Source organism: Nonomuraea sp. NPDC048881 (assembly GCF_040649795.1).
Taxonomy (GTDB): domain Bacteria; phylum Actinomycetota; class Actinomycetes; order Streptosporangiales; family Streptosporangiaceae; genus Nonomuraea.
In genome coordinates, this window is the sequence record NZ_JBEZGC010000012.1 from 1 (window position 1) to 57,068 (window position 57,068).

Sequence of the window (57,068 nt, forward strand, 5' to 3'; positions counted from 1 at the left end):
CACCTGGCCCGCATGGAACTGCGCACCGCCCTCGACGTCTGGCTCCAGCGCATCCCCGCCTTCACCCTCGCCGACCCCGACGCCGTCACCTGGGCCGCCAGTCAGGTCCGGGGCCCTCGGACCCTCCCGCTCCGCATCGGCTGACCGTGCCCGCCTAAGTGGACGACCAGCATCCGCTTGGTGTAGAACGGGAAGCCGGCATGCCGTTCAGGGGGTTGCGTGATGATCGTGGTGACGGGCGCGACAGGCACGATCGGGCGTGCGCTGATCGAGGAATTGGGCGGCGTGGCGCGGGCCGTGGTGCGGCGCGCGGAACAGGGTGACGAACTGAGGGCGGAGCTGGGCTGCGACTACGTGGTCGGCGACCTGGAGCGGCCGGAGAGCATCCCGGTCGAGCCGGGGGACAGGCTCTTTCTCAACAGCGCGTTGTGGCCGGGCTTCGCGCGCGCCCACCGGGCGGTCATCGATCACGCGGCTGCCGTGGGGGTCGCCCAGGTGGTGACCGTGTCCGTACGTGGGGTCACGCCGGGCAGCCTGCTCGGGTTCGGCCTGCACGGGCAGGTGGACGAGCACCTCAAGGCCTCCGGAGTGCCGTGGTCGATCCTGGCGCCCGTCGGTTTCATGCAGAATCTCGCGGGCGACGTCGACGGGGAGGGGCGGATCGTCGGCTCGTACGGCAGGGGCAAGGTGGGGTACATCGACGCTCGTGACATCGGGGCGGTGGCTGCCGTGCTGCTGAGGCGTCCCGTCGGGGCCGACGCGGTCTACGAGCTGACCGGCCCGGTGGCGCCCACCCATGACGAGATCGCCGCCGAGCTGACCCGGGCGCTCGGCCGGGACGTGCGTTACGTGGACCTGCCCGTCGAGGAGGCCGCCGCGCACCTGGCGGGCCGCGGCATGCCCGCTCCCGCGGCCCACGACCTGGCCACCCTCATGTCGCAGCTCGGGGACGGGCGCTGGGCGACCACGACCACGACGGTGACCGACCTCCTGGGCCGCCGGCCGCGCTCGCTGCGGGAGTTCCTGGGGTAGCGAAGAGACACCGGCCTCTCCGGGGCCGTCACCGGCGGGGGAGGTCGATGCCGGACGCTCGCAGCTCCGCCTCGACCAGGGCGTTCAGCCGGGCGATGGACGGTTCCCGGTCCTCGCCGTGGTGGTTGACCAGCCCGTAGCGGGCGGCGGCGTCGGACCGGTTCCAGAACCCGGCAGGCATCGCCCGCATCTCCGGGTCGGTCAGCAGCTTGGCGGCCAGGGCCGAGGCCAGCTCCTCGATGCGCGGGTCGTCCGGGTCCCAGGCCCTCGCCTCCAGGGCGCGTCTGATCAGCTCGACGTGCTCGGGGTCGTCCAGTGAGTGTTCGAGCCGGGTCAGGAGGCTGTCGAAGATCGCCGGCATCAGCGCCCTGGTCAGGACCATGGCCTCCCGCTGGGTGGACACGTAGCCGGGGTCGAAGCCGAGGGCGGCCAGCCGGTCCAGGACGGCGCAGGCCCGGTCGGGCAGCAGGACCCGGTCGCCGTGGGCCAGGCGGTGCAGCGTGTCGCGGCGCGCGGTCAGGTCCTCGATCCGTTCGGTCAGCCGGCGGCGGACGTCGTCCAGGGCGGCGGCGAACGGCTCGGGATCGGCGTCGAGCAGGTCGCCGATCTCGGCCAGCGGCACGCCGGCCGCGGCGAGGGTCCGGACCTGGACCAGCCGGACCAGGTCGGCCGACCGGTAACGCCGGTAGCCGGAACCGTCGCGTTCGGGTTCGGCGACCAGGCCGAGCCGATGGTAGTGCCGCACGGTCTTGACGGTGACGCCGGTGAAGGCCGCCGTCTGACCGATCGTGAGCCCGTCCGTCATCGGCTCGGCGCGGCGGCGGACGGCAGGCGGACGCGCGCCGGTCGCCGGTCGGCGAGCGGCGCGCCCGGGTACGGGTCGCGGGCATTCACAGGGCCGAGAGTAGCGCGCACGGCATGGCGGGGTTGACCTTGACCTTGGGTCAGGGTCCAGGCTCGTCGCACGGCCACCTCGAAGGAGCCGGTGGCCCGTCCGTCACCGCCTTCGAGCCTTGGCGGACGACGACCACCACCGAAAGAGGGATCATGACGGTCGAGAACGACAACGGCTTCTCCGGAGCAGGGCTGCGCCGGCTGCGCGAGGTGCTGGCCCGGCACGTTGAGTCCAAGCGGATCCCCGGGCTGGTCGCCCTGGTCAGCCGGGGCGAAGAGACGCACGTCGAGGCGATCGGGACGATGCGCCACGACGGCGGCGCGCCGATGAGCCGGGACACGATCTTCCGGATGGCGTCCACGTCCAAGCCGGTCACGATGGCGGCGGCGATGGTCCTGCTGGACGAGTGCCGGCTGCGGCTGGACGACCCGGTCGATCCGTGGTTGCCCGAACTGGCCGACCGGCGGGTGCTGCGGCGTCCCGACGGACCGCTGGAGGACACCGTGCCGGCACTCCGGCCGATCACCGTACGGGACCTGCTGACCTCCACGTTCGGCCTCGGCATGGACTTCACGCTGCTGGACTCCCCGATCAGGGCCGCCACCTTCGAGCGGACCGACTACAGCGTGGCGTCCGGGCCTGCGCCGGCCCCGGACGAGTGGATGCGCCGCCTCGGCGAGCTGCCCCTGTCGTACCAGCCGGGGGAGCGGTGGCAGTACGACCTCAGCAACGAGGTGGTCGGCGTGCTCGTCGCCAGGGTCGCCGGCCGGTCCCTGGAGGCGTTCCTGCGCGAACGCGTCCTGGACCCGCTGGGGATGAAGGACACCGCCTTCCACGTGCCCGCCGCGAAGATCGACCGGCTGCCGCCCCTGTACGGGCCCGACCCGGCGACCGGGGAGTTCCTGGTGTGGGACGAGGCGGAGGGCGGCAGAACCGCCCGGCCCCCGGCGTTCCAGGGCGCCGGCGGCGGGCTGGTCTCCACCGTGGACGACTACCACGCCTACTTCCAAATGCTGCTGAACCACGGCGTGCACGACGGCGAACGCATCCTGTCCAGGCCCGCGGTCGAGCTGATGACCACCAACCGCCTCACCCCGGCGCAACAGGCCGCCCGGGACGCCATGTACGGGAACATCGTCCATGTGTCCGCCGGCCAGGGGCTCCAGGGCGGCTGGGGCTTCGGGATGGCGGTGCGCACCCGCCGCGGCGACTACGCCTCCGTCGGCCAGTTCGGCTGGGACGGCGGGACCGGCACCACCGCCTACGCCGACCCGGCCAGACGGCTCACCGGGATCCTGCTCACCCAGGTCGGGATGTCCACCCCGGATTCGATGCGGCTCATCAACGACTTCTGGACCACGCTCTACCAGGCCCTCGACGACTGACCGGCGCGGGCGGGGGCTCCGGTCGATGGTCACGTCCCGGGTGGGCGGGCTGTTTAATGCTGCCATGGGCCGAATCGCCGGCGTCACCGCCGCCGAGACTCGTGAACGGTTGTTGCGCGCCGCCGCGGAGGCGTTCGCCGAACGCGGCTACGACGGCACCCGCGTCGCCGACATCGCCGCCGCCGCCGGGGTGAGCAACGGCGCGCTGTACGCGCACTTCGGCTCCAAGGCCGAGCTGCTGGTGGCGGCGCTGCGCGCGCACGGGCGGCGGGGGCTGGCCGACCTGTTCGCCGCCGACCCCGACCGGCCCGTCCCCGACCTGCTGCTGGAGATCGGACGCTGGCTGCCGCAGCGGCGCGACGCCCGCGGCTACCTCATCGTCGAGGCGCTCGTCGCGGCCCGCCGGGACGAGGAGGTCGCCCGGCCCATGCGCGACTACGTCGGCGAGCGCGCCGGGGCGATGGCCGCGCTGGCCCGCCTCGCCCAGGATCGGGGCGAGCTGGACCCGGCGCTGTCGCCCGCCGCGCTGGCCCACTTCTGCCTGCTGCTGTCCATGGGCAGCGCCCTGGTCACGCCCGACCTGCACGCCGTCGGCGACGAGGAATGGGCCGCCCTGCTCGCCCGGGTGGTCGGCGCGCTCACGCCCGAACCGTCCTGACCGTGCTGCTCGCCCGGGGCGTCGGCGGGCTCACGCCCGAACCGCGTTGCGGCCCGCCGCGGCCTCTATGGCGGCGGTGATCAGGGGCCAGGTGCTCGACAGGGGGTCGATCAGGCTGAAGTGGCCGGCGTCCGACGGCTCGATCAGCACCGCCGACGGCTCGGCCGCCGCCGTCCGGCGGCTCATCGACACCGGCAGCACGCGGTCCCTGACCCCGTGCACGAGCACCAGCGGGCCCCGGTCGTAGGGCAGCAGGCGCGCCGGGTCCACCTCGTCCAGCAGGTCGGCGCGGTCGTGGAGCAGGGCGCGGGCCGCGCCGCCGCCGAGCCCCGCCGTGAACGCCTCGCCCAGGTCGCCGACGGCGGCCAGCCCCACCACGCCGCGGACCGCCGGTTCGGCGTGCCAGCGGGAGCCGGGCGGCAGCCGGTGCCGCAGCGCCGACCAGAGCGCGAGGTGACCGCCCGCCGAATGGCCCACCAGCAGCACCCCGGACGGGCACTGCGCTCCTACGAGGTCGAGCGCGGCGGCCACGTCGTCGAACGTGCCCGGGTGGCCGCCGCCCTCCTGGCCCACCCTGCGGTACTCGGGCAGCCAGACCGTATGGCCGAGCGCGGCCAGGGCGACTGCCATGGGACGGGCGTGCCGCCGGTCGTACTCGGCCATCCAGTAGCCGCCGTGCAGCAGGACGAGGGGCGGGCGGCCGGCGCCGTCGTAGACGTCGATCACCTGGTCGGGGTGGCGGTCGCCGTAGCGGAGCACGCGGTCGGGCGGGCGTACCGGTCGGGACAGCAGGTCTTGGTAGGACATGGCGTGATCGTAGGAGCGCGTCCACGGGGTTGACCTGGGGTTGCGCTGGCAGGAACGTGCCGCGGGGCGGCAGCAAGAAGACGGGCCGCGTACCGCCGCCGGGCGCCTCGCGCCGCGACCATGGGGGAGTGACGTCCGAGGGAAGCGAGGTTCGGCCATGTCCCCAATCCGCCGTGTCGTGGTGATCGGCTGTGGGTTGATCGGCACGTCCGTGGCGTGCGCGCTGCGGCGGGCGGGCGTCCGGGTCGAGCTGGCCGACCACGATCCGTGGGCGCTGGCGCAGGCCGCGCGGATGGGCGCGGGCACCGCGCTGCGGGCCGGGGCCGGCCCGGCCGACGTCGTCGTGATCGCCACGCCGCCCTCGTCGGTGGCCGCGGTCCTGCGGGAGGCGCAGGACCGCGGGCTGGGGAGGGTCTACACGGACGTGGCCAGCGCCAAGACGCGGATCCTCGCCGAGGTCGAGCGCGGCGGTTGCGACCTGTCCTGCTACGTGCCCGGCCATCCGATGGCCGGGCGCGAGGTGTCGGGGCCGGGGGCCGCGCGGGCGGGCCTGTTCGAGGGCAGGACGTGGGCGTTGTGCCCCCATCCGGCGCTGTCGCCGCGCGCGCTGCGCACGGTGGCGGCGCTGGCGACCGCGTGCGGGGCCGAGGTGCGGCTGCTCGCGCCGGACGTCCACGACCGGGCCGCCGCGGCGGTGTCGCACCTGCCGCTGGTCCTGTCGGCCGCGCTCGCCGCCCGGTTCGCGACCGGCGCCCAGGACGGGCCCGCCGAACCGCCCCCGGGCGGGGAGACGGGCGCGGAGACGGGCGCGGAGACGGGCTGGGAGGTGGATCGGGATGCGGGCGGGTTGTCGCTGGCCGCCGGGGCGTTGCGGGACGTGACGCGGGTGGCCGGCAGCCCCGCCGGCATGTGGCGGGACATCCTGGCGCACAACGCGACCCCGGTGGCCGACCTGCTGGACGAGCTGACCCGCGACCTGAGCCGCGTCGCCGCCGCCCTGCGCGCTGCCGACGACGGCCCGGTCGCCGAGGTGCTGGCCAGGGGGAACGAGGGGCACGCGCGCATCGTGCGGGCGCTGTCGCGCACGCGGGAGGCGGAACGGGCGGCGTCCTGACCCCGCCGCGCGACCAACGGGCCCGCACGGACGAACGGCCCCGAGTGCGCACGTGAGGACAAACACCCGCCGCCCCCGCGGCTTATGGTCCCCCCAAGGGAGCCTCACGGGAGGGCGCGCGACGTGGACCCGGCGGACGTCGACAGGCACGTCACCGACATCTGGAACACCGTGCTCGGCGTCGGCCCGGACGAGGCCGGCGCCACCTTCGGCGAGCTCGGCGGCACGGCGCTCGCCGCGCTGCGGATGGCCGCCCGGATCGAGGACCGGCTCGGGGTGGCCGTCGAACCGGCCCTCCTGCTGTGCGACGGGACGCTCGACGCGCTGCTCGGCCAGGTCAGGTCCAGGGCATCCTCGGAGATGTAGCCGCCGCGGCGCCGTTGCGACAATCACCAGCAGACCTTGAGAAGGGACGGCCCATGACCGGCGGACTCAGCCTCGCCGAGCTTCGCGAGAAGGTCGGCGACATCTGGAACGAGGTGCTCGACGTGCCCGAGGGGCTGGAGGCGGCGACGTTCTCCGACCTGGAAGGGGAGTTCGCGGCCGCGGCGCGGCTGGTCGGGCGGATCAAGGAGGAACTGGGCATCGCCATCGACGTCGGCGACGTCTTCGACGCGGACCCGAACCTGGAGGCGCTGGTCGAACGCGTCGCCCTGGACGCGCACGTGCCGATGGCGGTGTAGCCCCCGCGATCACACCCGGGTTCCCGCGGGAGCCCGGGTTTCCGCGTGCTCCAAGAAGGGTTCAGGCGGGGAGCGGGCCGAGGTGGTCGGCGTCGGCGGGGAGGGCGGCGTCCTCCAGGGCCCGCGCGCAGCCGCACGTACGGGTGCGCGGCAGCCGGGACACGGTCGCCAGCACCAGCGCCCGCAGCCGGTCCAGCCCCTCGTGGAAGATCGTGAACAGCTCGTCGCGCCGCGCGCCGGAGCCCACGCCGAGCCCGGCGTCCAGGTCCGTCACCAGCGCGACCGGCACGTAGCACAGGGCCAGCTCGCGGGCGAGCGCCGCCTCCGGGCAGGCCGTCATGTCGAGCAGCGACCACCCCTGCGCGGCGTACCACTGCGCCTCGGCCCGGCTGGACAGGCGCGGGCCCTCGACCACCACCGTCGTCCCGCCGTCCACGCAGTCCTGGCCGGTCGCCGCCGCGGCGTCGAGCACCGTCTCGCGGCCCACCGGGCAGTACGGGTCGGCGAACGGCACGTGCACCGCCGCGTCGTCGAAGTACGTCCGGACGCGTCCGCAGGTCCGGTCCACGAGCTGGTCGGGCACCACCATCACGCCCGGCCCCAGCTCGGGCCGGAGCGAGCCGACCGCGCACGGCGCGATGATCTGGCGCACGCCCACCGAGTGCAGCGCCCACAGGTTGGCCCGGTAGTTGATCCGGTGCGGCGGCCGGCGGTGGTCGCGCCCGTGCCGGGGCAGGAAGGCGACCGTGCGGCCGCGCACCCGGGCCAGCGAGAGCGGCGCCGACGGCTCGCCGTACGGGGTGGTGAGCGCGACCTCCCGGGCTCCGTCGGCGACCGAGGAGAACCCGCTCCCGCCGATGATCCCGATCTCCGCGCCGATTCCGTTCATGATCAGCCTTTCGTCGCCGGTGCGGCCGGGACCCGGCGTAGGTGATCCGCCCGGCGGGAAGAGCCGTCCGGGCATCAGGAGCATCGTGGCCTCCCGGCGCGTCCGGGGCATCTCCTGGATTGCCCGACCGGTCCCGACGCCGCACAGGGAAAGAACCCGCCACGCCCGGCCGTGGTTATTCTCGGAAGCGAACCTCCGTCGCGCAGGTCATCGGAGAAGAATGCTCGACGCGAAATCTTGGATGATCTGTGTCCGGGAAATTCGAGTTTTTCCCGCCGCCGAGATGTGGAGCGATTCCATGCCCAAAGTGATTCGCGTGCCGAGGCCGAAGAAACCGCGTACCCCCGTGACCGCACTCGACCTGCGCACCCCCGCCGGGCGCCGGCTGCCCTACTAGGAGGCCCCGGTGTCACGTCGTTTGTTCACCTCAGAATCGGTCACCGAAGGCCACCCCGACAAGATCGCCGACCGGATCAGCGACGGCATCCTGGACGCCCTGCTGGCCAAGGACCCCGGCAGCCGGGTCGCGGTCGAGACGCTGATCACCACGGGCATGGTGCACGTCGCGGGCGAGGTCACCACGCAGACGTACGTGGACATCCCCGGCCTGGTCAGGGAGACGATCCTGCAGATCGGCTACGACGCCTCCCAGAAGGGCTTCGACGGCGCCTCCTGCGGCGTGTCGGTGTCGATCGGCACCCAGTCGCCCGACATCGCCCGCGGCGTGGACGACGCCTACGAGCACCGCGGCGCGGCCGCCGCCGACGAGCTGGACCGGCAGGGCGCCGGCGACCAGGGCCTGATGTTCGGCTACGCGTGCGAGGAGACGCCCGAGCTGATGCCGCTGCCGATCATGCTGGCCCACCGGCTGGCCCGGCGGCTGGCGGCGGTCCGCAGGTCCGGGACGGTGCCGTACCTGCGGCCGGACGGCAAGACGCAGGTCACCGTCGAGTACGAGGGCGACCGGCCGGTCCGCCTGGACACCGTCGTGCTGTCCACCCAGCACGCCGCGCACGTCGACCTGGCCGACATGCTGACCCCCGACGTCACGCGCGAGGTCGTCGAGCCGGTGCTGGCCGAGGCGGGGATCGACACCACGGGCCACCGGCTGCTGGTCAACCCGACGGGCCGGTTCGAGGTCGGCGGCCCGATGGGCGACGCGGGCCTGACCGGACGCAAGATCATCATCGACACGTACGGCGGCATGGCCCGGCACGGCGGCGGCGCGTTCTCCGGCAAGGACCCCTCCAAGGTGGACCGGTCGGGCGCCTACGCCATGCGCTGGGTGGCCAAGAACGTGGTGGCCGCGGGGCTGGCCGGGCGGTGCGAGGTGCAGGTGGCGTACGCGATCGGCAAGGCGCGGCCGGTGGGCCTGTTCGTGGAGTGCTTCGGCACCGAACGGGTGCCCAGGGAGCGCGTCCACGACGCCGTGCGCGAGGTGTTCGACCTGCGCCCGGCCGCGATCATCCGGGACCTGGACCTGCTGCGTCCCATCTACGCGGGCACCTCCGCCTACGGGCATTTCGGCCGTGACGAGTTCACCTGGGAGCGGGTGAACCGGACGGAGGAACTGCGGGCGGCGGCCGGGCTCTGACCATGGGCCCGGTATACACTCCGGAAAAAAGAAAATGGCTGGAAACGGCGGCGGGAAGTCAGCTTCCTGCCGCCGTTCCGCATTTCGAGGGACGCCGTGGCGGCACATCATGGAAACAGCCTCAAAAAGCTGCGAGAAATTCGGAGGTCGCCGTGCCGGTCGTTTCAGAGATCGAGCCCTACCCGATGCCGGACGCCGCCGAGCTGCCGCCCGCCGCGGTCACCTGGACGCCCGACCCGCGCCGGGCCGTCCTGCTGCTGGTCGACCTGCAGCACGTCTGCCTCGACCTCTTCCCGCCCGGCGAGGCGCCGCTCACCGACCTGGTGCGCAACGTGACGGCGCTGCGCGAGCTGTGCGCGCGCCTCGGCGTGCCCGTCGCCTACGCGGCCCAGCCGGGCCTGCTGACCGGCGAGCAGCAGGGGCTGGCCAAGGACTTCTGGCGGCGCAGCGACCGGCTGGAGCCCGCCCGGCGCGGCTTCCCCGAGCCGATGGCGCCGGGGCCGGGCGACTGGGTCTTCACCCGGCGGCGCTACAGCGCCTTCCACGAGACCACCCTGCTGTGGTGGCTGCGCGAGTCGGGACGCGACCAGCTCCTCATCGCCGGCGTCTACGCCCACATCGGCGTCCTGACCACCGCGCTCGACGCCTTCACCCACGACATCCAGCCGTACGTGGTGGCCGACGCCGTCGCCGACCTCACCGCAGCCGACCACCGGCAGGCGCTCGGCTACGTCGCCGGCCGCTGCGGCGTCACCCTGACGACCAAGCAACTGCTCGCCGGACTGCCGCGCAATCTGTGAGTTGTCAGGCGCGGGATCGCAGCGGACACTGAACTCGCGATCTCCCGGAGCAGGCGCAACCGAAGGGGACCGAAGACCGTTCGCCGGCGACCTCGCCGTGCCGGGACGACGCGTGACCGACGATCCCGGAAGCCGAGGTTCCCCACATGGCCACCCACACGGTGTCGACGTCCGGCGGCCTGTTGAGCGCGCTCAACACCCGCTACCACAAGCCTGCCCTCACCCTCTACCTCGTCATCGTGCTCGCCCACTGGGCCGAGCACGTCGCCCAGGCCATCCAGGTCTACGTGCTGGGCTGGCCGCTGAAGGAGGCGCGCGGCGTCCTCGGCATGCCCTTCCCCTGGCTGGTCAGCTCCGAGTGGATGCACTACGGCTACGCGCTGCTGATGCTCATCGGCCTGCTGATGCTGCGCTCCGGTTTCACCGGCAGGTCCCGTACGTGGTGGAACATCTCCCTGGGCATCCAGATCTGGCACCACCTGGAGCACCTGCTGCTGCTCCTGCAGGCGCTCACCGGGAACAACCTGATGGGCCGTCCGGTGCCGACGAGCATCATCCAGCTCCTCGTCCCGCGCATGGAACTGCACCTGTTCTACAACGGGCTGGTCTTCGTGCCCATGGTGGTGGCCATGCTCCTGCACCGCAGCCCCCGTCCGGCCGAGCGGGCGGACATGCGCTGCGCCTGCGCGGTGTCGCCCGCGTGATGGCGCGCTCCGGGCGCCGCGGGGTCTCCCCGGCCTTCTCCTTCGCGCTCAGCCTGGTGGCGGGTTTCCTGCTGTTCCTGACCGTGCCGAACCTCGGCACGGTCGTCCGCGCCGCCCGCGCCGACGGCGTGCCCGGGGTGTTCGTGCCGCGCACGCTGGCGTGCATCACGCATCCGGGGCACGAGTCCTGCGTCTGGACGGGCGACTTCCGCTCCGACGACGGCACCACCGGCCGGACGGGCGTCGAGATGTACGGCAGCGACCGCTACACCCACCGGGCCGGGCAGCCGGTCCGCGCGGTGGACATCGGCTCCGGCGGCCGCGTCTACGGGCCGGGCGGGTCGAACGAGTGGGTCTTCAGCGCCCTGCTCCTGGCCGTGGCGCTGGGCCTGCTGTGGTTCCTGCACGCCGGTTCGCTGCGGCGGCTGCTTCCTGCGTCCACGCGGCCCGGGCCAGCACCGGGCCCGGAGGCCGCCGGCCGCTCAATGGCGGCCGGCGACGGCGTCGGACAGCAGAGCGCTGAGCGGGCCGGGCGCTGAGACCATCGGCCAGCAGCCGGTGTCCAGGGTGTGGAAGTCCCAGGACGGCGCCGCGCGCAGCGCGGACACGTCGGGCGACAGGCTGCCCTGGAAGTGGTCCAGGTCGCACACCACGTAGCTGGCCCGCTGCCGCTCCAGCGGCGTGCTGAGCACGGCGGCCTCGGCCACGGCCCGGCCTGGGTGGCCGACGAACCGGGCGGCCAGCCAGCGCGCCTGCGCCGCCGTGAGGCCCTGTCCCTCGGCCACCAGGGTGTGGTCGGGGGCGGGCCAGCGGCCCCCGCCCGACTCGATCAGGCGCAGCTCCTGCTCCCGCTGCCGGTCGGGGAAGGCGTGCAGCATCGAACGGCCGTCGTGCGGCAGGAACGCCTCGACGTAGACGGTGTGGGCGACGCGGCCCGGCGCCCGGTCGGCGACCTGACCGGCCACCAGCCCCGAGTAGCTGTGCCCGACGAGCACGACGTCGCGCAGCCCCTCGTTCTTCAGCAGGGTCAGCACCTCGTCCACGTGCGTCTGGAGGCCGACGCCGGCGACGTCGTCGCGCGGCCCGGACAGGCCGCGCAGGGTGACGGCGCGGGCGTCGTGCCCGAGCAGGCGCAGCCGCCGGACGACGGGCTCCCAGATCCACGCGCCCGACCAGGAGCCCGGCAGGAGGAGGAAGGTCCTTCGCATCTGGATCGTCCTCCTCGTCACGCGACGCCGGCCAGCGGCCCCGGCAGAGGGCCCCGTGCGAAGTCTGCCCGCGCGGCGGGCAGGTGGAACTCCACCGCCTCGACCGGGCGGCCGGTGATCACCGCGACCGCGGCGACGTAGCCGCGGCCCGGCGACAGGACGCGGAACCGCAGGCTCTCCGGCGGGATGTCCAGCGGCCAGCTCAGCAGGGCCGGGTCGTCGGCCGGCCCGCTGACCGCCACCTCCGTCGGAGGCACCCGCAGGCCGTGCCCGGTGGCCTTGAGCGCCGCCTCCTTGCGCACCCAGACCTTCGCGAACGCCTCGTACCTGTCCTCCTGGGGGAACGCCTCCAGGACGGACAGCTCGGCCTCGGTGAGCGCGCAGCGGGCCAGGTCGTCCACCGGGTCGGCGGGCACGGCCTCCACGTCCACCCCGAGCGGCCCCTCGGTCGTCACGGCCACCGCGACCCGGTCCTCGGAGTGCGAGACCGACACGTGCAGCGGGAAGCCGGGCGCCCGGACCTGCGGCTTGCCGTGGTACCGGGTGCAGTCGGGGCACGACCGGTCCACCACGACGTCCTCGGGACGCACGCCGAGCTGCACGGCGCTCGCGGTGCGCAGCAGCCACGAGCCGGTCAGGAAGCGCCTGCGGTCGGGCTCGCGGCGGAACCGCGCGGCCCGTTCGAGCTCGGGCTCGCTGAGCACCGACAGCAGGGTCCCCTCCGGATGGTCGCGCGGGCCGGCCCACCAGACCTGGCACTCTCCTGGCGCCACCACAGATGCGATCACTGGTCTTCCTCCCTTGCGGCTGTGCTGCTGTGGGACAGGACGCGGCAGGCCACCAGCTCCCACCGGTCCACCTCGGGGTTGGCGAGGGTCTGCGTCACCTCGGCGCGCACCTGCGCGCTGGTCAGGGGCTCGTCCACGCGCATCCGGATGACGATGTCCCCGCCGGCCTGGGTGAGGTCCTTGTGCCAGTGGCCCGGCAGGAGCGCCATGATGCGGATCCCGTCGATCGGGGAGCCGAGGATCGGCATCCCGCGCACCTGGCGCATCGTCACCTGGATCAGCATGGCTTCCTCGTCGCCGTGCGGCGTGAAGGGGCGAACATGGGGTCTCATCTCCATCTCGTCTGCCGGAGGTCTGTCTCTCGTACCTCCACTGTGGGATCCGGGAAGGGCGCGATCCAGGGATGGGGACGTCAGGAAGCTGCAGGCCGCCGCCGCATGCTGTCACCGGGCCCGCCCGGCCCTGGTCCTAGGTCCAAGGTCCTGTTTCACGCTGACCGGACGGCCGATCCCGCGGGCCGCGGCGGACGGCATAGTCGTCCCGGAGACGACGCGGAACACCTGGGGAGGGGCGATGACCGGACCGGACGGCCCGAGCCCGGGCGCCGCCCACCCCAGTGCCCTCAGGGGGTGTGCCAACAAATGTCCGCCGGTTCCGGTGCAGCCATGAAAGGCCACCGGACCCCGTACGGACGAAAGGCACATCCATGTCCATCACCCGCTCCCCGGACCGCATCCGGCGGCCGGGATGGAGCCTCGCGCTGCTCGCGCTGGGGCACCTGATCATCAGTCTCGACTTCACCATCATCTACGTGGCCCTGCCGGACATCGCGTCCGACGTCGGCTTCACCGCGCACACCCTGCAATGGGTGGTCACCGCGTACGCCGTCCTGTACGGAGGCTTCCTGCTGTTCGGCGGGCGCCTGTCCGACCTGGCCGGACGCCGGCGGATGTTCGTGCTCGGCATGGCGCTGTACGGCGTGGCCTCCGTGCTGGGCGGTCTGGCCACGGCGCCGGGGGTGCTGCTCGCCGCGCGCGCCGTCCAGGGCCTGGCCGGCGCGGTGCTGTTCCCCGCGGTGCTGGCCCTGGTCAACACCGCCTTCGCCGAGGGCAGGGAGCGCAACCGCGCGCTGACCGTCTGGGCCATGGCGGGCGCCGGCGGGCTCACGGCGGGCGCACTGGCCGGCGGGGTGCTCACCCAGGCCCTGGGCTGGCAGGCCGTGTTCTACGTCAACGTGCCGCTGACCGCCGTGGGCGTCGCCGCCGCCTTCGCCCTGCTGCCCCCCGACGGCCGCGCCACCCGGGGCAGCGTGGACGTGCCCGGGACGCTGACCGGCACCGCCGGCATCACGCTGCTGATCTTCGCGGTCGCGCACGGCTCGGAGGCGGGCTGGGCGCGGGCCGAGGTGGTCGCGGCGGCGGTGCTCGCGGCGGTGCTGGTGGCGGTGTTCCTGCGCCTCCAGGCCCGTGGCCGGACGCCGCTGATGCCGCTGCGGCTGTTCCGCAACCGCGCCCTCAGCGGCGCGGTCGTGGTCATCCTCCTCTTCGGCCTGACGATGCAGGCCGTGCCGTACTTCCTGACCCTGTACCTCCAGGACGTCCTCGGCTTCAACGCCCTGGAGACCGGCCTGGCGTTCCTCGCCCCGACCCTGTCGATCACGGCCGGCAACTTCCTCAGCGAGCGGCTGGTCCACCGGCTCGGCACCCGCGGCACGCTGATCGCCGGCATCCTCGTCAACGCCGTGGGCGCCGTGCTCCTGGCCCCCGGCTTGCAGGGGGACGGGTCCCTCCTCACCGTCCTGCCGGGGGTCGTCGTCATCGGCCTGGGCATGGGCATCACGTACGAGGCCATGTGGATCGCGGCCGGCACCGGCGTCCCGGCCGACGAACAGGGCCTGGCCTCCGGGGTGGCCTCGACCGCGCTGCAGGTGGGCACCGCGGCGGGCCTGGCGGTCCTGGTGGCCGTCGCCAACCAGGGCATCGAAGGGCTGGCCGGGCAGGCCCTGCGCGACGCCTCCGCCCAGGGGATGCGCGCGGCGGTCCTCGTCCTGGGCGCCGTCATGCTGACGGGCGTCCTGGCCGCGCTCAGGCTCCCCGGACAGCGCGCCCGGACGGCCGCGGCCGTCCCCTGCGCCGACCAGGGGAACTGACGGGAAGCCCTACAAGGGGAGGTTGCCGTGTTTGCGCGGCGCCACGTGCTTGCGCTTGTCGCGCAGCATGGCCAGCCCGCGCGCCACCGCCGACCTCGTCTCCACCGGGTCTATGACGGCGTCGACCAGACCGCGCTCGGCCGTGTACGCCGGATGGACCAGCTCGCGGGTGTACTGCTCCAGCAGCTCCGCCCGCCGGGCGGCGGGGTCGGCCGCGGCGGCCAGCTCCTTGCGGTGGATGATGTTGACCGCCCCCTCGGCGCCCATCACCGCGATCTCGTTGGTCGGCCAGGCCAATGACAGGTCGGTGCCGATCGACCGGGAGTCCATCACGATGTACGCCCCGCCGTAGGCCTTCCTGACGATGACCTGGACGCGCGGCACGGTCGCCTCGCAGTAGGCGTACAGCAGCTTGGCGCCGTGCCGGATGACGCCCGCGTGCTCCTGCTCCTTGCCGGGCAGGAAGCCGGGCACGTCCACGAGCGTGACCAGGGGGATGGAGAAGGCGTCGCAGAACCTGACGAACCTGGCCGCCTTCTCCGCGGCCGACACGTCCAGCACGCCGGCCAGCACGGTCGGCTGGTTGCCCACCACGCCGACCACCTGGCCGTCGATCCGGGCCAGCGCGCAGATCACGTTGGGCGCCCAGCTCTGGTGCAGTTCGAGGAAGTCGCCGTCGTCCACCACCTCGGCGATCACCAGCCGCATGTCGTACGGCTTGGTCGGCTCCACCGGCACGATCTCGGCCAGCCGGGGCCGGGCGTCGCCGGCCGCGGCCCGCGCGGGCAGCGCCGGCGGGCGGCTCATGTTGTTGCTCGGCAACATTGAGACCAGGTCGCGCACGGCGGCCAGGCAGCTCTCCTCGTCGTCGTGCACGAACGTGGCCAGCCCGGACCGGCTGGCGTGCACCTGCGCGCCGCCCAGCTCGGCGTGCGTGATGCGCTCGCCGGTGACCGCCTCGACCACGTCCGGGCCGGTCAGGTAGAGCTGGGCGGTGTCGCGCACCATGAACGTGAAGTCGGCCAGCGCCGTCGAGTACGCCGCCCCGCCCGCGCACGGGCCGAGCACGACGGCGATCTGCGGGATCACCCCCGACGCCTGCACGTTGCGCTGGAAGATGCCGCCGTAGCCGTTGAGCGACAGCACGCCCTCCTGGATCCGGGCCCCGCCGCTGTCGTTGAGCCCGATGAACGGCGACCCGCTGGACAGCGCCAGGTCCATCACCTTGTGGATCTTCTGGGCGTGCGCCTCGCCGAGCGAGCCGCCGAAGACGGTGAAGTCCTGCGCGTAGACGAAGACGCGGCGGCCGTCGATGGTTCCCGATCCGGCCACGACCCCGTCGGTGTGCGGCCGCTGGGCCTCCATGCCGAGCCCCTGGGCCCGGTGCCGCCGGAACATCTCGATCTCCAGGAACGAGCCCTCGTCCAGCAGTAGGTCGAGCCGTTCGCGCGCGGTGCGCTTGCCCAGCGCGTGCTGCCGCTCCACGGCCTGCGGGCGGCCGCGCGCGATGTCCTCGCGCGCGCCGGCGAGCTCCTCGCGCAGACGGTCCATGGCCGACGGCGGGGCTTCCTGGAGGACCTCGGGGGAGATGGTCATCGTTTCCTCCTCGGACTCTTCCGGTACGTCCAGTTAAGGAGCGATGGCCGTTTCCTGTCACCTCCTGCAGTGCTTGACCGCGCCGGACGTGGCAGGAAGCGGAAACGCCCTGCAGCTTGCTGCCTCGCCGAAGCCTGGTTCGCGCCCCCGCCGCGGCGCAAAGTTGGAAGTGCAAGGGAACAGCGAAACGAACCGCCGAGAAAGAGGCAGTGAAATGACGAACAGCATTGTTGCCAAGAGGATTTCCCAGTGGATTATCGCGATTGTCTCCGGAATGCTCGTCTGGGCCGTCGGCGCCACCGCCGCGCAGGCCGCCGCCGCTGCCGCCGACACGGTGGTGCTGCAGGCGGACGGCAACACCTGGCCCGCGCCGGCCGGCACTGACGGCAACACCTGGCCGCTGCCCACCCCGCTGCCCTCCCCGCAGGGCAACACCTGGCCGTAAAAAGCCCCGACACCGGAAAGGAATTGACCGTGAATTTCCCCGAGGAGGTCTGCTCATAGGATAGAGGCCGAACACGAGATAACCCCCGCGACCGGGTCGCGGGGGTTCGTCATGCCGTCCGGCGAGAAACAGCGGAAGAAACGCGTCAGATCCAGTTCTCCTCCTTGGCGCGCAGCGCGGCCTGGAAACGGTTGACCGCGCCGAGCCTGGCCATCAGGTCGGCGACGTAACGGCGGTAGGTGCGCACCGAGATGTCCAGCTCGCGGGCGGCGATCTCGTCCTTGTCGGCCGTGGCCATGACCGCCAGCACCCGCTGCTCCATCTTCGACAGCGTCGGCTCCTCGCCGGGCGGGTCGAGGTGGTCGGCCAGCGGCACGGCCGCCTTCCACAGGCCCTCGAAGTAGATGACGAGCTGCGAGATCAGGCCCGGCTCGCGGACCAGCAGCGCGCCCGTGGAGTGCGCCTTGGGATCGATCGGGACGACGGCCACGCTGCGGTCGTACATGAGCATGCGGTCCATCGGCTGGTCGGTGACGCGGATCTCGGCGCCCAGGTGCGCCAGCTCGCGCAGGTACGACACCATGCGCTGGTCCTCCAGCGCCTTGGGGTGGAAGATCTCGCGCAGGGCCAGGCCGCGCCGCAGCGAGCGCGTGTCGAGCGGCAGCGCCGACTCGATCATCACCTCGTTGAACGGCCCGCCCGGGTGCAGGCAGAGCGTCTCCTTGTAGGAGAAGAAGGCCAGGTCGTCCAGGCGCTGGCGGACCCGCGCGCCGCTCTCCACCCGCTCGATGTCCAGCACCGCGTCGGAGCGGTCGCCCTCCCGCTTGTCCTCCAGGAAGCTGGAGATGGCGTCGCGGGCGCCGAACACCCGGCGGATCTCCGCGTTCAGCTCCTCCAGGCGCTGCTCGACCAGACGCTCGATGGCGATCCGCGGCTCGGTCGCGGTGACCCGGTGGCGGTCGTTCAGGTCGAGCATGGCGAGCCGGTCGAGCGTCTCCACCGCCGACTCCACCGTCTCGGGATCGAGGTCCAGGGCCTCGGGCACCGAGCCGACGCTCTCGCCCCGATGGCGCAGGAAATAGCGGTAGACCGCCTCCGCTTCGGGGGTGACTCCAATGACGGACAGATCCACGCCCCACCTCCCGGGGGTTCGGCGGCCGGAGCTTGCACTTCCATTATCGGAATCCGGACGGCCGGCGCTCCTCGCAGGTTGCGGTGTCCGCTGAGGTCAGGGCACGGGACAGGGCAGCACGGTGGCCCCGGACGCGGCCCGGTAGCACGCGGCCCCCGGGCACAACACCTTGACGACCTCGCCACCGGCCCGCACGGCGACCGGCTCGTGCCCGAACCGGCGCGCGGCGATCTCCGGCCAGCCGGACGGACGCAGCCCGCTCACCTCGTCCACCAGCCGCGGATCGGCGTCGACGGCCAGGCGCTCCAGATGGGCGGCGTAGTCGCCCTCCCGCTGCCACACCGCGAACCGGCGCAGGCAGTCGGGCAGCTCCAGCGTGCTCCACGGCTGCGCCCTGGCCGCCATCGCGCGCAGGAACGCCTCGCACACGGCCGACTTCACGGTACGGCCGGCCGCCGCGGCCAGCGTCGCGCCCTCGCCGCCGACGGTCACCAGGGCGACCCGGAGATCGGGCACCGACAACACGAACGCCGACATCCGCAGCCCCAGCCCCGAGGCCGCGGCCGTCACGCCGGGCGGCAGCAGGCGGTCCAGCGAGCCGGAGACCCGCAGCAGCGGCTCGCGCGGCTCGGCCCACCAGCGCGCCACCACGTCGTGGGCGACCACCTCGGCGATCGCCTCCGGCACGCCGCTGTCCACCACGCCGCTCGTGGCCGGCTCGACCAGGCATTCGTGCCCGCCCGTCCACACCACCTCGACGGGCAGCCGGTAGCGCCGCCCGCTGAGCAGGCCGGTGCCGGGCACGTGCCGCCGCAGGCTCGCGGGCGGGTCGGCGACGAAGTCCGACAGGCGCAGCTCCGTACCCGTCCACGCGGGCCGGGGGCCGTCGCCGGGCAGGCGGCGCAGGCGGCGCAGGGCGGCGAGCCGGGCCAGGGCCCGCGCCCGGCTCTGGGCCTCGTAGCCGGCGAACCCGGCGACGATGACGGCGAGCTCGTCCTGCGGGGATTCGGCGCAGGCCAGATGGACGGCGCCGCCGAGGCAGTCGGCCATCGGCGCGGCCGTCTCAGCGGCCCTCTCGGCGATCGTCTCAGGAGCCGTTTCACGTGCCATGTCACCGGGCGCCTCACCGGTCGTCTCCGTCACCGGCCACGAGCCCGCGGGCGTGGATGCCATCGCTTCTCCTCCGCAGCGCGACGGCCGTCGCGGCCGCCGCATCCCCAGTACACGCGCGGCCCGGCGGGCCCGTCAACGCCGCGGCGGCCATCCCGCAATCCGGGAGAAACCCGTCAGCAAGCTGCCACGACCGCCAGCTTGCTGACGCCTCCCGACCCCCTGCGGACGGCCCGCGCCCGGCACCGTGGAAGGCGGAACCAGCCCGCGAGCAGAGCAGCGAGAAGGCATGTCATGGACTCTTTCAACATCGCCGCACGATTCCTCGACCGCGCCGACGGCGCCAGGACCGCGCTCGTCACCCGGCAGGGCCGCGTCGACTACGCGACGCTGCGCGCCCTGGCCGACCGCGCCGGCAACGCGCTGCGCGAGCTCGGCGTCCGCCGCGGCGACCGGGTGCTCATCGCCGCCGACGACAGCGTGGAGTCGGTCGCCACCTGGTACGGCGCCCAGAAGATCGGCGCGGTCACCGCCGAGGTCTACACGTTCCTGCGGCCCAAGGACTACCGCTACTTCGCCGGCTACGCCCGTCCGCGCCTGGTGGTGGCGGGGCCGTCGGCGCTGGAGAGCCTGCGCGCGGCGGGACTGACCGGCCTGCTCGTCACCGGCGTGCCGCGCCACCTGCTGCGCCCCGGCGAGCACCACTTCGACACCCTGGTCGGCGCGCAGGAGGCGCGGCTGGACCCGGCGCCGGTCGCCGCCGGGGACGTGGCGCTGTGGAAGTTCACCACCGGCAGCACCGGCGCGCCGCGCGCCTGCGTGCTGCCCGCCAGGAGCCCGCACGTCAGCTTCGACTCCTACGCCCGCGGCGTGCTGGACCTGCGCCCGGACGACGTGGTCCTGCCCGTGCCCAAACTGTTCTTCGGCTACGCCCGCGACCTGACCGCCCTGTTCCCCTTCGGCGTCGGCGCGGCCGGCGTGATCTTCCCCGAGCGCAGCCGGGTCGAGACGATCTTCGAGCTGATCGCCGAGCACCGGCCCACGGTCCTGGTGAACGTGCCCACGATGATGAGCGCCATGCTCGCCCACCCCGACGCCGGCCGGCAGGACCTGAGCTGCCTGCGGCTGTGCACGTCGGCGGGCGAGGCGCTGCCGCCGGAGCTGCACCGCCGCTGGAGCGACACCTTCGGCGTGGAGGTGGTGGACGGGCTCGGCTCCTCCGAGGCGTACCACATCTTCCTGTCCAACCGCCCGGGACGGGTCCGGCCCGGCACGCTCGGCCAGGTGGTCCCCGGCTACCGCGCCCGCGTCGTGGACCCCGAGGGGCAGGAGGTCCCCGACGGCGAGACCGGACGGCTGGAGGTCACCGGCGACGCCGTCGCGCTGGAGTACTGGCAGGACCCGGAGCGGACCGCGAGCACGTTCGTGGGCGGGCGGACCGTGCGCTCGGGCGACCTGGTGACCAGGGACGCCGACGGCTACTTCCGCTACCGGGGACGGGCCGACGACCTGCTGAAGGTGGGCGGGTCCTGGGTGGCGCCGGCCGAGATCGAGAACTGCCTGCGCGAGCACCCGGCCGTGGTCGAGTGCGCGGTGGTCGGGTACCGGCTGCGCGGGCTGACCCGGCCGCACGCGTACGTGGTGACCTCGGCGGCGGTCGAGGCGGCCGAGCTTAAGGCGTTCGTCCGGGCCCGGCTGGCGGCCCAGAAGTTCCCCCGGCGGATCACGTTCGTGGAGCGCCTGCCGCAGACGGCCTCGGGCAAGGTGGACCGCCGCGCGCTGGAGGTCGGGACGTGAGAAGCGGGCGCGCCCGGGACTGGGGGAGTTCCGGACGGGCGCGCCCGCGGTTCGGGAGGGCTTCTCAGACGCCGCTTCTCAGACGCCGCCTGTCGGACGCCGGTTCTCAGACGCCGGCGCGGGCGAACTGGCCGGGACGCCGGCCGGCGCCCGCCGGCCCGCGGTAGGCCTGTGCGATGTCCAGCCAGTGGTCGGCCTCGGCGCCGGTCGCCGTGACCGCCACGTCGGCGCGGTGCCGCCGCCTGGTCACCAGCAGACAGAAGTCCTCGGCCGGTCCGCTGATCCGCTGGGCGGCGTCCTCGGGGCCGTAGGCCCACACCTCGCCGGAGGGGCCGGTGATCTCGAAGCGGAACTCCTCGGCCGGCGGGGTCAGCCCGCGCGACAGGTAGCCGAAGTCCCGGGTGAGCACCGCGAAGACGACCAGGTGCCGCAGCCGGTCGGTGCGCTCCAGCCGCACGCCCAGCGCGTCGGCGACGTCCTGCCCGTGGGCGAAGGTCTCCATGATGCCCGCGCACGCCAGCACGATCGGCGGCAGCGGGTTGACCAGCCACGGCACGACCTCGCCCGCGGGCACGGCGGCCAGACCGGCGTGCACCTCCGACCGTCCGGCCCGCCACTTGGCCAGCAGCGTGTCCGGCGAGTCGTTCTCGAACGCCTTGAGCGCGGCGTTCACCGCGCCGTCGAAGTTCTTCTCCGCGCCGGCCGTCATGGCCGCGAACGCCTCCGCGTCGGTGGCGGCGGCGGTGGCCAGGCGGAAAATGAAGGCCAGGTGGGCGATCTGGTCGGCGATCGTCCAGCCCGGCGCGGGGGTGGGCAGCTTCCACTGCTGGGCGTCCAGGCCCGACACCAGCGCGTCGAGCTGGTCGCCGTCGGCCGCCAGGTCGTCGAGCACTACCTCTAGCTCGGTCACGTCCTCGTTCCTTTCAGTCGGCTGTCGATGCGGTCGGAAGCGGGGTGGCGGGCAGCCCGGACCAGACGCCGGTCCGGCGGGCGGCGGTCATGGCCGCCCAGGAGGCCGCCTCGACGAGCGCGGCGTCGGTGAGTGCGGCGTCGGCGAGCGCGGCCGAGCCGGTCGTCGCGGCCCGGAACTCGCCGACCGTGCGCGCGTCCACCTGGTGGGAGGCCAGCGCGGTCAGCAGCGCCAGCCGGGCGGCCGGACGTTGCGCGGGCGGCAGCGCGGCGGCGGCCTGACCGGCCCAGCCGCTGCCGGGGCCGGGCGGGACGCCGTCCCAGCCGGACACCCGCTCGGCGACCAGCTCGCGGACCGGGACGGGCAGCCGCCGCGCGCCGCCCTCCTCGATCGCCGCCGCGGCCCTGGCGAACGCCTCGCCGAGTCGCGGGACGCCGCCCGCCCAGGCCAAGTCGTCCGGCAGCGGCGCGCCGGGCAGCAGGCCCAGCGAGCCGCCGGGGGTCGCGGGCCGCCGCGCGGCGGGCCGCATGAGCGCGCCGAACACCCGCAGCGCGGGCCCGCGCGCCGCGCCCGGCAGCTCCGGCGGCAGCGGCGAGTCGCCGAGGAACACGTTGACCATGCGGTTGAGGTACTGGAAGGTCACCGCGACCGCCACGAGCTCCACGGCCGCCGCCCCCGTCACCGGCGGCCCGCCGCCCCCGGGGACGGCGCTCGCCCTGGCCCAGGCGGCCAGCGGCCGCAGCCGGGGATCGGCGGGGGTCAGCGCGCGCAGGGTCGCGCCGTGCACGTCCACGCAGTACGGGCAGGCGTTGCCGGCCGAGACCTCCCTCGCCACCAGCTCCCCGGCCACCCGCCCGGCCGCCCCGGCGGCCAGCAGCGACTCGCGCAGGACCAGCCAGCACGCGGCCAGGGCGCGCGGCGCGGGGGAGTGCAGGGCCACCGGCGGCGCGAGCATGCCGAAGTCCCGCTCGACCTGCTCGTACACCCGGGCCACCAGGCCGCGGGCGGCGCCCGGCCGCACCGGGCGGACGTGCCGCACCTGGGCGAGCGCGCCGGGCGCCGTCATCCGGCTGAGCAGCCGTCCCATCGCCGGCGCCCTAACCGCGCAGCGCGGCGGCGGCCAGCGACGCGGTGGCCCGGCGGCCGGCGGTGGAGCCGTCCGGGGCGGGCGCGCCGTAGGAGACCTGCACGCCCCGCTCCCGCGCGGCCCTGACGATCCCCGGCACGGCCCGCTCGGCCAGCGCGGAGATGGTCATCGCCGGGTTGACGGTCAGCGCGCCCGGCACGGCCGAGCCGTCCGTGACGAAGATCCCCGGGTGCCCGCGCAGCTCGTGCCCGTCGTCCAGCGCCGAGGTGTACGGGTCGTCGCCGATCCGGCACGAGGCCAGCGGATGCACCGTGTACGCGCCGACCAGGTCGTTCGTCCACGGCGTCACCGTGGCCAGCCCGTCGCGCTCCAGGATCTCCTTGCACTCGGCGTCGGCCATCGCCCAGGCGGCCGAGGTGTTCGCGGTGGGCTTGTACGACAGCCGGCCGACGCCCAGCATCTGCTGGGACACCCGGTCGGCGTTGCCGCGAACGGGCGGCGGCCCGAAGACGCCCTCGTTGTCGTCCTCGATCATCTGGAAGATGATCAGCCAGGACCGCCAGCGTTCCAGCATCTCCTTCTTGCGCAGCCCGAACCACGCCGGGTCGGTGCCGCCGGCCAGCGCGAGGATGGTGCCCAGGCCGGGCGGGAAGTAGAGCTGCTCCAGCGAGTAGCGGGTGTACTCGGGCAGCGAGCCGTCCAGCCGGTCCCAGTTGGCCACCGTCGGGCCCTTGCCGATCTGGTTGGCCGCGTACGCCAGGCCGTCGCCGCGCTCCAGGCCCAGCACTTCGCGCACGCGCTCCTCGTTCAGCACGGCGGTGTTGAGCCGCTCGCCGTTGCCGGAGAAGTAGCGGCCCACGGCGTGCGGCATCGCGCCGAGCGCGGCCTCGCTGCGCTGCAGGATGACCGGCGTGGCGGCGGCGCCGGCGGCGAGGACCACCACCTTGGCCTCGATGGTCCCCTCGCCCTCGGTCAGGCGGTAGTCCTCGCCATGGACGATCTTGTAGTGCACCCGGTAGGAGCCGTCGGGCGTGCGCTCGATGCTCTGCACCTCGTGCAGCGGCCGGATCCGGGCGCCGTGGGCGAGCGCCGCCGGCAGGTAGTTGACCAGCAGCGACTGCTTGGCGTCGAACCGGCAGCCGGCCATCATCCAGTTGCAGTTGACGCAGGATCCGGTGTCCACGGCCGCGGGCACGGGGTTGGCGGTGCGGCCCGCGTGCCGGCAGGCCGCCGCCCACAGGCCGCCGGAGTAGGAGACGTCCTCCCAGCCCTGCTGGGTGATGGAGATCGACTCGGCGACCCGGTCGTACCAGGGGTCGAGGGTGTCGCGGCTGATCGCGGCCGGCCACATGCGGCGCTTGATGCTGCCGCGGCGCTCGAAGACGAAGCGCGGCGCGCGCGGCATGGCCGCGAAGTAGACCACGCTGCCGCCGCCCACGCAGTTGCCGCCCAGCACGCTCATGCCGTCGCCGACGGTGAAGTCGAAGATGCGGGTGTAGGACGAGCCCAGCTTGAAGTCGTGCTCGTAGTCGGCCGACTCCAGCCACGGGCCGCGCTCCAGCATGACCACGTCGGCGCCGCCGGCGGCCAGGTGGTAGGCGGGGATCGCGCCGCCGAAGCCGCTGCCGATCACCAGCACGTCGGTGCGTTCGACGCCGTTCATGCGGGGCTCCCTGAAGCTGTCGTGTCCGGGTGGAGGTCGGCGAGGGGACGGCCGTAGGAGTAGGCGGGGAATCGCCAGAGCCCGTCCGCGTCCGGCGGGGCGATGCCCATGGCGGTCAGGCCGGGATGCCCGGCCCTGATGGCGTCGGCGGTGTGCAGGTGGGCGGCGGAGTCGTAGGCCATATAGCAGAACAGCACCAGCAGCACCCACAGCGCCTTCTCCGGGTGGCCGGGCGCGGTCAGCGTGCGCACCAGCGCGCCGCGCTCCTCGAACGGCAGGGCCACGAACGCCGGCACGCCCTCCTCCAGCACGATGCCGTGCTGGTCGGCGTGGGCGCGGGCGTGCTCGTTCAGCGAGCGGGCGTAGTCGTCCAGGCCCTCGGTGACGCCGGTGGCGTCCCATTCCAGCAGCTCGACGGCGCCGGCCGCGACCGCGCCGCCCGTCGGGCTCATGCCCGCCACCGCCCGGTCGTCCGGACCGCGCTTGGGGCCGGGCACGATGGTGTCCGCGAGCGCCTCCAGCGTCTCCACCCTCGTCTCGTAGAGCAGTGGACCCATGGGTACTCCCTCGTTCAGGTCGGCTTTCGGTCGGTACGGTCGGCGGCGTCGGCGGGGTCGGTGCGCGCCAGCGCGGCCCGCAGGGTGCTCAGCGCCCTGACGGTCTGGCTGCGGACCGTGGAGGACTCGTTGCCCATGACCCGGGCCGTGTCCTCGGCGCTGCGCCCCTCCCAGAACCGGAAGAAGATCGTCGCCCGCTGCCGCGGCCCGAGCCTGGCCAGCGCGCCCATCAGCACGATGCGCTCGCCCACCAGGTCGTAGGGGTCCAGCGCCGCGGCCGCGTCGGGCGGCGCGCCGCTGAGCACCTCCCGCGACCAGCGCAGCGACCTGCGGTCGCTGATGAGCAGCCGCCGCATGATCTGCCGTGCGTACGCCTCGGCGCGGTCGCGCCGGTCGAGGCCGTCCCAGTGCCGGTGCAGCGCCAGCAGGGTGCGCTGGACGAGGTCGTCGGCCTCGTGCCAGTCGTCGGAGAGCCGGAAGGCCACCCGGCGCAGCATGGGCCTGGCCTCCCGCGCGAAATCAGCGAATTCCTGCCCCCGTACATCGGCCATCACCCTCACCCCCGGAACACGGCCGTGCAATTTCCGCTTTCTTCGGCATGCTCAGAATTGAATGCGCGGTGCGCCGCAACAACCCCTAACGGACGCCCCCGCGCCCTTATCCACAAAGGCGCCGCCGCCACCCCCTATTCGCCCTTGTGGGACCCCTGTTTTTCGCGCCGTACGCTGCCCGGCCCGTTCTCGCGCGCATACGCTCGCGGCGTGAGCGCCTCCGGTGCGGCATTACTGGCGATCAGCGACCTCCATGTCGGATTTCCCGAGAACTGGGCGGCCGTCGAGGAGCTGCGCCCGCGCACCGAGGACGACTGGCTGCTGGTGGCGGGGGACGTCGCCGAGCGGCTGGACGCCTTCGAGCGCACGCTCGGCCTGCTCGCCGAGCGCTTCGCCAAGGTGGTGTGGGCCCCGGGCAACCACGAGCTGTGGACCACGCCCGGCGACCCCGGCCTGCGCGGCGAGGAGCGCTACCGGCGCCTGGTGCAGATCTGCCGGCGTCTCGGCGTGCTCACGCCCGAGGACCCGTACGCGGTCTGGACGGGGGAGGGCGGCCCGGCGGCCGTCGTCCCGCTGTTCCTGCTGTACGACTACAGCTTCCGCCCGCCCGGCACCACCCGGGAGCAGGCGCTCGGCCTGGCCCGCGAACAGGGGGTGGTGTGCAGGGACGAGTTCCTGCTGCATCCCGAGCCCTATCCCAGCAGGCAGGCGTGGTGCCGGGCCCGGGTGCGCGAGAGCGAGCTGCGGCTGGACGCGCTCGACCCGGCCCTGCCCACGGTCCTGGTCAACCACTTCCCGCTGCTGCGCGCCCCCACCCGCGTGCTGCGGCACCAGGCGCTGGCGCAGTGGTGCGGCACCGAGCAGACGGCCGACTGGCACCTGCGCTTCCGCGCCGCCGCGGTCGTCTACGGCCACCTGCACATCCCGGGCACGAGCTGGCACGACGGGGTGCGCTTCGAGGAGGTCTCGCTCGGCTACCCGCACGAGCGGCGGCCGCACCACCGCGACGGCCGGGTGCTCAGGCAGCTGCTGCCGGCCCCCCGCCGCGAATGGGCCCTATAAATCGCATTCTCAGAGAAATTGCCGAGATTTCCGAAGATTTCCGAAAAAGGGCGATTTGTTATGCAGCGTACTGCGCGCCCGAGAGCGTGTACCAGGTGGCAACCGAAAGGCAATGCATCCGGAGCGCCGAGGAATCGTCGCGCCCCCCGGGAATTCTCCGGCCGGAGAATCGACGGGGGACGCGCGCCCGAGGGCTTCCGGGTTCCGGGAGACCATATGGACGACGTCATCGAACGAGCGGTCCTGCGGGTCATCGAGAGCATGCAGGAGAACCACGGCGAGCAGCTCACCATTGACGACATGGCGCGGACCGCGATGTTCAGCAAGTTCCACTTCTCGCGCGTCTTCCAGCGCGTGACCGGGCTGTCCCCTGGACGGTTCCTGTCCGCGGTGCGGCTGCGCGAGGCCAAACGCCTGCTCGTGTCCACCTCGCTCAGCATCACGCACATCAGCCACCAGGTCGGCTACTCCAGCGTGGGCACCTTCAGCTCGCGTTTCACCCACAGCGTGGGCCTGTCGCCGAGCAGGTACCGGCAGTTCCTGAGCGTCACGGCGGCGGACCTGGCCGGCGGCGAGCGCGCGTTCGGCGGCCCGGCGGCGACCCTGCACGGCGTCGTGACCTCGCCGCTGGCCGACCGGCCGGTGTTCGCCGGCGTGTTCCCCGGCCAGATCCTGGAGGGCAGACCGGCGAGCTTCACCCTGATCGACCGGCCCGGCCCGTACGTGCTGGAGAACGTGCCCAAGGGCAGCTGGTACCTGATCGCCCAGTCCGTGGCCGAGTTCCGCGAGGACGCCGTGCACCACCCGCCCCAGGGTGACGCCGCGACGTGCATCGCGCGGATCGGGCCGATCGAGGTGGGCGGCGGCGGCAGCGAGCGCGCCGACCTGCGGCTGCGTCCCATGAACGCGCTCGACCCGCCCGTCCTGCTCGCCCTGCGCGACCTGCTGGCCTGGACCGACACCCACACCTGACAGGAAGGGGCGGCACGTGCGGAAGGGCCCGCGGACGACGTCCGCGGGCCCTTGCGTGACCTGCGGTCTCTAGGCCGGGCTCACCGTCATCGGCAAGCCGCCGCGCACCCGCAGCGACAACATGGCCTCCGGCACCGCCCGCCGGCCGGGCAGCCCGGTCAGCCGCAGCTCCCGGGTGACCATCGCCAGCACGAACGTGGCCTCCATCATCCCCAGGTGGTTGCCCACGCAGAAGCGCGGGCCCGCGCCGAAGGGGATGTAGGCGTACCGCGGCCGGTCGGCGGGCGCGCCCGGCTCGAACCGCTCGGGACGGAACGCGTCCGGCTCCCGCCAGTACGCCGGATGCCGGTGCAGCGTGTACGGGCTGACGAGCACGTCCGCCCCCGCCGGGACCCGGTACCCGCCCACCTCGTCGTCCTCCCGCGCCACCCGGGTCAGCGCCCACACCGGCGGGTACAGCCGCATGACCTCCTCCAGCACCGCCGCCGTGTAGGTCAGCCTGCGCAGGTCCTCGTACACCGGCGGCCGGTCGCCCAGCACGGAGACGGCCTCCGCCCGCACCCGCTCGCGCACCTCCGGATGCCGGTCCAGCAGGTGGAAGGCCCACGACAGGGTGCTGGCGGTGGTCTCGTGCCCGGCCAGCAGCACCGTGACCAGCTCCTCGCGCAGGCGCTGCCGGGCGGCCCGCGGGTCCTTCCGCAGCCCGGTGGACTCGATCAGCAGGGACAGCAGGTCGCCGCCGCCGGTCGGGTTCGCCAGCCGCTCGGCCACCAGCAGGTCCACGACCCGGTACAACTCCCGCCGGGACCGGCGGAACCGCAGGTGCAGCGGCAGCGGCAGCCACAACGGCACCATGGCCAGCGTCACCATCTCGAACATGGCCTGGTCCTGGACGCCCTCGAAGGCGTGCCCGACCGAGCCGTGCGCGCCGAGGTCGGCGTCGAGCAGGGTGCGGCCGAGCACCCCGAGCGCCAGGCCGGTCATCTCCCCGGCCACGTCCACGGGCCCGCCGCCCACCCGGGCCCGCAGCCGTTCGACCAGGCGGCCGGCCTCCTCGGCCAGCACGGTGTCCTGCTGGGCCAGCCGCTTGTTCTGGAACAGCGGCTGGATGGTCCTGCGCTGCTGCCGCCACCGCTCGCCGTCGCTGGTCAGCAGCCCGTCGCCGATCACCCGCCGGGCCTCGGCCAGGCCGATGCCCTTGCGGTAGTTGCCGCTGTTGTCGGCCAGGACGTGCTTGGCGTGGTCGGGATGGTTGAACAGGTAGATGCTCTTCGGGCCGATCGTCATGCGCACCGCGTCGCCGTACCGGGCGGTCGCCTTCGACAGCAGCGCGAGCCGGTCGCCGACCAGCCGCCGGTACAGGACGGGCGCCGCCCAGGGCGGCGGGCCGGGCGGCACGCGGCCGCCCAGCGCCACCGGGCGGGTGCCCAGTGTGGTCACGCCGACACCCCCTGAAGGGCGGGGGAGGTCTCGCCGAAACGGCCCCGGTAGACCAGCAGGCCGTCGCAGTCGTCCCGCCGGCTCAGGGACAGCACCTCGCCGACGAAGATCGTGTGATCGCCGCCGTCGTAGGCGCGCCAGACCCGGCACTCGAAGCGGGCCGCCGCGCCCGCGATGAGCGGCACCCCGGTGACCTCGCCCGGCGTCACCTCGACGTCGGCGAACTGGGCCAGGCCGAGCGGCCGGTAGCGGTCGGCGAAGTGCCGCGCCTCGGCCTCCTGGTGCCCGGCCAGCACCGACACCCCGAACGACGTGGCCGCGGTGATGCACTGGTGCATCACCGCGCCCTTGCCGACGCACACCAGCAGCAGCGGCGGGTCGAGCGAGACCGAGGTGAAGGAGTTGGCCGTCATGGCGTGCGGGACCTCGCCGCCGGTGGTGATCACGGTGACGCCGGTGGCGAACGCCCCGAACGCGTCGCGCAGCGCCTTGGCGTCCGCGACCTGCGGCGCCGGGGCCGATGAGTGGAGTTGCACGGTGACCTCCTGGGTCCGGGTTCTAGGCCAGGTACGGTTCGAGCGCCCTGACCAGGGGCTCGGGGACCCTCGCCGGCGCGGTCTTGGTGTTCGGCCCCCGCATGCAGGCCACCCGCTGCCTGCCGCGGGCGACGAGGACCTCGGGCGCGCCCGGGGTGACCCGGACGTAGTCGAAGCCGAACTCGATCTGCGTCTGCGCCAGCTCGATCAGGCGCATCCGGATGGACAGCTGGTCGAAGGCCGTGATCTCCGCGAAGAACTCGCAGTCGACCTTGAGGGTGAACAGCTTGAGGTCGTCCTGCAGGTCGGCGAGCACGTCCCGGGCCCGTTCCATGAGGAACATCTCCCGGCAGCGTCCCTGCCAGCGCAGGTAGTTGACGTAGTAGACGTTGCCGACGAGGTTGGTCTCCTCGAAGCCGACCGTGTGCAGGTACTCGTAGTAGGTGCCCATGGGCTAGGACCGCCCTTCGGTGAGGATCGCGACGACGACGGGGTCGGGCAGGCCGTGCACCCGGGTGGCGAGCGTGGCCACGGCCGCGCCGCCGCCGGTCAGGACCACCCATCCGTCGGCCGCGGCCCGGGTGACCGCGAGCGGCGCGTCCGTGCCCGCCGCCGTGCCCGCCGCCGTGCCCGCTGCCGTTCCGGCGGTGCGCAGGCAGGCGAGTGCGGCGCGGGCGCGGGCGCGGGCGGTGTCCGCGTCCTCCCCGGAGGCCGCGGCGATCTCGCCGGCGAGCGTGTGCCGCCCGTCGTCCCGGTCGCCCGGGTCGCCGGACCCGGCGGGGGTGACGGGCTCGACGGCGCAGGACAGCGGCCCTGGGGCGGCCACGCACACCGTCAGTCCCGGCACGTGCGCCGACACCGTCCGCACACCCTCCGCTGTGCCCGCCGCTGTGACCGCCGCCGTGACCGCCGCCGTGCCCGCCGTGCCGAGCCGGGCCACGGCCAGGTCGCCGGCGCCCTCGCCCGGCTCCACGACGACCGCGACCCGCGCGCCCGTCAGGTCCTCCAGCGTGCGCTCCAGGTACGGGCCGAGCAGCGGCGCCGCCCACGGACCGGCCCCGCCCTTCTTCCGCACGGCCTGCAACCGCAGCCCCTCCCAGCGTTCGACGACCTCGCCGTCCTTCGTCCGGACCGCGACGTCGTAGACGTAGGCGTCGCCGTCCCTGGACCGCTCGGAGGCGCAGTAGCGCACCTCGTCCGCGCCGGACAGCGCGGCCCCGGCCGGGTGCACGCGTTCGATGCCGGTCGGCAGCAAGGTGGCGTCGGGCACGCACACCTGGTTGCCGTGCATCAGCGCGTCCCGCATGCCGGGGTCGCCCAGGAGCAGGTCCGGCGGGAGGAACCCGGCGAACCAGTCGCACTCCTGCGCCACCTGGAGGTCGGCGTCCACCTCGCGGGCCGCGGCCCGGTGGTAGCGGCGCAGCCGCTGGAAACGCCTGCCCTGGAAGAGCACCTCGCCGTAGAGCTGGGTGTCGGGGTCCAGCGCGACCGGCGGCAGCTCGTCGCCGGACTGCTCGGGCGGACCGGCGGGCGGGGCGCCGGCGTCCAGGCGCAGCACGGCCGTGAAGTGGTCGACGTCGAAGCCGGTCTCCTGGCTGCGGATGGCGACCGCGACCGTGTCGTGCCCGGTGACCGTCGCCGCCACCCGGAGCGTGGTGCTCCCGTCGGGCGGCACGATGATCGGCCGGACGAACTCCGCCTGCTCCACGACGGGCGCCCCGGGACGGCCGGTGGCCGCGTACGCCACCTGCGCCATGGCCTCCAGCCCGAACACCGCCGGGAACAGCAGGTTGCCGTCCAGCAGGTGATCGGCCAGGTACAGGTCGGTCCCGGCGTTCACCTCGACCTCGCTGACCAGCTCCACGCCGTGGTAGCGGACCAGCGGCGCGCCGACGAAGCGGAGCAGCGGCAGCTCCGGCTCCTCCCGGCGCACGGTGTGGATGCCCTCGGTGCGCCCGCTGATCACCACGACGCCGGGCGCGTCGGGGTCGCTCACCAGGCGGCGCATGATCTCCACGCCCCGGTCCACCGGGATCGGCGTGATGCCCTGCTCGACCAGCCGGTCCACGACCGACAGCCGCTCGCCCATGCCGACCTCGGACCAGACCGACCACTCCATGCAGATCGCCCGGCAGCCGGGGTGCCGCTCGCCCGCCTCGCGGGTCAGGTCGGCCAGCCACTCGTTGGCGGTGGCGTAGTGGCCCTCGCCGTGCAGGCCCGCCCGGCCGATGATGCTGCCGAACGTCACCAGCAGCCGCAGCCGTCCGGGCTCGACCGCCTCCAGCACGTTGCGCAGGCCGTCCACCTTGGGGGCGAACGTGCGGCGGAAGGCGTCCATGTCCAGCCCGGCGATGCCCTCGGGCTCGTTGCGCCCGGCGCCGTGCAGGACGGCGGTCACCGGCCCGAGCGCCTGCTCGGCCGCGGCCACGGCCGCCCGCACCTGGGCGGCGTCGGTGACGTCGGCCCTGGCGTAGTGGACGGTGAGCCCGGTCGCGGCCATGCGCCGCAGGTTCGCGGCCAGCTCCTCGTCCTGGGCGGGGTCGGAGCGGCCGAGCACGGCCACCTTCGCCCCACCCGCCATGGCCATGGCGCACTCGGCCGTGATGCCCTTGCCGCCGCCGGTCACCAGGAGCACGTCGGAGCCGGTCAGCGGCTCCTCCGCCCGCTCCTGCCGGTACGGCAGCGCCCGCAGCGTCGGTACCCGCCGCACGCCGGCGGCGTCGTAGTGCACCTCGCAGAAGGCCGTGGTGGCCGCCGCCTCCGCCGCTACCCAGGCGGCGGCCTGCGGCGCGTCCTGCGGCAGGTGCACGACCGTGGTGGGCAGGCCGCTCTCCAGGTGGAACGTCTTGGCCAGCCCCGCCGCGCCCCGGCCGTGCTGGACCAGGACGAACCGGGTGCCCGGCCCGCCGGCCAGCGCCGCCTTGGCGCCGAGCAGCGCCTGCTCCAGGTCGTCGGCCGCGCACCGCGCGGGTAGGCACACCAGGACACCGGAACCGATCTTCTCCCCTTCGAGTGCCTCGCGCAGCGGCCCCGCCAGGGGCGCGCCGGCGGGCGCGAACACCTGCCACGACCCCGCGCGCTCCTCGGCCGTCCGCCGGGGCCGCGGCTGCTCGTCCAGGTCCACGGCGAACGGGCGCACCCACGGCGCCGCGCCCGCCACGCCCCGGGCCGACTGCGCGCGCGGCTGCGCGGCCAGCCGGTCCAGGGCCTCGCCCAGCTCCTGGAGCGTCGCGGTGGCGACGTTGGCCGGCGCCATGCCCGCGGGCACGCCCAGATGCTGGGTGGCCTGGTCGATGATGTGCATGACGGTGACCGAGCTGAGGTGCAGCTCGTCCAGCGGCTTGCTGTCCTCGGTCACCATCTCCAGCGGCAGCTCGGCGCGTTCGGCGGCCAGCCGCCGCAGCAGCTCGACCGTGGACTCGCCGGGCTTCGCCGCCGTCCCGCCGTTCGCGCCGCCGTCCGGCTCGGCCGCCCGCTCCGCCGGCTGCGGGGCGGCCGCCTTGACGCGCACCTGCGGCGCCTGCTCGGCCGGGCTGGTGAAGAACGAGAACGCCGCGCCGATCTCCAGCGGCTTGACCAGCCGCCCGTGGAACAGCTCCTCGCAGGCGACGGGCACGCCCGCCACGTGCGCGGCGCCGGCCACGCCGAGCAGCCCGGCCAGCGACTCGCTGTCGGTGTCCAGCGCGACGGCCGGCACGTCGGTCAGCTCGGCCGCCAGCCTGCTGAGCACCCGGCCGGGGCCCACCTCGACCAGCAGGTCCGCGTCCGCGGCCACGGCGGCCAGCGCCTGGGCGAACAGCACGGGCGCGGTGATCTGCCGGTGCAGCAGCGCCGGGACGTCGGTCCCGGCGGCCAGGTCGTCCCCGGTGACGGTGGAGACGACCCGCCGGGCGACCGGCCCGAACCGCTCCTCCGCCAGGTAGCCGGCCAATGCCTCGGCCGCCGGGGCGACCAGCGGCGAGTGGAAGGCGTGCGAGACGTTCAGCCTGGTCCAGGTGAGCCCGGCGCGCTCGGCCCGGCGGCCGGCCTCCTCCACCGCCGCCACCGGCCCGGCGACGACGGTCTGGAGCGGCCCGTTGTACCCGGCGATCACCACCGGCAGGTCGCCCACCAGCGCCGGCACGGTCTCCGGCGCGGCCCGCACGCCGGCCATCGTGCCCGGCTCGCTGCGCTCCCGCATCGCCCGGCCGCGCTTGGTCGCCACGCGCAGCAGCGCGTCCTCGTCCATCGCGCCCGCCCAGTGCAGGGCCGACAGCTCGCCCAGGCTATGCCCGACGGCCGCGTCCGCCTCGATGCCGAGCAGCGACAGCGCGCGCAGGCCCGCCATCGAGCCGGTGACGATGCGCGGCTGGGCGACCTCGGTGGCCGCCATGTCGCCGTCGGTGGGCAGCGCCGCCGTGGCGTACACCTCGGCGACGTCGGCGAAGCGCCTGGCCAGCGCGCCGCCGTCGGTCCCGCGGCCCGAGCCCTGCCCGGGGAAGAGGAAGCCGATCCGCGGCCGTGCCGAGGCTCGGCCGAGGAACGCCTTGCCGTCGGGGGTGGACAGCGCGTTCTCGCCGGACTCCAGCGCCGTCAGCACGCGGGTGAGCTGCCGTACGGCGTCGTCGGGCGAGGAGACCACGACGGCCGCCCGGAACGGCAGGCCGCGCAGCCGCCCGCGCAGCGTGGCGGCCAGGTCGGCCAGCTGGCCGTAGGACACCTTGGGCACGAAGTCGAGCAGCTCCGACACCAGGCCGCGCAGCTCGTCCCAGGTGCCGCCGTCCAGCAGGAACAGCTCCGCGTCCTGGGACGCGGCGGCCAGCGCCTTGACCCGGCTGGACACCCGCCGCCGCGGGCCGGTGTTCTCCAGCACCACGTGCGTGTTGATGCCGCCGAAGCCCATGGCGGTCACCGCCGCGCGCAGCGGCGCGCCCTGCGGCCACGGCTCGGCCGTGCGCAGCACCCGCAGCGTGGCGCCCTCGTCGGTGAGCACCTGGTGCGGGTCGACGCATCCGATGGTCGGCGGCAGCACCTGCTCGTGCACGGCCATGGCCGCCTTGATCAGGCCCGCCACGCCCGCCGCCGCCTTGGTGTGGCCGATCATGCCCTTGATCGAGCCGACCGCGGCCGGCCGCGCGGCCGTGGCCCTGGCCCGCGACAGAGCCGTGAGCTCGGTCGCGTCGCCGAGCGCCGTGCCCGTCCCGTGGCCCTCGAACAGCTCGACGCTCTCGGGGCCGAACCCGGCCTTGTCGTACGCGCGGCGCATCGCGAGCAGGTAGCCGCTCACCTCCGGACGGGTGATCCCGCCCTTGCCGTCGGAGGAGACGCCCCAGCCGGCGATCGTGGCGTAGATCCGCCGCCCGGCGGCCAGCGCGTCCTCCTCGCGCATCAGCACGACGATGCCGCAGCCCTCGCCGGGCCAGAAGCCGTTGGAGTGCCGGTCGTAGAGGCGGAAGTCGCTCTTGGCCAGCGCGCCGGTCTTGGCGAACCCGATCACCTCGAACGGGTCGATGGACAGGTCCACGCCGCCCGCGACGGCCACGTCCACGTCGCGGTCGGCCAGCGCCTTGCCGGCCGTCACCACCGACAGCAGGGACGAGGAGCAGGCGCCGTCCACGGTGTAGCCGCCGCCGTTGAGGTCGAAGTGGTTGCAGATGCGCCCGGCGATCGTGTTGGACAGCCCGCCGGCCAGCGTGTCCTCGTCCACCGGCGGGAAGGGGCTCTTGTAGGCCACCTCGTAGTCGGCCAGGAACGCGGCCAGGCGCTCGTCGTCCCAGCCCTGCTCCTTCAGGGCCGCGGCCAGGGTGCGCCGCACGTACGGCCAGCGCAGCCGCAGCACGTTCGCGCGGGTGAACTCGCCGGTGAGCGTGTTGCCCACGACGACCCCGGTGCGCTCGCGCGGCAGCCCCTCGCCGCCGGCGAACCCGGCGTCGGCCAGGGCCCGGCCGGCCATGTCCAGGGCCAGCCAGTGGGCCAGGTCGGTCGACCGGTACGTACTACCGGCGATCTTGTGTGCCACCCGGTCGAAGGCGTAGCCCTCGATGACCGCGGCGGTCTTGGCGTAGAAGCGGTCCGGCGCTGCGGGATCGGGGTCCCAGTAGTCCTCCAGCCGCATGCGCTCGTCCGGGAGCCGGCGGAAGGCCCGGCGGCCGGCCACCGCGTTCTCCCACAGCTCCCGGGGAGAGGCGGCGTCCGGGTACCGGCAGGCCATGCCGACGATCGCGATCCTCGTCATGCCTTCGCGACCTCTTCCCGCGCGTGCTGCAGCGCCTGGGCGGCGGCTGCACTGACCCTGGCGGCGTCGAGCTCGCGCGCCTTGTTCACGATGTGCAGCGCCCACAGGAAGCCGCCGCGGATCAGGCAGACCGCCGCCGTGGCGAAGAAGATCCCGTACGGGATGTTCATCCCCATGAGCAGGCCGTACACCACGGCCACGCCGCCGCCGAAGGCGACCTGGGACAGCGGTCTGGACGGGCTCGTGCCCGGGTCGGTGATCATGTAGTTGGTGAACAGGATGAACGCCACCCCGGTCATCATCGACAGCCCGCCGAGGATGGAGATGTCGTCGATGATCAGCCCGCGGACCACGGCCTGGAGGGCGAAGACGCCCACCCATCCGCCGATCAGCCACATGCGGCCGGTCAGCTTCCCGTTGATCATGGTCCCGCCGATGATGATGATCCCCGGGATGATCCAGTCGATCGGGTTGTCGACGTTCTCCGTGAAGTGGTACGGCGGCGCGATGCTGGCCCACGGCAGCAGCAGCAGGATGATCGCGATGCCGAAGTTGGACGGGTTCATGAAGTGCCGCATCCGCCCGCGCACCGGCGCCTTGAGCACCCACTTGGCGCCCACCGCGACGGTCACGCCGAACATCATGACCAGCACCTGGTCGTTGACGTAGATCAGCATGTTGAGCGCGATGGAGGTGATGTGCGCGGGATAGAGGAACTCCATCAGCCCGCGCGGCCCGTTGCCGAGGAAGCGCGGCGCGCGGCCCTCCTGGCGGGCGCCGATCACCTCAAGGATGATCTCCACGGTGTAGCCGGTGGCCAGCGCCACGAACGGCCACGACCACGGCTGCTCGAAGCCCAGCACGGTGTAGCCGAGGATGTTGAAGATGGTGATCGAGATCGCGAACCGGCGCAGCGCCGTGATCACTTTGGGATCGTGACGTGGCGGGGTGATCGTCTTGTCGGCCATGCCGTCACTTCTCCTTCGCTTGCGAGCCGAGCTGGAGGGTGTGCCAGCCGGGGGTGAGCGTGAGCTCCTGCTGGTGCCGCTGTCCGGCGCGGTCGCGCCAGCTCAGCTTGACCCGCACGGGGCCGGTGACGTTCGCGCCGAGGCCGATGTGCACCGCGTGCGCGCGCTTGCCGGAGTGGCCGCTGCCGCCGTCCACGCGGCCCATGAAGGAGCGGCCGTCGGGCGTGGTGGCGGTCACCGTCGCGCCGATCACCGGCGATCCGGCGGCGGGCAGCGGGCCGGCCGCGGAGGGGGTGTCGTGCAGCAGGCGCAGCCCGAGGAACGAGCCGGCCGACCGGCTGGTGTTGAGGTAGAAGGCGGGGGCCTCCCACTGGCGGGCCACCGCGAAGTCGATCAGGCCGTCGCCGTTGACGTCCCCGGTCGCGATGCCGCGCGTCGGCACGGGCACGGCCAGGCCGAGCTGCTCCGACAGGTTGGCGTAGCGGCCGTCGGGGCCCTTGGCGAAGAAGGCCAGCGTCTGCGCGCCGGCGATGTCGCCGCCCTCGGTGACGTTCGGCCACGACTTGGGGTTGCTGGTCACGCCGTCGTTGGCGGCGGCCAGCTCCTGCAGCGGCGGCCAGCGGTTGACGTCGCCCTTGACGAACCCGGTCGCCTGGACGATCTCGTTCTCGCCGTCGTTGTCGAAGTCCTCGATCTTCGGGTCCCAGCCCCAGCCGGACCAGGCGGTGCGCAGCTCGGCGCTGAGGTCCTTCCACGGCGCCCGGCCCTGCCGCAGCTTCTCGCGCAGCTCGGCCTGGGTCTTGACGGTGGACAGGAACGTGAAGTTGCTCTCCTGGATGCCGTACGGGGTGGTGATGTTGCTGACGAAGAAGTCCAGGACGCCGTCGTGGTTGAGGTCGCCGGCGTCCGAGCCCATGCCCTTGAAGGAGTCCTCGCCGAGCACCTTCGACTTCGGCACGCCGATCTCGTGCGTCCCGACGGTGGGGGAGAACGTGATCGTGCCGGGGGAGGAGGTGTTGTAGAGCAGGTGGTCGGGCCCGAAGTCGTTGTTCAGCAGCAGCTCGGGCAGGCCGTCGCCGTCCAGGTCGGCGCTGGTCGCGCCGAGCTCCCAGCCGGTGGAGACGTCCGGCGGCAGCACGCCGTCCAGGCGGGTGAAGCCGCCGTTGCCGGTGCCCCGGAAGAAGTAGTCCCGGCCGCCGTTGACGGCCTTGGACAGCGAGTGGTTCATCTGCACGCCGCCGTCCACGCGGCTGTCGAGGACCGGGCTGCCGTCGGGGAAGTAGTTGCCGACGAAGATGTCCTGCCTGCCGTCACCGTCGAAGTCGGCGACGGTCGCGACGTTGCTGTTCCACACCTCGCCGGTGTACTTCGCGCCGCCCGCGTTGGGCACCAGCTCGGCCGCGTCGAAGGCGGCGGCCTCGAACCGGGCCGCGGTCGGCCGCTGCAGGTGCAGCGTGGGCGTGCGGCCCCACCAGTAGACCAGCAGGTCCGTGCGGCCGTCGTCGTTGTAGTCGGCGGGCACCGCGCCCATGGGCGCCATCGCGTCGGTGACCGGCAGCGAGCCGAGCGACAGCGCGAACGGCCGGTACCGCTCGCCGCCGCCCTCGACCGGCGCCGGGGTGACGACCACCTGGTCGGTACGCGGGTCCACGATCACCAGGTCGTCGTCCCTGCCGTTGCCGTCGAGGTCGTTCAGCGCGATCGCGGCCCCCACCGAGGAGATCCAGGCGTCGATGTGCTTGTAGGCCTGGTTCACCTTGCGGACGGTCTTGGCCGGGCCGCCGCCCGGCATGGCGATCGCCAGGGACTTGAAGCCGTACGCGCCGGCCATCTCGGCCTTGGTCGCGTCGGAGGCGAAGGTCGGGTGGCCGATCGCGAAGACGGCGATCATCAGCGCGAGTGCGGCGACTCCGGCCGCCTGCTTGCGCAACCACGCGGCTACCGAGCTCACGAGGGAACACCTCCATGGAAGACGAACGTCTCGGCGATACGCCGGCGCCACGCCTCATAGGCGGGCGGCGAGTCCTGTGCTGTCGCGGTGGGGCGGGTCACGCGGCTCACCTCGGCCGCCTGCTCCGCCGTGGTGCCGCAGAGAACGCCCACGGCCGACTCGGTGTGCGGGAAGAGCAGCCCGGCGCGGATCCTGGCCTCGGCGGCGAACACGCTGCCCTGGGCCAGCGGCCCCCGGTGCGCTCCGGCGCGCTCGCGCAGCCACCGCAGCTCGGCGTCGTCGGCGCCGCCCGCGTAGGTGGCGGCCAGGCCGATGCCGGCGTAGAGGTCGGCGTGGCGGGACTCGGGGAACCGTTCGAGCAGCGTGACCGCCCGCTCGGCGCTGGTGCCGGCGACGAACCACAGGGCGCGGCCGATGCCCTGGTCGAGGGCGTGGGCCGCGTAGTCCTCCTGGCCGGCCGGCCAGGAGAAGCGGGGTTCGCGCACCTGCTGGTGCACGTACCGGTCGGTGTGGAAGTAGGCCTGGTGGAAGCCGTACCCGTCGTGGACCAGCCACAGCAGCAGCGGGTCCAGCAGCCGGGGCTTGGGCCACAGGAAGCGGGGGAGCCGGGCCATGGCCCAGCCGATCCCCACGTAGATCATGTAGTTGTGGTGGTGCCCGCGTCCCTGGAGGCAGGCGTTGACCCGGCGCAGGTCGCCGAAGGTCATGCAGTCCAGGATGGCGAAGCCCATGCCCGCGCCCTCGTAGGCGAAGCCGCGGAAGCGGGCGGGCACCTCTTCGAGCCGGTCCTCGGCCTCGGCGACGGTGCGTGACTCCACGGCGTGGGCGTAACCGGCGAGAAAGTATTCGCCGACCGTCTCCAGTAATTCGGTGGACGCCGCGTTCTTCACCCAGAAGCCGCGCGTTTCGACTTTCGTCTCACCGACGTCCGGCACCAGAATTCTGCGTCTCAGTGACCGCAATGCGCTTGCCAATTGAGCCTCCGCCGCTTATAGCCCGAACAATCCAATTTCATTGACACATGCCGCCCGGTGGCCGGACAACTTCGGGTTTGCTCAGCTCGGAGGCTCATTTTTGGGCGTGCGAAAGCGAATGACGTGCTTATTCCGGGAAACGCTCAGCGGGCCGGGAGCTCGGCCTCGGCCGCGAAATGCGCGCGCACCCTGGCGCGCCACAGCTCGTAATCCGGGACGCGTTCCGACGTGCCCGCGGCGACTGCGCTCTCGTCGGCCAGCGCGACCGCGCCGGCCACGTCGAGCCCGGTCAGCACCGCGCCGGTGGCCGCCGAATGCTCCGGGACGAACCCCGAGTAGTGCCGGGCCTTGGTCGCGAACACCGAGCCCTGGGCCAGCTCGCCCCGGTGCTCCCCGGCCTCCTCGCGCAGCACCGCCGCCGCGCCCGCCGCGCACCCGGCGAACGTGGCCGCCAGCCCGACCCCGCTCCACAGGTCCGCCTGCCGCCCCGCGGCGAACGCGCGCACCGCCGCGGCCACGTCGCCCGGCCTGCCGCCGTGGATGAACCACAACGCCCGGCCGACGCCCTGGTCCACGGCGCGCGGGAAGTAGGCCGCGTCGCCCTGCCAGGGGTAGGGGGCCGGCACCTGCTGCCCGTCGACGTACCGGCGGGTGTGGAAGTAGGCCAGGTCGAAGCCGTACCCGTCCACGGCCAGCCAGCTCATCACCGGGTGGTACGGGGTGCCGTCCAGGTCGGGCAGCACCTTCTTCCACAACACCCGCGGCAGCCGGGCCATGGCGAAGCCGATGCCGATGTAGGCCAGGAAGATGTGCGGCTGCCCCGGGCCCATGAGCAGGTCCCGGGTACGCCGCCCGCGCCCGCCGCCCATGGCGTCCAGCACGGTGAAGGCCATCGTCGCGCCCTCGTAGGCGAAGCCGCGCTGCTCGACGTCCACCAGGGACAGCCGGCGCTCGATCTCCCACTGGTCGCGGACGTCGATGCCCCACTCGAAGCCGCACACGACGGCCTGCGGGATCGCCTCCAGGCGGCCGGTGAGCGCCGAGGGGACGACGGGGAAGCCGCGTGCGCCGAAGGTCACGTCGGCCAGGGATGGCGCCAGCACGAGCCGGCGCAGCGAACCGAGCAGAGACGACATGGTGTGCTCCTCCTCCAGTACCGTGAAGACCCGGGTCAGCTCGCCCAGGCCGCCAGCCGCCAGTCGCCGCCGGGCAGCGGCCTGGGCACCAGGACGGACGGGTCCGACCACGCCGACGCCTCGCGCTCGGCCGCCTCGGCCAGGCGGCGGAAGACCGCTGCGACGACCGCTTCGAGTTCCTCGGGGGTCGCCTGCCCCCGCACCACGGTGAGTTCCATGCCTTCGACGCTCGCCCGCGGGCCCGCGCGGCCGCAACTTCCTGCATGCCCGGTGCCCACCGGGAGCACAGGTGAGCACGGGTGAACCCGGTCCGGCGGCGGAAGGCTCGCCGGACCGGGTCGGCCCGGGTCAGGATCGGGCGGTCAGGATCGGGCGGTCAGGATTGGGCGGTGTCGTCGAACTCCACCACGAGCGGGAGGTCGGCCCGGCGGCGGATGTTCAGCTTGCGGTAGGTGCGGGTCAGGTGCTGCTCGACGGTGCTGATCGTGATGTAGAGCTTGGCCGCGATCTCGCGGTTGCTGTAACCGGCCGCCGCCAGCGCGGCGACCCGGCGCTCGCCGACGCTCAGCACGCCGATCAGGTCGCCCGGCAGGGGGGACGGCGCGCCGTCCGCGTCCGCCGCCCGGCTGAGCGCGCCGATCATCGGCTCGGCCCCGCACTCCAGGGCCGCCGCCTGCGCCCGTCCGGCCACCGTGCGGGCCCGCCGGAACTCGCCCAGCGCCTCGTACGCCTCCACCAGGTCGAACAGCGCCCTGGCCAGCTCGTACCGGTCGCCGGCGAGCTGGAGGTACTCCACCGCCTGGCGCAGCAGCGCCGGACGGCGGGCCGGCTCGGAGACGGCCGCCTTGAGCCGCATCCCGATGCCGCGTCCCCGGTAGGCGCCGGGACCGCAGCCGTCCAGGTGGGCCTTGATCAGCTCCCTGGCCTCCTCGGTCTGGCCCATCCGCAGGCACGCCTCGGCCGCGTCGGCCTGCCAGGGGATCAGCGCCGGGTTGTTCAGGCCCCAGGCCGTCACCAGCTCGCCGCAGCGCAGGAAGTCGTGCAGCGCGGCCACGAACGACTCGCCGGCCAGGTTGTAGCGGCCGCGGGCGTACAGGTAGTGCAGGCCGTAGCGGGTCTGGAACATGGCCTCGGCGACCGGCCGGTCCAGCGGGTCGCGCACGGCCTCGTGCCGGCCCATCGCGGTCAACGCGATGACCAGGCTGGCCAGCGGGCCGCCGATGGCCACGCCCCAGCTGCTCATCGGGATCGTGTCCAGCGCGATGCGGGCGTGCCGCTCGGCGGCGGGCATGTCGCCCTGGCGGATCGCGATCTCGGCCCGGATGGCCGCCAGCCGGGCCCGGCGGCTCGGCGCCTGCCTTGCCGCCGCCTCGTCGCCGAACAGGTCGCACAGCGGCGCCGCGCGCTCGCAGCGCCCGGCGTAGGTGAGGGCGAGGAGCGAGTTCTCCACGACGTCCAGGGACATCTCGTCCAGCCGCTCGCCCTCCAGGATGCGTTCGACGGCGTCGAGGTTGTGCTCGCGCGGGCCGTGGGTGAGCACCTCGGCCAGGGCGAGCGTGGACTCCAGCCGCCGGTTGACGGCGACCGACACCATCCCGGCCAGGATGTGCTCGCGCGGCGGGTTGGCCACGTACGCGGCCAGCGGCGGGCAGGTCACCCGCAGCCAGAGCTGCGCCACGACCAGCTCGGCCAGCGTCGCGTGGTCGGACGCCGACGCCTCCTGGTTGAGCTGCTCCAGCACGTCGCGGGCGTCCTCGAAGCGGCCGTGCCACAGCAGCGCGCGGGCCAGCACGACGGCGTCGCTGCCGTGCAGGCTGCCCTTCTGCAGCGCCTCGGTGAGCTGGTCCAGGTGCCCGGCGGGGGTGGCCGGGTTGATCCGCCACTCCGCGCGGACCAGCATGGTCATCAGCTTGGAGCGCTGGAGCTCGTCGGTGCACTCGCGCCAGGCCAGCTTCAGGTAGGCCACCGCCGACTCCACCTCGCCCTTGCGCAGCGCGGCCAGCGCGGCCTCCTCCAGCGTCGGCACCACCCACGGCGCCTCGACCCTGGCGGCCTGCAGCAGGCGGTCGGCGACCACGCCGGGCCGCACGCCGCGCGTGTAGGCCAGCTCGGCGGCGCGGCGGTACAGCTCCTTGCGCTCGGACAGGTCCATGCCGGCAAGCACCGCCGAGCGCACCGCCTCGTGCCGGTAGCCGCCGCCGCGCAGCAGGCCGGTCGCGCCGATCGTGAGCAGCTCCCTGCCGACGTCCACGGCAGGCAGTTCGAGCATCTCGGCCAGCCCGTCGGCCTCGCCGAGGATGGCCAGGCCCTGCGCCACCCGGACGGTACGCGGATGGCTGCGCCGCAGGCACGTCTCGACCGCCCGGACGAACCGGTCGCCGACGACCAGCTCCCGCGGCGGCTCCTCCACGGCCCGCAGGTGCTGGCGGTAGTCGGCGGCCAGCTCGCCGGCCAGCAGCGGGTTGCCGCCGCTGATCGTGTGCCACTCGTCGGCGAACCGCTCGGTCGCGCTGAGCCCCACCTGGCCCGCCACCAGCGCGGCCACGCCCCTGCGGGAGAGCGGGGCGAGCTGCAGGCGCAGGCAGTGCGGCAGCCGCAGCAGGTCGGTCTCCAGCGGCCCGTCCGTGCCCTGCCGGTCGTTGAGCGCGAACACCGCCACGATCCGCGCGTTGCGCACCCGCCGCGCCAGGTAGGCCAGGCAGAGCAGGGAGGTGCGGTCGGCGTGGTGCACGTCGTCCACGACGACCACCAGCGGGCAGCGTTCCGACAGGTCGAGCAGCACCGTGACCAGGGCGTGCACGACCTGCGGGTCGAGCAGCCGCTCGGCGTCGGCGTGCGCCGCGGTCGCGGTCCGCACGCCCTCCGCCAGCAGTTTCTCCGAGCGCTCGCGCTCCTCCTCGACCAAGGGGGCGTCCTGGATGAGCTGGCGGAGCAGGCCCAGTTGCAGGTCCTGCTCCATGCGCGATCCTGTCGCCGTCACCGCGAGCGCGCCCAGCTCTATGGCCTGTTCGGACAACGCGCGCAGCAGCGCGCTCTTGCCCGTCCCGGCGGGCCCGCTGACCAGCGCGACCCGTCCACGGCCGAGGATGGCGTTGGCGACGAGCGACTCCAGGCAGGACATCTCCTCCTGCCGTTCGATGAGAGTCATGGCCGTCTCCCCACATGTCGTGTTGCGCTCACGCTAGGCCGGGGTGGTATTCGATCTCTATCGTCCCGCCATCAGCCGCCGGTTCCTGGCCGCGCGCCGGCGTCCGGGCTCGGGAAGGGGCAGGTCGGGGGCGGGGGAGGCGGGTGCGGCGGCCGGCGGGTCCGCGCGGCGGGCGCGGGCCACGGCCGTGCCCACGGCGGCCAGGGCCGCGGCGACCGCGTCGGGCGCGGCGCCGGCGCCCCACGCCGTGCCGCCGTCCAGGCCGCACCGGGCGTAGACGGTCACCTCGCCGGCGGCGGCGCCGGCCGCGCCGTCGAGGTGGTGCACGGCCCGGACCCGGACGCCGGCGGCCTCCAGCGCCGCGCGCAGCGCCGCCGCCACGTCCGACCGGGCCCGCCCGTACGCGCCGCCGTCGACGTGCAGCGTGGCCACCGTCCCGGCGAGATCGCCGGGCAGGTCGCCGGGGTCGCCGGGGGGCAGGTACTCCTGCTCGAACAGCCGCCTGATCCGCTCCGGCTCGACCACGCCCTGCCCTGCCTCCGCCATCGCCTGGACGGCCCGGCCCAGCTCGATCTGCAGCCCGCGCGGCAGCGTGATCCCGTACCGGGCGTTCAGCAGGTACGCCGGGCCCGCCTTGCCCGACTGGCTGGTGACCCGGACCACCGCCTCGTACGTGCGCCCCAGGTCCCGCGGGTCCACCGGCAGGTACGGCACCTCCCACGGCAGCTCCGCCGGGTCGTTCCCGGTACGGGCCGCCTCCCGGTCCATGGCGTCGAACGCCTTCTTGATCGCGTCCTGGTGCCCGCCGGAGAAGGCGGTGAACACCAGGTCGCCCCCGTACGGGTGGCGCGGCGGCACCGCGAGCCCGGTGCACTCCTCGACGACGCGCCGCACCCGGTCGAGCTCGGAGAAGTCGACGCCGGGGTCGACGCCCTGGGTGGCCAGGTTCAGGCCCAGCGTGACCAGGCAGACGTTGCCCGCCCGCTCCCCGTTGCCGAACAGGCAGCCCTCGACGCGCTGGGCGCCGGCCAGCATCGCCAGCTCGGCCGCCGCGACCCCGGTGCCGCGGTCGTTGTGCGTGTGCACCGACAGGCAGACGTGCTCGCGGTGCGGCAGGTTGCGGTGCAGCCACTCGATCTGGTCGGCGAACACGTTGGGCGTCGAGCGCTCGACCGTCGTCGGGAAGTTCAGGATGATCGGCCGGTCGGGGCCCGGCTGCCAGACGTCCATGACGGCCGCGCAGACCTCCAGCGCGAAGTCCGGCTCGGTGTCGTGGAAATGCTCAGGCGAGTACTGAAACCGAACATCACCCTCTTCGAGTAATTTATCGGCATATTTCATGACCAATCGGGTTCCCTGGACCGCCAGGTCCTTGCACTCGTCTCGGTTCATCCCGAACACCAGCCGCCGCGCCAGCGGCGAGGTCGCGTTGTAGAGGTGGATCGTCGCCCCGGGCGCCCCGCTCACGCTCTCCACCGTGCGCTCGATCAGCTCGTCGCGCGCCTGGGTCAGCACGGTCACGCACACGTCGTCCGGGATGCGGTCGCGCTCGACCAGGAGCCGGACGAAGTCGTAGTCGTCCTGGCTCGCCGCCGGGAAGCCGACCTCGATCTCCTTGTAGCCCATGCCCACCAGCAGGTCGAACAGCACCAGCTTGCGGCCGGGGTCCATGGGCCTGGGCAGCGCCTGGTTGCCGTCCCGCAGGTCGGTGGACAACCAGCGCGGCGGCGCGGTGAGCACGGCGTCCGGCCAGGCGCGGTCGCCGAGCGGCATCCGGGGGAAGGGTCGATAGCGGCTGATCTTCATGTCCGGCCTCACTGTCCCTCAGCTGAGCGATCCGAAATAGACGGTCGAGAAATGCGGCGAGATCAGCACGACGATGTGGTTCACGGCGGTCTCGTCCACCATGCGGAAGGTGACGACGATCTCCGGATACGCCGGCCGCAGCCCGAGCCCGACGAAGTACGGGTCGGTGGCGAACACGATGCGGTACAGGCCGCGGTCGAGCGGGCGGTCGGCCCACTCGCTGACCGATCCGTCCTGGTCCGTACGGGTCTCGGCTTCGAGCACCCATTGCCCGTCGGCGTCATGGTCCAGGCGTACGTGCAGGTCGGCCGCACCCCGGCCGTAGACCGCGTCCTGGGCTTGCACCGCTATTCCCATCGAACCTCTCCGAGTGGTCCGCGCGGGCCGTCCGCGCACATGGCCACCCGGACGACGACAGGTCGCGCCGCCCGGGCTCGCGCCCAAGGCTCGCGCCGCCGCCTATCCGCCGGACCTCCGGCCGCTATCGCCGCGCTATCGCCGTCCGATCGTCGCCGATCGCGAAAAGAGGCGGCCGCCTTATTTCGCGCTATCGCCGCTATCGCCGGCGGGTGCGGGGACGGGTGTGCACAGCGTCCAACGTGCACTGATGCCCGGCGAAAAGAAGATGGATAAAGCGCGAATTGCGCACCGTGTGAGCGTCATTTCCGAAGCCGCGGGACGAAGACCGCGGTAATCACCCGGAGGTAGATCGAAATGACCGCGACCACCACCCTCACCGCCCGCGTCCGCCTCACCCTCGCGCTGCTGCTCGCCGCGCTGGCCGGCTTCGCCGCCATCGCCGCCGCGCCGGCCCCCGCGCACGCCGTTCCGTCCGCCGGCCAGCACGACACCGTCAACGGCACCATGGACTGGCCGTGGGGCCTGATCGAGGGCGCCTTTCAGCGCTGACGGTGACAGGCAACACGGATCACCCTGAAACGCTCCAAAACTGGCCACATACCCAAGGGCGTTGTACCATCCACCCAAACCATGGCAGAAACTTTTGAGGGGTAAGCACCAGTTACGCCGCTCATCATGGCAATCACGCCCGGATTCCGGTCGCTTCGGGAAAGATCTTTGACCGAGGGCGATGATTTGTTTGAGGGGATGCGGGTGGAGTTTCGCGTGTTGGGTGCGCTCGAGGTAACTGCGAGCGACAGACAGCTCGATCTCGGCGGGGCGCGGCAGCAGATCGTCCTCGCCGTCCTGATCCTGAACGCCAATCACTCGGTCACACTGGACCGCCTCGTCGAGGCGATCTACGACGAGGACCCCCCGGCCACGTCGCGCGCACAGGTGCAGATCTGCATCTCCGCGCTCAGGCGCCTGTTCAGCGCCCACGGCCACCCCGAGATGATCGTCACCACCCGGCAGGGCTACATGTTGCGCGCCCCCGCCGACGCGATCGACGCACGCCGTTTCGAGAGCCTTGTGAGCCGGGCCCGCAAGGCTCGTGACGGACGTTCCTTCCCCGAGGCCATCCAGCACTACCGCGAGGCGCTGGCGTTGTGGCGCGGCCCGGCTTTCGACGGCATCGACAGCAGGGCCGTGCAGGCGCTGGCCAGCGGGGTCGCCGAGCAGCGCGTCACCGCCAACGAGGACTGCGTGCAGCTCGAACTGGACCTCGGCCGCCACCACGAGCTCGTCGGCGAGCTGGCCGCGCTGGTCCAGGAACACCCGCTCAGGGAGGGACTGGCCGCCCAGCTCATGGTCGCCCTCTACCGCTCAGGACGGCAGGCCGAGGCGCTCCAGGTCTACCGCGACGCCCGGCGGGTCATCGTCGAGGAGCTGGGCATCGAGCCCAACGAGCGGCTCCAGCAGCTCGAATCGGCCATCCTCACCTCCGACGAGAGCCTGGAGGCGCAGCCGCCGCCCGCGGCGGCCCCGCCCGAGCCGCCCGCCCGTCAGCCCGCGGTGCCCGGCATGCTGCCCTCCGACATCGCCGACTTCATCGGGCGTCAGGCCCAGCTCGACGTCATCAGGCAGCGGGTGACCGTCCCCCTGGCCGGGGACGGCCGCTTCGCCGTGCCCGTCATCGCGGTCGCCGGGCGGGCCGGGATCGGCAAGACCACGATCGCCGTGCACGCCGCGCACAGCGTCGCCGCGCACTTCCCCGACGGCCAGCTCTTCGCCGACCTGCACGGCGGCGTCTCCCGCCCGGTCCACCCGATGCAGGTGCTCGACCGGTTCCTGCGGGCCTGCGGCGTGCAGGGGACGGCGCTGCCCGACACCCTCGGCGAGCGGGCCGAGCTGTACCGCATGCTGCTGGCCGACCGCAGGATGCTGATCGTGCTCGACGACGCCGCCGCCGAGAGCCAGGTGCTGCCGCTGTTACCCGGCAGCCCGACCTCGGCCGTCATCACCACCAGCCGGACCCGGCTCGGCGGGCTGGCCGGCGCCACCCACGTGGACGTCGACCTCTTCGACGCCGCCCAGTCCGTCGAGCTGCTGTCCCGCATCGCCGGGGCCGAGCGCGTACGGGCCGAGCCGGAGTCGGCCGCCGCCCTGGCCGAGCTGTGCTGCTTCCTGCCCCTCGCGCTGCGCATCGCCGGCGCCCGCCTGGCCTCGCGCCCCCACTGGGCCGTGGAGCAGCTCGTGGACCGGCTCGGCGACGAGGCCCGCCGGCTCGACGAGCTCAAGCACGGCGACATGGGCATCAGGGCCAGCCTGTCGCTCACCTACGACGCGCTCACCGAGCACGCCCGCCGCCTGTTCCGCCGGCTGGCGATCCTGCACTCGCACATCTTCTCCGCCTGGACCGGCGCCGCCCTGCTCGACCGGCCGCTGGCCGACGCCCAGGACCTCTTCGACGACCTGGTCGACGCCCAGCTCATCGAGGTCGCCGGGGTCGGCAGGAACGTCAACGTCCAGTACCGCTTCCACGACCTCATCCGCGTCTACGCCCACGAACGCCTGGCCGCCGAGGAGCCGCCCGCCGAGCGCAGCGCGGCGCTGGCCCGCGTGCTCGACGCGCTGCACCGCCTCACCGAGACCGCCAGGACCCGCGAGTACGGCCCGCCCGCCGGTCCCCACCTGCGGCCCGGCCCCGACTCGCCGCTCCCGGCCGAGCTGGTCGAGCGGCTGGTCGCCGACCCGATCGGCTGGTTCGAACGCGAGCGCCACGTGCTGCTGGCCGGCATCCGCCAGGCCGCCCAGGCCGGGTTCGTGGAGCTGTGCTGGCGCACCGCGATGAACGCCGAGCCCTTCTTCGAGCTGCACGTCTACCTCGACGACTGGCGCGAGATCCAGGAGATCGCCCTGGAGGCCGCCCGGCGGGCGGGGGACGAGCGCGGCCAGGCCGAGATGTTGTGCGTGCGCGGCACGCTGGCCCAGACAGAGCAGCACTTCGGCGAGGCCAGACGCGACTTCGAGGCCGCCCTGACGCTGTTCGAGAAGACCGGCAACGTCGTCCAGATCGCCCGCTCCCGGCGGAACCTGGCGTTCCTGGAGCGCATGAACGGCCAGCTGGACGCCGCCGCGACGCACCTGGAGCAGGCGCTGGCCATCTTCACCGACATCGGCGACCAGATCTCGGCCGCGCACACGCTGGACAACCTGGCCGCCATCCGGTCGGAGTGCGGCGACATCGACGACGCCAAGATCATGCTGGCCGAGGCGCTGGTCCGCGGGAAGAGCGGCGGCAGCCGGCGCATCATCTCCCAGATCCTGCACCGGATGGGCCGGGTGCACCTGCAGGCCGAGGAGTTCGCGCTGGCGGCCGGCGCGTTCGAGGAGGCGCTCACGCTGGTGGAGGAGATCGGCGACACCGTCGGCGAGTCCTTCGCCCTGCACGGTCTCGGCATCGCCCACCTGCGCAGGGGACGCCTGCGCGAGGCGGGCGACCTGCTGCGCCGGGCGCTGGCCGTGGCCGAGACCGCCCGCCACCGCCTGGCCGAGGCGCACGCCCTGGCCGGGCTGGGCGAGCTGGCCGTCACCGCGAACGAGCCCGGCGACGCGATCGGCCGCCTGCGCAAGGCGGTCACGCTGTTCCGCCAGATGCGCGCGCCGCTGTTCGAGGCGCAGACGCTCACGATGCTGAGCGAGGTGCTGGTCGCCCTCGGCGACGCCAGCGCGGCCGAACGGGCGCTGTCGCGGGTGCACGAACTGGCCGACACCGTCGACGAACGGGCCGGTCAGCGGCTGCGCGACGGCCTGTCCTCGGGGGCCGGGCTGGTGGAGGGCATCGGGTAACCGGGCTTTCTTCGCCGTCATCCCGCACTGTCAGAGATGCCCGCGGGGTCCCGCCGTTGGGATCCTGGCGAGCATGAAGGCTCTGGTGCTGTCCGGCGGGTCTGGCACCCGCATGCGTCCCTTGAGCCACTCCATGCCGAAGCAGCTCATCCCGATCGCCAACAAACCGGTCCTGGAGCACGTGCTGGAGAGCCTGCGCGCGCTCGGCGTGACCGAGATCGGCCTCGTGGTCGGCGACAGGGAGGCGCAGATCGCCGAGGTCGTCGGCGACGGCTCGCGGTTCGGGACGCGCGTCACCTACATCCGCCAGCTCCGCCCGCTGGGGCTGGCCCACTGCGTCAAGCTGGCGCGACCCTTCCTCGGCGGCGACGACTTCGTCATGTACCTCGGCGACTGCGTCCTGGCCGACGGCATCGGCCCGATCGCCGAGGAGTTCCACGCGCTGCGCCCGGCCGCCCAGATCGTGGTGCACCGGGTGGCCGACCCGCGGCCGTTCGGCGTCGTCGAGACCGACGAGACCGGCGCGGTGCTGCGGGTGGTGGAGAAGCCGGAACAGCCGCGCAGCGACCTGGTCATGACCGGCGTCTACTTCTTCACCCCGGCCGTTCACGAGGCGGTGGACCGCATCGCACCCGGACGCCGGGGCGAGCTGGAGATCACCGACGCCGTCCAGTGGCTGCTGACGTCCGGCCAGGAGGTCAGGGCGAGCCTCTACCGCGGCTACTGGAGCGACGCCGGCCGCGTCGAGGACGTCCTGGAGTGCAACCGGCGGCTGCTGGCCCGGCTCTCCCGCGACATCGCCGGCCACGTGGACGCCGCCAGCCTGGTACGCGGCGACGTCGTGCTCGGCCCCGGCGCGCGGGTGGTCGCCTCCGTCGTCGAGGGACCGGCGATCATCGGCCCGGACACCCTGATCGTGGACAGCCACATCGGGCCCGGCACCTCCATCGGACGCGACTGCGTGGTGCGCTCCACCCGCCTGTCCGACTCCATCGTGCTCGACGGCGCCTCCATCGTGGCCGCCAGCGGCCTGCGCGGCTCGCTCATCGGGCGCTACACCACCGTCGCTCCCGGCCGCAGCGACCACCGTCTCGTGGTCGGCGACCACACGCGGATCGAGCTGACCACATGAACCCAGGGAACAAGGAGTGAGGACGTGACCGACGACGGCGCCCCGCGCGCGGGGCGGAAAGAGTGGCTCGGGCTGGTGGCGCTGTTCCTGCCCACGATGCTCGTGGCCCTGGACATCAGCGTGCTGTTCCTGGCCTTGCCGCACCTCAGCGCCGACCTGGGCGCGGACGCCACCCAGCAACTGTGGATCACCGACATCTACGGCTTCATGACCGCCGGGTTCCTGGTCACCATGGGCTCGCTCGGCGACCGGATCGGCCGCCGGCGGCTGCTGCTGGCCGGAGGCGCGGCCTTCGGCCTGCTGTCGCTCCTGGCCGCCTTCTCCACCAGCCCCGAGATGCTGATCGTGGCCCGCGCGCTGCTCGGCGTCGCCGGGGCCACGCTGCTGCCCTCGACGCTGTCGCTGATCGGCGTCATGTTCCGCGACCCCCGCCAGTTCGGCCTGGCCATGGCCGCCTGGGGCACGGCCTTCATGCTGGGCATCGCGCTCGGCCCGGTGGTCGGCGGCGCGCTGCTGGAGCGCTTCTGGTGGGGGTCGGTCTTCCTGATGGGCGTGCCGGTCATGCTCCTGTTGCTGGCCGCGGCCCCGCTGCTGCCGGAGTTCCGCGATCCGGCCGGCGGCCGGATCGACCTGGTCAGCGTCGTGCTGTCGCTGGCGGCGATCCTGCCGCTGATCTACGGGCTCAAGGCGGTCGCCCGCGACGGCTGGGGCGCCGGTCCGGCCGTCGCGGTCGCCGCCGGGCTGCTCGTGGGGGCGGTGTTCGTGCACCGGCAGCGCGCGCTGGCCCACCCGCTGCTGGACGTGCGGCTGTTCCGCCACCGCGCGTTCACCGCCGCGGTGCTGATCGGGCTGCTGTGCGGGGCGCTGCAGACCGGGACCGGGATGGAGGTCGCGCTGTTCCTGCAGACGGTCGAGGGCATGTCGCCGCTGGAGGCGGGGCTGTGGCTGCTCGGCCCGGCCGTCGCGCTCATCGTCTCGATCAACCTCACCCCGCGGCTGGCCAGCCGGGTGCGGCCGGCGTACCTGCTGGGCGGCGGCATGGTGATCGCAGTCGTCGGGCAGCTCCTGCTCACCCAGGTCGTCGTGGGCGCGGTGACCGCGCTGATCGTCTTCCTGGGCGTGTGCTACTTCGGCGTCGGGCCGGTCGGCGGCATGATCAACCAGGTGGCGATGAGCACCAGCCCGCCGGAGCAGGCCGGTTCGGCCGCCTCGCTGGTGGCCACCGGCGGCGAGTTCGGCGTCGCGCTCGGCGTGGCGACCCTGGGCAGCCTCGGCACCGCGGTCTACCGGGGCACGTTCGCCCCGCCCGCCGGCACCCCGGCGCTCGCCCAGGACGGCATCACCGGCGCGGTCACCGTGGCCGGGCAGCTGCCCGCCGACCAGGGCGCGGCGCTGCTCGGCGCGGCCCGCGAGGCGTTCACCGCCGGGCTGCACGCGGTCGCCTGGGCGAGCGCGGCCCTGTGCGCCGTGCTGGCCGTGCTCGCGCTGGTCCGGCTGCGCGGCGTGGCGCCCTTCGCCGGCGTGCACGACGGCCACCACCAGCCGGACCAGGAGCCCGCCCTGGTGGACTGAGCACACGAGACCGAGCACACGAGACCGAGCACACGGGAAAGGCGGGCCCGGGGGACCGGGCCCGCCTTCGCCGTCCGGAGGGTCAGTCCAGGCCGAACCGGGCGCGGGACAGCTCCCGGTTGGCCAGGGCCGCCAGGTAGATCGCGAACCCGGCGTGGCTGTGCGTGGTGGACATGTCCCGCCAGATCCGCTCCATGCGCTGGCCGTCCCTGACCGCGCTGGAACCGGCCGTCGGGAACAGGCAGCCCTCCACGGCCCGCCAGGCCAGCCGGGCGACCTCGCGGCTGACGGTGGCCAGGCGCACGTCCCGCTCCCTGGTGAACGCCTCCGGGCCCGCCGCGCAGGTCCGGCTCCACTGCTGGACGGCGTTCGTCATGGCCGCCTCGGCGGCGGCGAGCATGCCGGCGGCCTCGCCGTACCAGAACTGGTAGTCGGGGTCCTCGGCGCGGGTGGTGAACGGCGGGAAGATGGTCGTCCTGATCCGCATCAGCTCCTCGTAGGCGTCCAGGGCGCCCTGGGCCATGCCGAGCACGACGGCCGCGCTGCCGAGCAGCATGACGCTGAGCGGGCCGCCGCCGTACTCGGGGTTGCCGTGCAGGTCCCGGCCGGGGGTGCCGCCGGTGACGACGGCCTGGCTGAGGTGGATCGGCAGCGTGAGGTGGCCGGGGACGCGGCCGCCCTCCATGGCGATGCTGTGCGAGCCGCTGCCCTTCAGGCCGAGCTGGCCGCCCCAGTCGTCCAGCCGGCGCCACTGGTCGCGCGGCGCGACGAACAACATCGGCCGCCCGTCCACGACGACGTGGCCCATGAAGTGGGTGGCGTACGGGGCTCCCGAGCAGTAGCTCCAGGTGCCGTCGAGGAGCCACCCGCCCTCGCCGTCCGGACGGGCGGAGCCGCCGGGCGCGACCGTGGCCGGGCAGACGAAGTCCCCGCAGGCGAACAGCTCGCTCTGGGCCCGCTCGCCGAACAGCGTGGCCACCGCCAGCGTGTGCGCCGAGCCGAAGGAGTACATCCAGCCGGTGGACGGGCAGCCCCGCGCGAGCGTCATCGACACCCGCATGAAGGTCTCCACGCCGAACTCGTAGCCGCCGAAGCGGCGGGGGACCAGGATGCGGTAGAAGCCCGCCCTGGCGAACGCCTCGTGGGTGTCGGGGGCGTAGTAGGTGCGCCGCTCCGTCTCGGCCTGGCGCTCGACCAGGGCGGGCACCATGGCCTCGGCCCTGGCGACGATCTCGTCGGGGGTGAGCCCGGGCTCGGGCGGAGCCATGGGGGCGTGGGTGACGGCTGTCATGCTGCGCGAACCCTTCGTCTCGGGTTTTCCTCAAGACTCGCCCGGCGCCGGTGACCTTCGCATCTCCGTGCGTGCCCGGCAATCCCGCACGCCGGAAGATGCGCCCGTCAACCGGCGAATGGGACGTTCAGGGAGCAGTGTCTCGACTGACGTCCCGGGAGGACATGGTGTTGATGACAGGTGCTCCGGCGCGGGAAGACCTCGTCCGCCGCGCGACGGAGGCAGGCCCTGTCCTGCGCAGGAACGCGGCCTGGGCGGAGGAGAACCGCAGGCTGCACGAGGAGACGATCGAGGCGCTGGCCGAGGCCGGCGTCTTCAGGCTGCGGACGCCGCGCCGCTATGGCGGTTTCGAGGCGGACACGCGCACCCTGGTCGAGGTCGCCGCCGAGCTGGGCCGCGCCGACGGCGCCGCGGCGTGGACGGCCTCGGTCTACTGGATCCCGACCTGGATGGCCGCCCACTTCCCCGAGGCCGTCCAGGACGAGGTGTTCGCCACCCCCGACGTGCGCATCTGCGGCACGCTCAGCCCCACGGCGATGGCCGTGCGCGCCGAGGGCGGCATCGTGGTCAACGGCAAGTGGGGCTTCGTCAGCGGCGCCCACCACAGCCACTGGCAGGAGATCGTGGCCGTCGTCGTCGGCCCGGACAGCGAGCCCGAGCCGGTCATGGCGCTGGTGCCGATGAGCGACCTGACCGTCATCGACGACTGGCACACCTCCGGCCTGCGCGGCACCGGCAGCGTCAGCACCGTGGCCCAGGACCTGTTCGTCCCGGCCGCCCGGGTCATGCCGCTGGGCGCGATCCTCCAGGGACAGCACGCCGACGGCGCCAACGCCGGCTCCCCGATCTACCGCTCGCCGCTGCTGCCGGTGGCCGCCGCCTCCTCGGTCGGGACCGTGCTCGGCCTGGCCAAGGCCGCCCGCGAGGTCTTCTTCGAGCGGCTGCCCGACCGCAAGATCACCTATACCGGGTACGCCAGCCAGAGCGCCGCCCCGCTGACCCACCTCCAGGTCGCCGAGGCCACCTTCAAGATCGACCAGGCCGAGTTCCACGCCCACCGCCTGTCCGCCACCGTGGACGCCAAGGACGCCGACTCCGCCCAGTGGACGATCGAGGAGCGCGTCCGCGCCCGTGCCGACATGGGCGCCGTCTGCCGCCTGGCCAAGGAGGCCGTCGACATCCTGGCCACCGCCAGCGGCGGCTCCTCCATCTACAGCGACGTGCCCATCCAGCGCATCGCCCGCGACGTGCACGCCGTCAACCAGCACGCCCTCATGCACCCCAACACCAACGCCGAGCTGTACGGGCGGATTCTGTGCGGCCTCGAACCCGACACCCTCTACATCTGAAGGAGATCGCCATGACCACTGTGTCCGCCCCCGACCAGACCCTCGCCGTCGCCGCCCTGCCGCAGCAGATCATCGCCGCCTGGGCCGCCCACGACGCCGAGGCGTTCGCCGCCGTCTTCACCGAGGACGGCTCCATGATCCTGCCCGGCGTGTACCGCAAGGGCCAGGCCGAGATCCGCGCCTTCATGACCCACGCCTTCGCCGGGCCGTACCAGGGCACCCAGGTCACCGGGCAGCCCATCGACCTGCGTTTCCTGGCGGAGGACGTCTGCCTGCTGACCACCGAGGGCGGCGTGCTGGCGGCCGGCGAGAGCGAGGTCGCCCCCGAGCGCGCGGTCCGCGCCTCCTGGCTGGCCGTCCGCCGCGACGGGCAGTGGAAGCTGGCCGCCTACCAGAACAGCCCGCGTGACTGAGATGGCCGCTCACGTCGCACAGCGCGCGGTGGTGCTCGGCGGAGGCATGGCGGGGCTGCTGGCCGCGCGCGTGCTCGCCGAGCACTGCGCCGAGGTCCTGCTGGTGGACCGGGACACGCTGACCGGCGCGGCGGGCCCGCGCCGGGGCGTGCCGCACGGCTGCCACGCCCACGCCCTGCTGGCCCGCGGCCAGCAGATCCTGGACGAGCTGTTCCCCGGCCTCACCCAGCAGATGATCGACGACGGGGTGCCCGCCGGAGACCTGGCCACCAGCCTGCGCTGGTACTTCAACGGCCGCCGGCTGCGCCCGGCCCCCACCGGCCTGATCAGCGTCTCGGCCACCAGGCCCGTCCTGGAGGAGCAGGTCAGGAACCGCGTCTCGGCCCTGCCCAACGTGCGCTTCCTGGAGCGCACCGACATCCTCGGGCCGACCGCGACCCCGGCCCGCGACCGGGTCACCGGCGTCCGCGTCCGCGGGACGGACGGCGTCGAGGAGCACCTGGCCTGCGACCTGCTGGTGGACGCGACGGGCCGCGGCTCGCGCACCCCCGCCTGGCTCCAGGAGCTCGGCTTCCCCCGGCCGGACGAGGACCGCGTCAAGATCGGCCTGGCCTACACCACCCGCCACTTCCGCCTGCGCCGCGACCCGTACGGCGAGGACCTGTCGATCAACCCCGTCGCCTCGCCCGCGAACCCGCGCGGCGCGTTCTTCCCCAAGTTGCCCGGCGACATGAGCATGCTCTCCCTCACCGGCATCCTGGGCGACCACCCGCCGGCCGACCTGGAGGGCTTCCTCGCCTTCGCCAAGTCCCTGCCCGTGCCCGACGTCTACGACGCCGTCCGCGACGCCGAACCGCTCGACGAGGGCGTCACCTTCACCTTCCCGGCCAGCGTGCGGCGCCGCTACGAGCGTCTGCCCGCCTTCCCCGACGGCCTGCTGGTGCTGGGCGACGGCGTGTGCAGCTTCAACCCCGTCTACGGCCAGGGCATGACCGTCGCCGCCATGGAGGCGATGATCCTGCGCGAGCACCTCCAGGCGGGCGCGGTGCCGCCCTGGCGGGCCTTCTTCCGGGACATCTCGCGGGTCATCGACGTCCCGTGGGACATCTCCGCCGGCGCCGACCTCGCCTTCCCCGGGGTGGAGGGCCGGCGTACCGCCAAGGTGCGCATCGGCAACGCCTACATGGCGCGCCTGCACGCCGCGGCGGCCCGCGACGGCGCGGTCACGGCCGCGTTCATGCGGGTGGCCGGGCTCGTGGACCCGCCGCAGACGCTCATGCGGCCCGCGCTCATGCTGCGGGTCCTGTGCCAGAGCGGCGGCGGCCCCGCGCCGGCCGCCGCCCCCGAGCAGCGCCCGCA

General features: G+C 73.6%; 49 protein-coding genes (1 of these 49 running past the window's edge). 22 read left to right on the forward strand and 27 right to left on the reverse strand.

The genetic code is table 11. The features are described 5' to 3' along the window. Positions 1-222 precede the first annotated feature (222 nt). On the forward strand, positions 223-1,032 hold the full coding sequence (locus AB0C33_RS34730) for an NAD(P)H-binding protein (RefSeq protein ID WP_358295076.1): 810 nt from the start codon (positions 223-225) through the stop codon (positions 1,030-1,032). Positions 1,033-1,060: 28 nt separating this feature from the next. On the opposite strand, the gene AB0C33_RS34735 is transcribed toward AB0C33_RS34730, so the two are convergent. Beyond that, entirely contained in the window at positions 1,061-1,837 is a 777-nt protein-coding gene (locus AB0C33_RS34735; RefSeq protein ID WP_358295078.1) for a MerR family transcriptional regulator, read from the reverse strand. A gap of 242 nt (positions 1,838-2,079) precedes the next feature. Between AB0C33_RS34735 and AB0C33_RS34740 the strand changes: the two genes are divergently transcribed. Both AB0C33_RS34740 and AB0C33_RS34745 read left to right on the forward strand, forming a co-directional pair. Then, complete coding sequence (locus tag AB0C33_RS34740) at positions 2,080-3,312, forward strand: serine hydrolase domain-containing protein (protein ID WP_358295080.1); 1,233 nt, start codon at positions 2,080-2,082, stop codon at positions 3,310-3,312. A 64-nt stretch (positions 3,313-3,376) separates the two neighbouring features. Continuing rightward, positions 3,377-3,970 carry a TetR/AcrR family transcriptional regulator gene (locus tag AB0C33_RS34745; RefSeq protein ID WP_358295082.1) on the forward strand — a complete coding sequence of 198 codons (594 nt, stop codon included), beginning with the start codon at positions 3,377-3,379 and terminating at the stop codon, positions 3,968-3,970. A 30-nt stretch (positions 3,971-4,000) separates the two neighbouring features. Here AB0C33_RS34745 and AB0C33_RS34750 read toward each other — a convergent pair whose 3' ends face one another. Further along, positions 4,001-4,777, reverse strand: a complete 777-nt coding sequence (locus AB0C33_RS34750; RefSeq protein WP_358295084.1) for an alpha/beta hydrolase — start codon at positions 4,775-4,777, stop codon at positions 4,001-4,003. 157 nt (positions 4,778-4,934) lie between these two features. Here AB0C33_RS34750 and AB0C33_RS34755 point away from each other — a divergent pair, with 157 nt between their 5' ends. From AB0C33_RS34755 to AB0C33_RS34765, 3 genes are all read left to right on the forward strand, one after another. Further along, positions 4,935-5,891 (forward strand): prephenate dehydrogenase/arogenate dehydrogenase family protein, encoded by a 957-nt coding sequence (locus AB0C33_RS34755; RefSeq protein ID WP_358295086.1) that lies wholly within the window; start codon positions 4,935-4,937, stop codon positions 5,889-5,891. Between the two features lie 123 nt (positions 5,892-6,014). After that, a complete protein-coding gene (locus AB0C33_RS34760; RefSeq protein ID WP_358295088.1) occupies positions 6,015-6,257 on the forward strand; it encodes a phosphopantetheine-binding protein in 243 nt (80 codons plus the stop codon). 53 nt (positions 6,258-6,310) lie between these two features. Next, the gene (locus AB0C33_RS34765; protein WP_352354843.1) at positions 6,311-6,574 is read left to right on the forward strand and encodes a phosphopantetheine-binding protein; all 264 of its coding nucleotides are present in this window, start codon (positions 6,311-6,313) and stop codon (positions 6,572-6,574) included. A 61-nt stretch (positions 6,575-6,635) separates the two neighbouring features. Here the strand turns inward: AB0C33_RS34765 and AB0C33_RS34770 are convergent, their stop codons facing one another. Then, the gene (locus AB0C33_RS34770; protein WP_358295091.1) at positions 6,636-7,463 is read right to left on the reverse strand and encodes an S-methyl-5'-thioadenosine phosphorylase; all 828 of its coding nucleotides are present in this window, start codon (positions 7,461-7,463) and stop codon (positions 6,636-6,638) included. A 406-nt stretch (positions 7,464-7,869) separates the two neighbouring features. On the opposite strand from AB0C33_RS34770, the gene metK reads away from it, so the two are divergent. The 4 genes from metK to AB0C33_RS34790 all read left to right on the forward strand — a co-directional run bounded on the left by metK (position 7,870) and on the right by AB0C33_RS34790 (position 11,100). Beyond that, entirely contained in the window at positions 7,870-9,057 is a 1,188-nt protein-coding gene (gene metK, locus AB0C33_RS34775; protein ID WP_358295093.1) for a methionine adenosyltransferase, read from the forward strand. A gap of 152 nt (positions 9,058-9,209) precedes the next feature. Further along, positions 9,210-9,857 carry an isochorismatase family protein gene (locus tag AB0C33_RS34780; protein ID WP_358295095.1) on the forward strand — a complete coding sequence of 216 codons (648 nt, stop codon included), beginning with the start codon at positions 9,210-9,212 and terminating at the stop codon, positions 9,855-9,857. Between the two features lie 146 nt (positions 9,858-10,003). Beyond that, the gene (locus AB0C33_RS34785) at positions 10,004-10,561 is read left to right on the forward strand and encodes a hypothetical protein (protein ID WP_358295097.1); all 558 of its coding nucleotides are present in this window, start codon (positions 10,004-10,006) and stop codon (positions 10,559-10,561) included. Beyond that, on the forward strand, positions 10,558-11,100 hold the full coding sequence (locus AB0C33_RS34790; protein ID WP_358295098.1) for a hypothetical protein: 543 nt from the start codon (positions 10,558-10,560) through the stop codon (positions 11,098-11,100). The genes AB0C33_RS34785 and AB0C33_RS34790 overlap by 4 nt, the downstream gene beginning before the upstream one ends. Here the strand turns inward: AB0C33_RS34790 and AB0C33_RS34795 are convergent. From AB0C33_RS34795 to AB0C33_RS34805, 3 genes are read right to left on the reverse strand one after another with little or no spacing between them, the layout of a single operon-like run. Then, complete coding sequence (locus AB0C33_RS34795; RefSeq protein WP_358295100.1) at positions 11,044-11,769, reverse strand: alpha/beta hydrolase; 726 nt, start codon at positions 11,767-11,769, stop codon at positions 11,044-11,046. The two genes, AB0C33_RS34790 and AB0C33_RS34795, sit on opposite strands and share 57 nt — an antisense overlap. A gap of 17 nt (positions 11,770-11,786) precedes the next feature. Next, positions 11,787-12,557, reverse strand: coding sequence for a 4'-phosphopantetheinyl transferase superfamily protein (locus AB0C33_RS34800; protein WP_358295102.1), 771 nt, complete (start codon positions 12,555-12,557; stop codon positions 11,787-11,789). Further along, a complete protein-coding gene (locus AB0C33_RS34805; RefSeq protein ID WP_357982071.1) occupies positions 12,554-12,889 on the reverse strand; it encodes a hypothetical protein in 336 nt (111 codons plus the stop codon). The genes AB0C33_RS34800 and AB0C33_RS34805 overlap by 4 nt, the downstream gene beginning before the upstream one ends. Positions 12,890-13,263: 374 nt before the next feature. On the opposite strand from AB0C33_RS34805, the gene AB0C33_RS34810 reads away from it, so the two are divergent. Beyond that, the gene (locus tag AB0C33_RS34810) at positions 13,264-14,706 is read left to right on the forward strand and encodes an MFS transporter (protein WP_358295104.1); all 1,443 of its coding nucleotides are present in this window, start codon (positions 13,264-13,266) and stop codon (positions 14,704-14,706) included. Positions 14,707-14,715: 9 nt separating this feature from the next. On the opposite strand, the gene AB0C33_RS34815 is transcribed toward AB0C33_RS34810, so the two are convergent. Further along, complete coding sequence (locus AB0C33_RS34815; RefSeq protein WP_358295106.1) at positions 14,716-16,302, reverse strand: acyl-CoA carboxylase subunit beta; 1,587 nt, start codon at positions 16,300-16,302, stop codon at positions 14,716-14,718. 274 nt (positions 16,303-16,576) lie between these two features. Here AB0C33_RS34815 and AB0C33_RS34820 point away from each other — a divergent pair, with 274 nt between their 5' ends. Beyond that, on the forward strand, positions 16,577-16,747 hold the full coding sequence (locus AB0C33_RS34820; RefSeq protein WP_358295108.1) for a hypothetical protein: 171 nt from the start codon (positions 16,577-16,579) through the stop codon (positions 16,745-16,747). A 145-nt stretch (positions 16,748-16,892) separates the two neighbouring features. On the opposite strand, the gene AB0C33_RS34825 is transcribed toward AB0C33_RS34820, so the two are convergent. Beyond that, the gene (locus AB0C33_RS34825; protein ID WP_358295110.1) at positions 16,893-17,879 is read right to left on the reverse strand and encodes a helix-turn-helix transcriptional regulator; all 987 of its coding nucleotides are present in this window, start codon (positions 17,877-17,879) and stop codon (positions 16,893-16,895) included. Positions 17,880-17,975: 96 nt separating this feature from the next. After that, entirely contained in the window at positions 17,976-19,052 is a 1,077-nt protein-coding gene (locus AB0C33_RS34830) for a hypothetical protein (RefSeq protein WP_358295112.1), read from the reverse strand. A 231-nt stretch (positions 19,053-19,283) separates the two neighbouring features. Between AB0C33_RS34830 and AB0C33_RS34835 the strand changes: the two genes are divergently transcribed. Continuing rightward, a complete protein-coding gene (locus AB0C33_RS34835; protein ID WP_358295114.1) occupies positions 19,284-20,786 on the forward strand; it encodes a benzoate-CoA ligase family protein in 1,503 nt (500 codons plus the stop codon). 106 nt (positions 20,787-20,892) lie between these two features. On the opposite strand, the gene AB0C33_RS34840 is transcribed toward AB0C33_RS34835, so the two are convergent. Genes AB0C33_RS34840 through AB0C33_RS34860 form a run of 5 tightly spaced genes read right to left on the reverse strand, consistent with a single transcriptional unit; the run spans position 20,893 to position 25,554 of the window. Continuing rightward, entirely contained in the window at positions 20,893-21,696 is an 804-nt protein-coding gene (locus tag AB0C33_RS34840; protein WP_358295115.1) for a TIGR03084 family metal-binding protein, read from the reverse strand. 13 nt (positions 21,697-21,709) lie between these two features. Then, a complete protein-coding gene (locus tag AB0C33_RS34845) occupies positions 21,710-22,783 on the reverse strand; it encodes a carboxymuconolactone decarboxylase family protein (RefSeq protein ID WP_358295118.1) in 1,074 nt (357 codons plus the stop codon). Positions 22,784-22,793: 10 nt separating this feature from the next. Next, on the reverse strand, positions 22,794-24,446 hold the full coding sequence (locus tag AB0C33_RS34850; protein WP_358295121.1) for a GMC family oxidoreductase N-terminal domain-containing protein: 1,653 nt from the start codon (positions 24,444-24,446) through the stop codon (positions 22,794-22,796). Continuing rightward, a complete protein-coding gene (locus AB0C33_RS34855; protein ID WP_352330936.1) occupies positions 24,443-25,003 on the reverse strand; it encodes a DUF5987 family protein in 561 nt (186 codons plus the stop codon). Before AB0C33_RS34855 ends, AB0C33_RS34850 begins: the two co-directional genes overlap by 4 nt. Positions 25,004-25,017: 14 nt before the next feature. Beyond that, the gene (locus AB0C33_RS34860; protein ID WP_358295124.1) at positions 25,018-25,554 is read right to left on the reverse strand and encodes a sigma-70 family RNA polymerase sigma factor; all 537 of its coding nucleotides are present in this window, start codon (positions 25,552-25,554) and stop codon (positions 25,018-25,020) included. Between the two features lie 210 nt (positions 25,555-25,764). Between AB0C33_RS34860 and AB0C33_RS34865 the strand changes: the two genes are divergently transcribed. Together AB0C33_RS34865 and AB0C33_RS34870 are read left to right on the forward strand one after the other, a co-directional pair. Next, positions 25,765-26,616: a metallophosphoesterase gene (locus tag AB0C33_RS34865; RefSeq protein ID WP_358295127.1), complete on the forward strand. Its 852-nt coding sequence runs from the start codon at positions 25,765-25,767 to the stop codon at positions 26,614-26,616. Between the two features lie 216 nt (positions 26,617-26,832). Further along, positions 26,833-27,588 (forward strand): AraC family transcriptional regulator, encoded by a 756-nt coding sequence (locus AB0C33_RS34870; RefSeq protein ID WP_358295129.1) that lies wholly within the window; start codon positions 26,833-26,835, stop codon positions 27,586-27,588. Positions 27,589-27,657: 69 nt separating this feature from the next. On the opposite strand, the gene AB0C33_RS34875 is transcribed toward AB0C33_RS34870, so the two are convergent. The 12 genes from AB0C33_RS34875 to AB0C33_RS34930 form a co-directional block, all read right to left on the reverse strand. Further along, entirely contained in the window at positions 27,658-29,028 is a 1,371-nt protein-coding gene (locus AB0C33_RS34875; RefSeq protein ID WP_358295132.1) for a cytochrome P450, read from the reverse strand. Next, the gene (locus AB0C33_RS34880; RefSeq protein ID WP_352329447.1) at positions 29,025-29,564 is read right to left on the reverse strand and encodes a flavin reductase family protein; all 540 of its coding nucleotides are present in this window, start codon (positions 29,562-29,564) and stop codon (positions 29,025-29,027) included. The genes AB0C33_RS34875 and AB0C33_RS34880 overlap by 4 nt, the downstream gene beginning before the upstream one ends. 22 nt (positions 29,565-29,586) lie before the next feature. Next, complete coding sequence (locus AB0C33_RS34885) at positions 29,587-30,015, reverse strand: acyl-CoA thioesterase (RefSeq protein ID WP_352329445.1); 429 nt, start codon at positions 30,013-30,015, stop codon at positions 29,587-29,589. A gap of 3 nt (positions 30,016-30,018) precedes the next feature. Further along, complete coding sequence (locus AB0C33_RS34890; protein WP_358295134.1) at positions 30,019-35,778, reverse strand: SDR family NAD(P)-dependent oxidoreductase; 5,760 nt, start codon at positions 35,776-35,778, stop codon at positions 30,019-30,021. Further along, positions 35,775-36,746 (reverse strand): enediyne biosynthesis protein, encoded by a 972-nt coding sequence (locus AB0C33_RS34895; protein ID WP_358295137.1) that lies wholly within the window; start codon positions 36,744-36,746, stop codon positions 35,775-35,777. Before AB0C33_RS34895 ends, AB0C33_RS34890 begins: the two co-directional genes overlap by 4 nt. Positions 36,747-36,750: 4 nt before the next feature. Beyond that, positions 36,751-38,697 carry a CRTAC1 family protein gene (locus AB0C33_RS34900; RefSeq protein ID WP_358295139.1) on the reverse strand — a complete coding sequence of 649 codons (1,947 nt, stop codon included), beginning with the start codon at positions 38,695-38,697 and terminating at the stop codon, positions 36,751-36,753. Further along, complete coding sequence (locus AB0C33_RS34905) at positions 38,694-39,671, reverse strand: DUF1702 family protein (RefSeq protein WP_358295142.1); 978 nt, start codon at positions 39,669-39,671, stop codon at positions 38,694-38,696. The genes AB0C33_RS34900 and AB0C33_RS34905 overlap by 4 nt, the downstream gene beginning before the upstream one ends. Positions 39,672-39,814: 143 nt before the next feature. Beyond that, a complete protein-coding gene (locus tag AB0C33_RS34910; protein ID WP_358295145.1) occupies positions 39,815-40,807 on the reverse strand; it encodes a DUF1702 family protein in 993 nt (330 codons plus the stop codon). Between the two features lie 35 nt (positions 40,808-40,842). Continuing rightward, positions 40,843-41,025, reverse strand: a complete 183-nt coding sequence (locus AB0C33_RS34915; RefSeq protein ID WP_358295148.1) for an acyl-CoA carboxylase epsilon subunit — start codon at positions 41,023-41,025, stop codon at positions 40,843-40,845. Between the two features lie 158 nt (positions 41,026-41,183). Next, complete coding sequence (locus AB0C33_RS34920; RefSeq protein WP_358295151.1) at positions 41,184-43,955, reverse strand: AAA family ATPase; 2,772 nt, start codon at positions 43,953-43,955, stop codon at positions 41,184-41,186. Between the two features lie 57 nt (positions 43,956-44,012). Beyond that, the gene (locus tag AB0C33_RS34925) at positions 44,013-45,761 is read right to left on the reverse strand and encodes a 2-isopropylmalate synthase (protein WP_358295154.1); all 1,749 of its coding nucleotides are present in this window, start codon (positions 45,759-45,761) and stop codon (positions 44,013-44,015) included. Positions 45,762-45,779: 18 nt separating this feature from the next. Further along, the gene (locus tag AB0C33_RS34930) at positions 45,780-46,106 is read right to left on the reverse strand and encodes a hydroxyisourate hydrolase (protein WP_357982008.1); all 327 of its coding nucleotides are present in this window, start codon (positions 46,104-46,106) and stop codon (positions 45,780-45,782) included. Positions 46,107-46,475: 369 nt separating this feature from the next. Between AB0C33_RS34930 and AB0C33_RS34935 the strand changes: the two genes are divergently transcribed. From AB0C33_RS34935 to AB0C33_RS34950, 4 genes are all read left to right on the forward strand, one after another. Then, entirely contained in the window at positions 46,476-46,670 is a 195-nt protein-coding gene (locus tag AB0C33_RS34935) for a hypothetical protein (RefSeq protein WP_358295157.1), read from the forward strand. A gap of 216 nt (positions 46,671-46,886) precedes the next feature. Continuing rightward, positions 46,887-49,952, forward strand: a complete 3,066-nt coding sequence (locus AB0C33_RS34940) for a BTAD domain-containing putative transcriptional regulator (RefSeq protein WP_358295160.1) — start codon at positions 46,887-46,889, stop codon at positions 49,950-49,952. 73 nt (positions 49,953-50,025) lie between these two features. After that, positions 50,026-51,084 carry a glucose-1-phosphate thymidylyltransferase gene (locus AB0C33_RS34945; RefSeq protein ID WP_358295163.1) on the forward strand — a complete coding sequence of 353 codons (1,059 nt, stop codon included), beginning with the start codon at positions 50,026-50,028 and terminating at the stop codon, positions 51,082-51,084. A 24-nt stretch (positions 51,085-51,108) separates the two neighbouring features. Beyond that, the gene (locus AB0C33_RS34950) at positions 51,109-52,656 is read left to right on the forward strand and encodes an MFS transporter (protein ID WP_358295165.1); all 1,548 of its coding nucleotides are present in this window, start codon (positions 51,109-51,111) and stop codon (positions 52,654-52,656) included. 82 nt (positions 52,657-52,738) lie between these two features. On the opposite strand, the gene AB0C33_RS34955 is transcribed toward AB0C33_RS34950, so the two are convergent. Next, a complete protein-coding gene (locus tag AB0C33_RS34955) occupies positions 52,739-53,947 on the reverse strand; it encodes an acyl-CoA dehydrogenase family protein (RefSeq protein ID WP_358295168.1) in 1,209 nt (402 codons plus the stop codon). A 173-nt stretch (positions 53,948-54,120) separates the two neighbouring features. Here AB0C33_RS34955 and AB0C33_RS34960 point away from each other — a divergent pair, with 173 nt between their 5' ends. The 3 genes in view from AB0C33_RS34960 to AB0C33_RS34970 are tightly spaced (at most 11 nt apart) and all read left to right on the forward strand, a layout consistent with a single transcriptional unit that may run on beyond the window. Then, on the forward strand, positions 54,121-55,296 hold the full coding sequence (locus tag AB0C33_RS34960) for an acyl-CoA dehydrogenase family protein (protein ID WP_358295171.1): 1,176 nt from the start codon (positions 54,121-54,123) through the stop codon (positions 55,294-55,296). An 11-nt stretch (positions 55,297-55,307) separates the two neighbouring features. Beyond that, positions 55,308-55,709: an SgcJ/EcaC family oxidoreductase gene (locus AB0C33_RS34965; RefSeq protein ID WP_358295174.1), complete on the forward strand. Its 402-nt coding sequence runs from the start codon at positions 55,308-55,310 to the stop codon at positions 55,707-55,709. A 1-nt stretch (position 55,710) separates the two neighbouring features. Next, positions 55,711-57,068: the 5' portion of an FAD-dependent oxidoreductase gene (locus tag AB0C33_RS34970; protein ID WP_358295642.1), read on the forward strand. It continues 22 nt past the right edge of the window; 1,358 of the gene's 1,380 nt are visible here — the first part of the coding sequence; it begins with the start codon at positions 55,711-55,713; the stop codon falls past the right edge of the window.

Coding starts and splice junctions, on each gene's coding strand:
- AB0C33_RS34730 (WP_358295076.1), top strand. CDS start 223: ATGATCGTGGTGACGGGCGCGACAGGCACGATCGGGCGTGCGCTGATC.
- AB0C33_RS34735 (WP_358295078.1), bottom strand. CDS start 1,837: ATGACGGACGGGCTCACGATCGGTCAGACGGCGGCCTTCACCGGCGTC.
- AB0C33_RS34740 (WP_358295080.1), top strand. CDS start 2,080: ATGACGGTCGAGAACGACAACGGCTTCTCCGGAGCAGGGCTGCGCCGG.
- AB0C33_RS34745 (WP_358295082.1), top strand. CDS start 3,377: ATGGGCCGAATCGCCGGCGTCACCGCCGCCGAGACTCGTGAACGGTTG.
- AB0C33_RS34750 (WP_358295084.1), bottom strand. CDS start 4,777: ATGTCCTACCAAGACCTGCTGTCCCGACCGGTACGCCCGCCCGACCGC.
- AB0C33_RS34755 (WP_358295086.1), top strand. CDS start 4,935: ATGTCCCCAATCCGCCGTGTCGTGGTGATCGGCTGTGGGTTGATCGGC.
- AB0C33_RS34765 (WP_352354843.1), top strand. CDS start 6,311: ATGACCGGCGGACTCAGCCTCGCCGAGCTTCGCGAGAAGGTCGGCGAC.
- AB0C33_RS34770 (WP_358295091.1), bottom strand. CDS start 7,463: ATGAACGGAATCGGCGCGGAGATCGGGATCATCGGCGGGAGCGGGTTC.
- AB0C33_RS34785 (WP_358295097.1), top strand. CDS start 10,004: ATGGCCACCCACACGGTGTCGACGTCCGGCGGCCTGTTGAGCGCGCTC.
- AB0C33_RS34795 (WP_358295100.1), bottom strand. CDS start 11,769: ATGCGAAGGACCTTCCTCCTCCTGCCGGGCTCCTGGTCGGGCGCGTGG.
- AB0C33_RS34805 (WP_357982071.1), bottom strand. CDS start 12,889: ATGAGACCCCATGTTCGCCCCTTCACGCCGCACGGCGACGAGGAAGCC.
- AB0C33_RS34810 (WP_358295104.1), top strand. CDS start 13,264: ATGTCCATCACCCGCTCCCCGGACCGCATCCGGCGGCCGGGATGGAGC.
- AB0C33_RS34815 (WP_358295106.1), bottom strand. CDS start 16,302: ATGACCATCTCCCCCGAGGTCCTCCAGGAAGCCCCGCCGTCGGCCATG.
- AB0C33_RS34820 (WP_358295108.1), top strand. CDS start 16,577: ATGCTCGTCTGGGCCGTCGGCGCCACCGCCGCGCAGGCCGCCGCCGCT.
- AB0C33_RS34830 (WP_358295112.1), bottom strand. CDS start 19,052: ATGGCATCCACGCCCGCGGGCTCGTGGCCGGTGACGGAGACGACCGGT.
- AB0C33_RS34835 (WP_358295114.1), top strand. CDS start 19,284: ATGGACTCTTTCAACATCGCCGCACGATTCCTCGACCGCGCCGACGGC.
- AB0C33_RS34845 (WP_358295118.1), bottom strand. CDS start 22,783: ATGGGACGGCTGCTCAGCCGGATGACGGCGCCCGGCGCGCTCGCCCAG.
- AB0C33_RS34850 (WP_358295121.1), bottom strand. CDS start 24,446: ATGAACGGCGTCGAACGCACCGACGTGCTGGTGATCGGCAGCGGCTTC.
- AB0C33_RS34855 (WP_352330936.1), bottom strand. CDS start 25,003: ATGGGTCCACTGCTCTACGAGACGAGGGTGGAGACGCTGGAGGCGCTC.
- AB0C33_RS34860 (WP_358295124.1), bottom strand. CDS start 25,554: ATGGCCGATGTACGGGGGCAGGAATTCGCTGATTTCGCGCGGGAGGCC.
- AB0C33_RS34870 (WP_358295129.1), top strand. CDS start 26,833: ATGGACGACGTCATCGAACGAGCGGTCCTGCGGGTCATCGAGAGCATG.
- AB0C33_RS34885 (WP_352329445.1), bottom strand. CDS start 30,015: ATGGGCACCTACTACGAGTACCTGCACACGGTCGGCTTCGAGGAGACC.
- AB0C33_RS34890 (WP_358295134.1), bottom strand. CDS start 35,778: ATGACGAGGATCGCGATCGTCGGCATGGCCTGCCGGTACCCGGACGCC.
- AB0C33_RS34895 (WP_358295137.1), bottom strand. CDS start 36,746: ATGGCCGACAAGACGATCACCCCGCCACGTCACGATCCCAAAGTGATC.
- AB0C33_RS34910 (WP_358295145.1), bottom strand. CDS start 40,807: ATGTCGTCTCTGCTCGGTTCGCTGCGCCGGCTCGTGCTGGCGCCATCC.
- AB0C33_RS34915 (WP_358295148.1), bottom strand. CDS start 41,025: ATGGAACTCACCGTGGTGCGGGGGCAGGCGACCCCCGAGGAACTCGAA.
- AB0C33_RS34920 (WP_358295151.1), bottom strand. CDS start 43,955: ATGACTCTCATCGAACGGCAGGAGGAGATGTCCTGCCTGGAGTCGCTC.
- AB0C33_RS34925 (WP_358295154.1), bottom strand. CDS start 45,761: ATGAAGATCAGCCGCTATCGACCCTTCCCCCGGATGCCGCTCGGCGAC.
- AB0C33_RS34935 (WP_358295157.1), top strand. CDS start 46,476: ATGACCGCGACCACCACCCTCACCGCCCGCGTCCGCCTCACCCTCGCG.
- AB0C33_RS34945 (WP_358295163.1), top strand. CDS start 50,026: ATGAAGGCTCTGGTGCTGTCCGGCGGGTCTGGCACCCGCATGCGTCCC.
- AB0C33_RS34955 (WP_358295168.1), bottom strand. CDS start 53,947: ATGACAGCCGTCACCCACGCCCCCATGGCTCCGCCCGAGCCCGGGCTC.
- AB0C33_RS34960 (WP_358295171.1), top strand. CDS start 54,121: ATGACAGGTGCTCCGGCGCGGGAAGACCTCGTCCGCCGCGCGACGGAG.
- AB0C33_RS34965 (WP_358295174.1), top strand. CDS start 55,308: ATGACCACTGTGTCCGCCCCCGACCAGACCCTCGCCGTCGCCGCCCTG.